The sequence below is a fragment of the Oceanobacillus sp. HCA-5259 genome (genome assembly GCF_037892815.1).
GTDB classification, from domain to species: Bacteria; Bacillota; Bacilli; order Bacillales; family Amphibacillaceae; genus Oceanobacillus; species Oceanobacillus indicireducens.
Genome location: NZ_JBBKBV010000014.1, coordinates 1 through 57671 on the forward strand (window position 1 = coordinate 1; position 57671 = coordinate 57671).

The 57671-nt window shown below is 38.1% G+C and carries 48 protein-coding genes, 5 pseudogenes and 2 riboswitches (1 of these 55 running past the window's edge); of the genes and pseudogenes, 12 read left to right on the forward strand and 41 right to left on the reverse strand.

Features of this window, described 5'->3' with window-relative positions; genetic code table 11:
- Positions 1-340: 340 nt before the first annotated feature.
- The 9 genes and pseudogenes from WKU33_RS09630 to WKU33_RS09670 all read right to left on the reverse strand — a co-directional run.
- Positions 341-1066, reverse strand: a complete 726-nt coding sequence (locus WKU33_RS09630) for a class I SAM-dependent methyltransferase (protein ID WP_188856415.1) — start codon at positions 1064-1066, stop codon at positions 341-343.
- Entirely contained in the window at positions 1059-1643 is a 585-nt protein-coding gene (locus WKU33_RS09635; RefSeq protein ID WP_340454309.1) for a nucleotidyltransferase family protein, read from the reverse strand. Before WKU33_RS09635 ends, WKU33_RS09630 begins: the two co-directional genes overlap by 8 nt.
- A gap of 96 nt (positions 1644-1739) precedes the next feature.
- Positions 1740-2246, reverse strand: coding sequence for a GNAT family N-acetyltransferase (locus WKU33_RS09640; protein WP_336252913.1), 507 nt, complete (start codon positions 2244-2246; stop codon positions 1740-1742).
- A gap of 156 nt (positions 2247-2402) precedes the next feature.
- The gene (locus WKU33_RS09645; protein WP_336252932.1) at positions 2403-3335 is read right to left on the reverse strand and encodes a nucleoside hydrolase; all 933 of its coding nucleotides are present in this window, start codon (positions 3333-3335) and stop codon (positions 2403-2405) included.
- A 144-nt stretch (positions 3336-3479) separates the two neighbouring features.
- The gene (locus tag WKU33_RS09650; protein ID WP_336252914.1) at positions 3480-3659 is read right to left on the reverse strand and encodes a hypothetical protein; all 180 of its coding nucleotides are present in this window, start codon (positions 3657-3659) and stop codon (positions 3480-3482) included.
- Positions 3660-3789: 130 nt separating this feature from the next.
- The gene (locus tag WKU33_RS09655) at positions 3790-4083 is read right to left on the reverse strand and encodes a DNA-binding protein (protein ID WP_156856674.1); all 294 of its coding nucleotides are present in this window, start codon (positions 4081-4083) and stop codon (positions 3790-3792) included.
- 23 nt (positions 4084-4106) lie between these two features.
- Positions 4107-4763: a DUF2812 domain-containing protein gene (locus WKU33_RS09660; protein WP_336252915.1), complete on the reverse strand. Its 657-nt coding sequence runs from the start codon at positions 4761-4763 to the stop codon at positions 4107-4109.
- 60 nt (positions 4764-4823) lie between these two features.
- A complete protein-coding gene (locus tag WKU33_RS09665; protein WP_156856676.1) occupies positions 4824-5135 on the reverse strand; it encodes a PadR family transcriptional regulator in 312 nt (103 codons plus the stop codon).
- Positions 5136-5402: 267 nt separating this feature from the next.
- Positions 5403-5843: pseudogene (locus WKU33_RS09670) on the reverse strand (aldo/keto reductase); the annotation flags it as partial.
- A gap of 290 nt (positions 5844-6133) precedes the next feature.
- Between WKU33_RS09670 and WKU33_RS09675 the strand changes: the two are divergent.
- Positions 6134-6526, forward strand: coding sequence for an OsmC family protein (locus WKU33_RS09675; RefSeq protein ID WP_156857820.1), 393 nt, complete (start codon positions 6134-6136; stop codon positions 6524-6526).
- Positions 6527-6606: 80 nt separating this feature from the next.
- On the opposite strand, the gene WKU33_RS09680 is transcribed toward WKU33_RS09675, so the two are convergent.
- Positions 6607-7233: a metal-dependent hydrolase gene (locus WKU33_RS09680; protein ID WP_336252916.1), complete on the reverse strand. Its 627-nt coding sequence runs from the start codon at positions 7231-7233 to the stop codon at positions 6607-6609.
- A 300-nt stretch (positions 7234-7533) separates the two neighbouring features.
- Between WKU33_RS09680 and dacB the strand changes: the two genes are divergently transcribed.
- The 7 genes and pseudogenes from dacB to WKU33_RS09715 all read left to right on the forward strand — a co-directional run bounded on the left by dacB (position 7534) and on the right by WKU33_RS09715 (position 13861).
- Positions 7534-8946 (forward strand): D-alanyl-D-alanine carboxypeptidase/D-alanyl-D-alanine endopeptidase, encoded by a 1413-nt coding sequence (dacB, locus tag WKU33_RS09685; protein ID WP_336252917.1) that lies wholly within the window; start codon positions 7534-7536, stop codon positions 8944-8946.
- Positions 8947-9662: 716 nt separating this feature from the next.
- The gene (locus tag WKU33_RS09690; RefSeq protein ID WP_336252933.1) at positions 9663-10424 is read left to right on the forward strand and encodes a MerR family transcriptional regulator; all 762 of its coding nucleotides are present in this window, start codon (positions 9663-9665) and stop codon (positions 10422-10424) included.
- 108 nt (positions 10425-10532) lie between these two features.
- Positions 10533-10677, forward strand: a riboswitch (FMN riboswitch).
- A gap of 340 nt (positions 10678-11017) precedes the next feature.
- Positions 11018-11674 (forward strand): riboflavin synthase, encoded by a 657-nt coding sequence (gene ribE / locus WKU33_RS09695; RefSeq protein ID WP_336252918.1) that lies wholly within the window; start codon positions 11018-11020, stop codon positions 11672-11674.
- A gap of 10 nt (positions 11675-11684) precedes the next feature.
- Positions 11685-12302: pseudogene (gene ribB, locus WKU33_RS09700) on the forward strand (3,4-dihydroxy-2-butanone-4-phosphate synthase); the annotation flags it as partial.
- Between the two features lie 237 nt (positions 12303-12539).
- Entirely contained in the window at positions 12540-13007 is a 468-nt protein-coding gene (ribH, locus tag WKU33_RS09705) for a 6,7-dimethyl-8-ribityllumazine synthase (protein ID WP_156857825.1), read from the forward strand.
- A gap of 201 nt (positions 13008-13208) precedes the next feature.
- Positions 13209-13409, forward strand: a complete 201-nt coding sequence (locus tag WKU33_RS09710; RefSeq protein WP_156857826.1) for a helix-turn-helix transcriptional regulator — start codon at positions 13209-13211, stop codon at positions 13407-13409.
- Positions 13406-13861 carry a DUF3278 domain-containing protein gene (locus tag WKU33_RS09715; protein WP_156857827.1) on the forward strand — a complete coding sequence of 152 codons (456 nt, stop codon included), beginning with the start codon at positions 13406-13408 and terminating at the stop codon, positions 13859-13861. Before WKU33_RS09710 ends, WKU33_RS09715 begins: the two co-directional genes overlap by 4 nt.
- A 213-nt stretch (positions 13862-14074) precedes the next feature.
- Here the strand turns inward: WKU33_RS09715 and WKU33_RS09720 are convergent, their stop codons facing one another.
- From WKU33_RS09720 to WKU33_RS09755, 8 genes are all read right to left on the reverse strand, one after another.
- On the reverse strand, positions 14075-14323 hold the full coding sequence (locus tag WKU33_RS09720) for a DnaA N-terminal domain-containing protein (protein ID WP_336252920.1): 249 nt from the start codon (positions 14321-14323) through the stop codon (positions 14075-14077).
- 113 nt (positions 14324-14436) lie between these two features.
- Entirely contained in the window at positions 14437-15348 is a 912-nt protein-coding gene (locus tag WKU33_RS09725; RefSeq protein WP_156857829.1) for a glycine betaine ABC transporter substrate-binding protein, read from the reverse strand.
- A 202-nt stretch (positions 15349-15550) separates the two neighbouring features.
- Complete coding sequence (locus WKU33_RS09730) at positions 15551-16117, reverse strand: sugar O-acetyltransferase (protein ID WP_188856424.1); 567 nt, start codon at positions 16115-16117, stop codon at positions 15551-15553.
- Between the two features lie 158 nt (positions 16118-16275).
- Complete coding sequence (locus tag WKU33_RS09735; protein WP_336252934.1) at positions 16276-17481, reverse strand: Bcr/CflA family efflux MFS transporter; 1206 nt, start codon at positions 17479-17481, stop codon at positions 16276-16278.
- 37 nt (positions 17482-17518) lie between these two features.
- Entirely contained in the window at positions 17519-17761 is a 243-nt protein-coding gene (locus WKU33_RS09740) for an HAD hydrolase family protein (RefSeq protein WP_156857831.1), read from the reverse strand.
- A gap of 223 nt (positions 17762-17984) precedes the next feature.
- Positions 17985-19766: an ABC transporter substrate-binding protein gene (locus WKU33_RS09745; protein ID WP_336252922.1), complete on the reverse strand. Its 1782-nt coding sequence runs from the start codon at positions 19764-19766 to the stop codon at positions 17985-17987.
- 30 nt (positions 19767-19796) lie between these two features.
- Positions 19797-21281, reverse strand: coding sequence for an ABC transporter permease (locus WKU33_RS09750; RefSeq protein WP_336252935.1), 1485 nt, complete (start codon positions 21279-21281; stop codon positions 19797-19799).
- Between the two features lie 13 nt (positions 21282-21294).
- The gene (locus WKU33_RS09755) at positions 21295-22632 is read right to left on the reverse strand and encodes an ABC transporter permease (protein ID WP_445321693.1); all 1338 of its coding nucleotides are present in this window, start codon (positions 22630-22632) and stop codon (positions 21295-21297) included.
- Positions 22633-22848: 216 nt separating this feature from the next.
- Here WKU33_RS09755 and WKU33_RS09760 point away from each other — a divergent pair, with 216 nt between their 5' ends.
- The gene (locus tag WKU33_RS09760) at positions 22849-24567 is read left to right on the forward strand and encodes an ABC transporter ATP-binding protein (RefSeq protein WP_340454318.1); all 1719 of its coding nucleotides are present in this window, start codon (positions 22849-22851) and stop codon (positions 24565-24567) included.
- A 313-nt stretch (positions 24568-24880) separates the two neighbouring features.
- Here the strand turns inward: WKU33_RS09760 and WKU33_RS09765 are convergent, their stop codons facing one another.
- From WKU33_RS09765 to WKU33_RS09775, 3 genes are all read right to left on the reverse strand, one after another.
- Entirely contained in the window at positions 24881-26722 is a 1842-nt protein-coding gene (locus tag WKU33_RS09765; RefSeq protein ID WP_340454320.1) for a heavy metal translocating P-type ATPase, read from the reverse strand.
- A 158-nt stretch (positions 26723-26880) separates the two neighbouring features.
- Positions 26881-27087 carry a heavy-metal-associated domain-containing protein gene (locus WKU33_RS09770; protein ID WP_188856429.1) on the reverse strand — a complete coding sequence of 69 codons (207 nt, stop codon included), beginning with the start codon at positions 27085-27087 and terminating at the stop codon, positions 26881-26883.
- Positions 27088-27224: 137 nt separating this feature from the next.
- Complete coding sequence (locus WKU33_RS09775; RefSeq protein WP_188856430.1) at positions 27225-29123, reverse strand: heavy metal translocating P-type ATPase; 1899 nt, start codon at positions 29121-29123, stop codon at positions 27225-27227.
- Between the two features lie 263 nt (positions 29124-29386).
- Here WKU33_RS09775 and WKU33_RS09780 point away from each other — a divergent pair.
- Positions 29387-29545: pseudogene (locus WKU33_RS09780) on the forward strand (type II toxin-antitoxin system PemK/MazF family toxin); the annotation flags it as partial.
- 575 nt (positions 29546-30120) lie between these two features.
- On the opposite strand, the pseudogene ileS reads toward WKU33_RS09780, so the two are convergent.
- The 5 genes and pseudogenes from ileS to WKU33_RS09805 form a co-directional block, all read right to left on the reverse strand.
- Positions 30121-33199, reverse strand: a pseudogene (gene ileS / locus WKU33_RS09785) (isoleucine--tRNA ligase).
- Positions 33200-33631: 432 nt separating this feature from the next.
- Positions 33632-34333 carry a hypothetical protein gene (locus WKU33_RS09790; protein WP_336252927.1) on the reverse strand — a complete coding sequence of 234 codons (702 nt, stop codon included), beginning with the start codon at positions 34331-34333 and terminating at the stop codon, positions 33632-33634.
- Positions 34330-35190 (reverse strand): ABC transporter ATP-binding protein, encoded by an 861-nt coding sequence (locus WKU33_RS09795; protein ID WP_188856432.1) that lies wholly within the window; start codon positions 35188-35190, stop codon positions 34330-34332. The genes WKU33_RS09790 and WKU33_RS09795 overlap by 4 nt, the downstream gene beginning before the upstream one ends.
- Positions 35180-35557 (reverse strand): GntR family transcriptional regulator, encoded by a 378-nt coding sequence (locus WKU33_RS09800; protein ID WP_156857841.1) that lies wholly within the window; start codon positions 35555-35557, stop codon positions 35180-35182. Before WKU33_RS09800 ends, WKU33_RS09795 begins: the two co-directional genes overlap by 11 nt.
- 130 nt (positions 35558-35687) lie before the next feature.
- Positions 35688-36185 carry a GNAT family N-acetyltransferase gene (locus tag WKU33_RS09805; protein WP_188856433.1) on the reverse strand — a complete coding sequence of 166 codons (498 nt, stop codon included), beginning with the start codon at positions 36183-36185 and terminating at the stop codon, positions 35688-35690.
- Between the two features lie 496 nt (positions 36186-36681).
- Positions 36682-36783: riboswitch (SAM riboswitch) on the forward strand.
- A gap of 87 nt (positions 36784-36870) precedes the next feature.
- Here WKU33_RS09805 and WKU33_RS09815 point away from each other — a divergent pair.
- Entirely contained in the window at positions 36871-37929 is a 1059-nt protein-coding gene (locus WKU33_RS09815; RefSeq protein ID WP_340454323.1) for a homocysteine S-methyltransferase family protein, read from the forward strand.
- A gap of 236 nt (positions 37930-38165) precedes the next feature.
- Here the strand turns inward: WKU33_RS09815 and WKU33_RS09820 are convergent, their stop codons facing one another.
- The 14 genes and pseudogenes from WKU33_RS09820 to WKU33_RS09885 form a co-directional block, all read right to left on the reverse strand.
- Entirely contained in the window at positions 38166-39680 is a 1515-nt protein-coding gene (locus WKU33_RS09820) for a PASTA domain-containing protein (protein WP_188856434.1), read from the reverse strand.
- On the reverse strand, positions 39673-40344 hold the full coding sequence (locus WKU33_RS09825; RefSeq protein ID WP_198042698.1) for an ABC transporter ATP-binding protein: 672 nt from the start codon (positions 40342-40344) through the stop codon (positions 39673-39675). The genes WKU33_RS09820 and WKU33_RS09825 overlap by 8 nt, the downstream gene beginning before the upstream one ends.
- 15 nt (positions 40345-40359) lie before the next feature.
- Positions 40360-41829: an ABC transporter permease gene (locus tag WKU33_RS09830; protein ID WP_336252929.1), complete on the reverse strand. Its 1470-nt coding sequence runs from the start codon at positions 41827-41829 to the stop codon at positions 40360-40362.
- A 174-nt stretch (positions 41830-42003) separates the two neighbouring features.
- Positions 42004-42707: pseudogene (locus WKU33_RS09835) on the reverse strand (DUF421 domain-containing protein).
- 106 nt (positions 42708-42813) lie between these two features.
- The gene (locus WKU33_RS09840; protein ID WP_188856436.1) at positions 42814-44289 is read right to left on the reverse strand and encodes an alkaline phosphatase family protein; all 1476 of its coding nucleotides are present in this window, start codon (positions 44287-44289) and stop codon (positions 42814-42816) included.
- A gap of 859 nt (positions 44290-45148) precedes the next feature.
- Positions 45149-46555, reverse strand: a complete 1407-nt coding sequence (locus tag WKU33_RS09845; protein ID WP_188856437.1) for an FMN-binding glutamate synthase family protein — start codon at positions 46553-46555, stop codon at positions 45149-45151.
- 47 nt (positions 46556-46602) lie between these two features.
- Complete coding sequence (locus WKU33_RS09850; RefSeq protein WP_188856438.1) at positions 46603-46767, reverse strand: hypothetical protein; 165 nt, start codon at positions 46765-46767, stop codon at positions 46603-46605.
- 5 nt (positions 46768-46772) lie between these two features.
- A complete protein-coding gene (locus WKU33_RS09855; protein ID WP_188856439.1) occupies positions 46773-47948 on the reverse strand; it encodes a Ger(x)C family spore germination protein in 1176 nt (391 codons plus the stop codon).
- Positions 47938-49047 carry a GerAB/ArcD/ProY family transporter gene (locus tag WKU33_RS09860; protein WP_156857685.1) on the reverse strand — a complete coding sequence of 370 codons (1110 nt, stop codon included), beginning with the start codon at positions 49045-49047 and terminating at the stop codon, positions 47938-47940. Before WKU33_RS09860 ends, WKU33_RS09855 begins: the two co-directional genes overlap by 11 nt.
- A gap of 78 nt (positions 49048-49125) precedes the next feature.
- Positions 49126-50646: a spore germination protein gene (locus WKU33_RS09865; RefSeq protein ID WP_340454332.1), complete on the reverse strand. Its 1521-nt coding sequence runs from the start codon at positions 50644-50646 to the stop codon at positions 49126-49128.
- 151 nt (positions 50647-50797) lie between these two features.
- Entirely contained in the window at positions 50798-51649 is an 852-nt protein-coding gene (locus WKU33_RS09870; protein WP_336253238.1) for a DUF72 domain-containing protein, read from the reverse strand.
- Between the two features lie 18 nt (positions 51650-51667).
- Complete coding sequence (locus WKU33_RS09875; RefSeq protein WP_336253237.1) at positions 51668-51805, reverse strand: hypothetical protein; 138 nt, start codon at positions 51803-51805, stop codon at positions 51668-51670.
- A 120-nt stretch (positions 51806-51925) separates the two neighbouring features.
- Entirely contained in the window at positions 51926-53986 is a 2061-nt protein-coding gene (locus tag WKU33_RS09880) for a catalase (protein WP_156857683.1), read from the reverse strand.
- 598 nt (positions 53987-54584) lie between these two features.
- Complete coding sequence (locus WKU33_RS09885) at positions 54585-55202, reverse strand: hypothetical protein (protein ID WP_336253236.1); 618 nt, start codon at positions 55200-55202, stop codon at positions 54585-54587.
- Between the two features lie 217 nt (positions 55203-55419).
- Here WKU33_RS09885 and WKU33_RS09890 point away from each other — a divergent pair, with 217 nt between their 5' ends.
- The gene (locus WKU33_RS09890) at positions 55420-55566 is read left to right on the forward strand and encodes a hypothetical protein (protein WP_188856443.1); all 147 of its coding nucleotides are present in this window, start codon (positions 55420-55422) and stop codon (positions 55564-55566) included.
- A 218-nt stretch (positions 55567-55784) separates the two neighbouring features.
- Here WKU33_RS09890 and WKU33_RS09895 read toward each other — a convergent pair whose 3' ends face one another.
- On the reverse strand, positions 55785-57671 hold the 3' portion of the coding sequence (locus WKU33_RS09895; protein WP_188856444.1) for an FtsX-like permease family protein. The gene runs 477 nt beyond the window's last position; 1887 of the gene's 2364 nt are visible here — the last part of the coding sequence; its start codon lies beyond the right edge, outside the window; it ends in the stop codon at positions 55785-55787.

A 57671-nucleotide genomic window follows, 5' to 3' on the forward strand; every position in this document is an offset into this window, starting at 1 on the left:
AATGTGTCTATACCATCTTCCTTAATCGTAATAGACAGCCTATCTTTATGCTTCTTAAAGTAATTTAATAAATCATGCTTGTCTTTCCTTAAATTGCGTTTATTAATTGCTATTCCAGATATGATAAAAAGAATGAATAAAATTAGCAATACCACTAAAACAATAATAAAAGTTTTCATTTTCACCAACCTTTGAGCTACTTACTTACCCTTTTTTCCTGCCCCTGCCAAAAATGCAGGTAAGAAACTTTTCAGCTTCACCACTTATTCCCCCATTAAATGAATCATTACCACCTATTTCCAATAGTACTTTCCATTTTTCCCCTCTAATCGCCTGTATCTCACTTATCTAGATCACCCTTTTTTGAAATAGCTTTTACAATAAGAAAATGTGGATGAGTCATGAGATAATGATAAGCCTCTTCCTTCACTTTCTTCATCAATTCATCCGGCTTCGGTTCAATCAACTTTTCTAGATTGAAGTATTCAGTCGTTTCATTCACGATATCTTGCATAGACCGCCGATAAAAGATCACATCAATTGTAATATTTGGTTTATACCAGGTTTCTGATAGAAGTTGCTTTTTAAAGTAATCATCGCATTCGTACCGGGTAAAATCCATAAATGGATGATGAACAGAAAATAGCAAAGTTCCACCACTTTTTAAAATGCGATTGAATTCCTGGAAGGTGTTCGTCCACTCTTTTATGTAATGAAGCGTCAGTGAGCTTACGATAACATCAAAAGAATTATCATTAAACGGAAGAGGTTCTTCAAGATCATGACAGAGGAATGTTGCTTTATCCCCTATTCGATGCTGTGCTGCTTTTATCATGTTGGGGCTCAGGTCTATACCGGTAACTTCCGCTCCACCAGCCAAAAGTTGCGAAGAGTACCAGCCAGCTGAACAACCGGCATCCAGTACCTTTTTTCCTTTTAATTGGCAGGGCAATGCAGCCATCATGGCAGGGCGTTCATAATATACATTGTAAGGACTACCCCAGTCCGTATCGTGCTGATAAGCGTCGGCTAGTTTATTATAAATTTCTCTTATTGGATTACTCATTTAATTTCCCCCCTTCAGCAGGATAAATTTTTAATTTCTGCCAGGTTACCTGCCAATTCTTTTTCATAACACGTTCTTCATAGATTTTTACCCGTTGCTTATCATTTTTAAAATGGGGTGTAGGTTTTACCTCTAAATGAACAACATCTGTAATATCCCATGGGGCAGTTAATACTAGATTACCATTCCCGTCTAATTTCACCCTAAGAGCTGTTGCTGTTTCTGGAAACTTAGAAATAGCATCAACAGATGATGTATATGGCGGCATTTTACTATGTATATGCATTCTTGCTTGGTTCTTCACAGACCAGGGTATATTTGGCATAAGACGTCTAAGCTTTTCCTCATATATCTTCTCTTCCATTTCCGTACTATTTAAAGGATCGAAATAAATTACATCAATATCTGATAAGGGTGTTCGATCATTAAAATGATGTAAGGTATCCCATATTTTTGAACGAATAAAGCCAGCACAAATCCACCAATCCGGAAGATTCAGTGAACTCGTTAAACGTAATAACTCCATCATCCATTGATCTTCCCTTATCAAGGATATAATATCTTTTTTATCTTTCATGATAAAACTCCCCTATATGTTCTTTTCGTTAAAACAAACCTCAAGAATCTCTAAAATGAACAACTTTAATTTATGCTGCCAAATAATTGAAATGAATTATAATTCCTTCCCCATTATCACATAAGCTTGTTTCGAGTTACCTGGAAAAAAAGGTTCTTTAATACCCTTCCAGCCCAATGACTTATATAATGTGCGAGCAGGATGATTATCAACTTGTGTTGTTAAAATAGCTGTCTTATTTTCAACTGCTTCGACTAGTTTTGTAGCTAACAATCTTGCAAACCCCCGGTTTCTATAAGATGGATGAATTGCTAATTCAACAAATTCAAAACAATCTTTTAGCCACCGTTGATATTCCAGAGCATTTAATTCCTCAGCCAGCAAATTATGATAGAATTGTGTAGGCAATGAGGTGTATCCATACGAAAAACCTATCATACTTCCTTCATTTGACAAAATAGCAAGTCCTCTAAAACCGCTATAGGAGCTATGTTTTTGAATCCGTTCTTCTATGGAATGGTCATTATCTTTCCAAATCTCTTCGTAAAGTGTTGCTGCCTGCTGAAATTGTTCGTCATTGGTTAATCCCATTATTTTTACCATCCGAATTCCCCCCGAAGTATATTCGAGCAATATACCGCATTAATTATGATTTAATATTAACATAATTCTTCCAACATAATTGCACAAAAAAAGACAATCAACAAATGATTGCTTCCGATCCTTCACGCATATTCTCTTTTTTAAACAAAACACAATTCACTCCGGCAACATTACCTTATTAAATTGCTCCACAAACGCTGCATAATCAAGACTCACTGCAATCCTTGTCTTTCCTCTTTTACTCGTCGGCCGGTAATCAATATACGACATCCCCTTTACTTCATCACAGCGAGCGACATGCACATCGTAATATATGTAATCACAGAGGGAGGGATGATTAATAATCATGACGGTGAGCAGATCGTGCACTGGTGCACCTTGAATACCTGGCATCAACTTTTGATAAAAATCATAGTAATATTCAAAAACAGGGACAATCAGCGCAGCATAATATTGTTTCTCATTCTTAGATACAGCTTGAACCATTTCTTCTGTAATAACGGCAAATTGTGTTGCATTTAAAGGCGTGATTGTTAAATTGTGTGCAGACTTGACGACAAAATCAGAAGAATTCGGATCGCCATAGAAGTTAGCTTCAGCGAGCGCTGTTGCGTTCCCCGGCATAAAAAATGCCCCACCCATTACATAATAGGAATGAACCAATTTTGCATGTTCCGGGAATAAAATAAATGTTGTAGCAAGTGCTGTTGATCGCCCTGTATCAACAAGAATAAGTTCATTTTTATATTTTTCTATGATAAGCCTGATTGTATCAAATGGATACGTTTGATATTGCAACGGATGTGGCGGCTGGATTGGACCAATTCCTTTTCCATGAATTTCGGGATAAAATGCTAAATAATCATCCTCCATCGGTTGGGAAACTCCAGGAATAATCGGGATATCCGTTCTCCCAGCAAGTTGCATTAGATAGGCTGCATTAGCCGTTGCTTGCTCTTTCGGTACATTCCCGTAACTTGTTACAATACCGACAATTTCAATCTCGGGATCCATCATCATATACATAATTGCAAACGAATCATCTATTCCAGGATCACAAAATAGCAGAATTTTTTTCGCGATAAAAATCCCCCCCTATATATATGTATATCCCGGAATTTACAAATCATGTTAGGAACAGTATGAAAATTGTAGCCACCCCTATCGTTGTAAAATCGACTACATCATTCATTACAAGTTTTTGTATCCACTAATTGAAAAGAACATTTTTTACTAATTATTTTTTAATTCCCGGCGAATAAATAATAAAGAAAGGAATAAGTAAAGCGATAAAATAAATGTAGCACCAACTACGGTCCAATTAATTTCCCCGTTTCGGAGTATACTCACAATCATAATTCCTGTCAGAACACCTGCAACCAACAATAAATAAGACTTCCATACATGAACCATTTTATCCCCTACCAATCCATTCTACTTCAATGCATTTGATTTACAACGTTTCCTCATTATCTTGTTCACGGTATAATTCTTCACCCTCATTTTTCTAATTAGTTCTTCTAGTGAATCTCTCCACTATTCATTAATAATCATGTGAAGAAAACCACTCCATCAATTTTTTGTATGGATAATAATTTGTTCCGTTTAATTCAATCTTAGGGGCATTAGGATACTTTCTCAATAATTCTTCAATCTCATTTTTGTCTAGATTGGAGTAATATTCCAACTCGCTTTCTTTGATAAAGAAATGATAATGATGACCTTTCTCGGGATGCCCCATATTTTGTAGGCCTTTCCCTATAAAATATCCCATAAGGCTTAACCCGACAGCTAACAAAACTAACCCGATTCCTAGACCTGATATTTCTATTTCCATTTGATTCCCTCCATTTTTTTCATTCAACTATTCGTGTATTCATGGTTTCTTCTAATTTTATGGTAAAGAGTCATAACAATCCAAACTACAGTTGGAAATGCGACCCCTCCGATCACCATGGATGTTAGAATTTTAATTGTAGTGCCCGTACCTCTAACAAATAACAAAATAATGATCGTTATTGTTAAAAATAGAAATGGTGCTATTTTAACTAGCTGAACCAAGTTTCTTTTACCTTCTACCCTCCACTTGTTACCGAACGATTTAAGCAGAGTCCATGCTGCTGGAATTACAAATACAGTTAGAATAACAGCTAGTACTAAAAATATGGAATGTAAAATACCGGAACTTAGCAATGCTCCGCCCCAACTAAGTGCTGTAAGTATAAATAGTGAAGCTGCAAATTTTACCATCGAGCCACTTAAATGTTCATACTTATCAATCGTTGTATCCGGATCCGTATATATCGGTTTTGTACCAGGACGAGCTCGGAATAAATGAATATCTGCTGAAGAGTTAAAAAAGAAATCAAAGTATTCATCTTGTTCGTCAGCATGTAATGAGCGATAGTCTATCGTGTAAATGTAATCTTTGTTTTCTCCTTTTTCGAGCGTATAGCCCATAAAGCTAAAATCACTGACATGCCAGCCTTTTAGAGAATATCGACGTAATTTATCCATATCTTCCTACTCAGAGAAAGCTAGTCCACCTGATGTAATATATTTTGTTTTACTCATTTTTCACTCTCCCTTTAATCCACTTTCTGCTAATTCAATCATTTGTTTTCTCACTTGCAAATCTTCTTCCAGTACCTTTCTTCCATATTCGGTAAGCTCGTATGTTTTGCGCCTTGAATCTTCTCCGTCATACAAATAAATCCACTCTTGTTTTAATAACCTTTTAATAATCGTATACATGGATGCTGGACCTATTGTAATTACCCCATTTGTAGTTTCTTCAATTAAATTCATAATAGCGTAACCGTGTCTCGGTTTCGTTAAAGCAGCCATAATGTAAAACATCGTATCCGTTAATTGCTCTGTTTTTTTCAAGCAATCATCTCCTATATCTATTCATGATATATCATAAAGTGATACTTATATCAGAATTTAATATATCATAATGTAATATAGATGTCTATAGGAAATTAAAAAAGACAATCTTCTTGAGCGATTGTCTCTTTGATATGTTAATTCTTTTTGACATGATTCCTATTGTAATATTGGACTGGCAAGCCTAATCACAACTCTTTCTCAAGAATTATTTTCGCTTCCCCTACTTTATCCGTATAAGTGCCAATCACATCAAACCCACTTTTAATCCTTCAATTCTTGCAACGCCCCGACTGCCTCAGCCTTTGGCGTATCCTCGTCTGGATAATGAATATACATTAAATCAATATAATCTGTTTTTAATCGTTTCAAGCTCTTTTCAACTTCTTGCTTTAAAAAGTCGGGATTGTTATTATTTATCATTCCATCTTCAGTAAAAACTGGTGAAATCTTCGTTGCCAGTACAAGTTCAGAACGTTTTCCCGTTTCTTCCACTACTTCACCAATTAATTCTTCTGAACGGCCTTTCCCGTATAGATAAGCCGTGTCGATAAAGTCAATACCATGATCAATTGCATAACGGACTGCATTTTTCCCTGCTTCTTCATCTAAGTTCGGAAAAAGATTATGACCACCAATTTTGTTTGTCCCCATACCAACCGGATTTACAACTAGATCTGTTCTGCCAATTTGTACTTTGTTTGTCATTTTAGCACTCCTTCTATGGTATTTATGAATTTGAAAAAAACAATACTTTTCTAAAAATTCATTAGGAACATTATAATGCATGCCTTTTCGTGGAGCAATGATTATGTTTCGTTGATTAGTTGGGAAATGCTGTTGGTTTAGGGTGATGCTAAGGTGGATCAGTGACCGAAGAGGAGATGATCTACCAAGAAAAAAGCTTTCATTTAAGGATGGGAATATATTTTCACTAAATTTTCATATTTCTATATTATAATTGACGTATGAATATATATTAAAGGTAGGGGATAAATTTGAAGTTTAAAATGAATGAACATGGATTTGAGTCAAACTTTGAATTTGGCGAGCTAAAAATTTCGGGTCAGAGTGAATATGGGTATCGGCCGTTTCAATTAATGATCTCCTCCATCGCGGGGTGCAGTGGAGGTGTATTAAGAAATATACTCAAGAAAATGCGCTTACCATATGAGGATATTACGATTGAAGCGGAAGTAACACGAAATGAAGAAATAGCAAATCGGATTGAAAAGATTCACTTGATTTACACGATAAAAGCAGAGGATATTTCTCAGAAAAAAGCTGAAAAAGCGATAGAGCTTACACGCAAAAACTGTGCAATGCTACAATCTGTAGCTGGCAGCATTCAAGTAACAGAAGAATTGCGGCTAAAATCTCCACATGACTAACATCTAAACATAGAAAAGTTGTTTCATATATTGCACCCCGAATCATCCGATATGGGGTGCAATAACTTACTATGTATCTGTTAAAAATCCTTCGATGATAATGGCAGAAACAACTTTATCCCCCGGTCATTGAACGGAAGAAATTTACTATCTGTAACCAAATGGCTAATATATCCGGCAAGACATGTATAATGAACGCCTTGAATTGCTAATGATTCTTCCAGCTTCAATGTAATAAAACTAAAGAATATCACTCCAATTATCGAATGGGTATAACTTCGATGAGGAACAAAGGATGCGATGAGCATATAGATTCCAAAGAGAATCAACCAAATCTCCTGAAGTGAAGCACCTCCAGCAATGACTCCGACACTTGTTAGAGTCAGCATATGTTTTTGTTTTAATCGTGAAGAACTTGCCAGCATGGCAAGTCCTATCCCCATCCCGAGGTATTGCCGGTTATCTTCTCCTTCAAAAAAACTATAAATAATCATTAAGAGTCCAATAAATTGCGCGACGGACCGAACTAATTTATGGGACAATGTAATTTTCCCACGTAACTTCCCGTCAATGTCCAGGTCTGGAACTAAAGCAGATACGGTTCCTAAGCCGACTAACAGAAAAGTTACCGTTGGATCTGCTTGAACTATATTTGCTGCAGCGAAGCCTATTGCTCCGCCAACTGTTGCATGTGCTGTACCATTCATCTTGCTGCTCCTTTATCTGCGTTGTTATTTTTCTATGCATTCATTAATTTTACTACAGAACTCAAACTTTTTTTAGCCACTCTTCCCATCATTCATAATTTTTACTCCGGCCGGATATAATTCAATAATGGACATACTTCTTTTTACTCGTTCGATATTGAAATAGGATGTGGATACATGAAATCAAAACCCTTTCTTAAAACGATGCTGTTTTTTATCGTAATTCTAATTGTTGCAAGCCTCCCGTCAGTATTCCCGGAGGAACCCTTATTCTTAGAAGCATCTAAGGAGGAAAGTTCAATGACACGTACCGAAAGTAAACCATTGGAGGAAAAAATCAATGCCATTTTAGAAAATGAACAGCTTGAAGGAGCTGTCGTTGGAGTCACTGTGAAACATGCTGCAACTGGAGATCTCTTATTTTCCCATAATGGAAACATTCGTCTTCACCCGGCATCCAATATGAAATTACTTACTGGAGCTGCTGCCTTAGAAACACTTGGGGCTGATTACCGGTTCCAAACTGAAATTTTATCAGATGGAGAGCTGAAAGGGAACATATTACATGGTAATTTGTATATAAAAGGAAAAGGTGACCCGACATTATTAAAGTCTGATCTCGATCAATTTGCTAGGGAACTAAAAGCCCAAGGAATTGAAACCATTGATGGCGACCTTGTTGGCGATGATACGTGGTATGATAATATACGACTTTCCCAGGATTTAAACTGGTCGGATGAGCCGTTTCATACGGGCTCCCAAGTTTCTGCTCTAACCCTTTCACCTAATGAAGATTATGATGCGGGAACAGTGATTGTTGAGGTGATGTCTTCCAAAAATGCAGAAGGAAAAGCCCAAGTCAGGGTAATTCCCGAAACCGATTATGTCACAATTGTCAATCAGACAAAACTCGTGCAAGCAGGAGAGGCTCAAGAGATTTCCATTGAGCGGGAGCATGGGACGAATAACATAATCGTGGAAGGAACAATGCCTGTAGACGGAACAGTATCACGTTCTTGGGTCTCGGTGTGGGAACCAGCCGGGTATGTACTTACTGTATTCCGTGATGTTCTAGCTGAAGAGGGAATTCAATTTAACGATGAATCCCGTGATGTGACGGGAGCGACTCCCGAACAAGCCAAGATCATTACTAGTAAAAAATCCATTCCACTTTCCGAGTTACTCGTACCCTTTATGAAATTAAGTAACAATGGAATTGGGGAAACTTTAACGAAGGAAATGGGGAAGCAAATCCACGGGGCAGGGACTTGGGATAAAGGTCTTGAAGTAATGGAAGATGTCGTGACGGAACTTGGTGTGGAACGAGAATCCTTCCTCCTTCGTGATGGTTCGGGAATGTCACATAAGACACTGATTTCAGCAAATAATATCGCGCAAATTTTATATGAAATCCAGAATAAGAGCTGGTTTGACGCGTTTGAGGACTCCCTGCCTGTTGCTGGAGAAGAAGATAGACTTGTGGGTGGGACATTACGTAATCGTTTGACTACAGAACCCGCCAAAGGAAATGTAAAAGCAAAAACAGGCTTGATCACGGGAGTGTCTACATTATCTGGCTATGTGACGAGTCTAGACGGAGAAAAACTTATTTTTTCCATTCTGATTAATAATCATTTAGGTCCTAGTGAAGCGATGCAGGAAATTGAGAATGAAATTGTAACGATGCTAGCAGGACATGAATTTGTAGAATGATAGTTGGACGTGCGCTAATTTGCATGTCCTTTTCCTTTTTTAGATGCTTTATAATCGACCTAAACGTTAGGTATTGGATTCTTTTAGGTGGTTAGACCATCTTTTAATTGTACGAGCATGACGGAATTAATTAGGCACCTTCTATGTACATGAAATTAACGGAATCCAATTCGTTCAGGCAATTAGATGAATTCTAATTACACGAAATTAACGGAATCGGAATCGTTCATCCGATTAGGCGCCTTCTATGTATACGAAATTAACGAATTCGGAGTCGTTCACGCAATTAGGCGCCTTCTAAATACACGAAATTAACGGAACCGGAATCGTTCATCCGATTAGGCGCCTTCTAAATACACGAAATTAACGGAACCGGAGTCGTTCATCCGATTAGGCGCCTTCTATGTACACGAAATTAACGAATTCGGAGTCGTTCAGGCGAAGACACCTTTTTTTGCAAAGAATGCCATCTCAAGTAGTTTGGATTTCTACAGTACTCATTTATTTAAGGTTTTTTTAGTATTAAATCTATAGCAATTTCAGAATTACTCTCGATTTTCCAAACAAATTAGCCTTTCCCCCTTGCCCCCTCCGTTACGATACATGATAACTTATAATTAACAATAAAGCGGAACTCATTCAGTGGGGGATTACAGACCCTTAATATCTGATAAAATGGAGGGATTTTTTATGAATCATGAAGCACCTAGGTTTCAATCAGTGAGTTCAGCAAACAGGCCAGAATAACCGTACGCACCTTACGTTTTTATGAAGAGTTAGGTTTACTCGTACCAACTGAAAGAAATGAATCAGGCCACAGACTTTACGGATTAAATGAACTTGCGAAGCTGCAACAAATTCAATCACTAAAGTTTTTGGGCTATCCATTACAAGAGATCAAAGATTTCATAAAAGATGAAATGGATTGTGCTGTGCAGCTCGAGAAATCATTACCTTTGCAGCATAAACTTTTAACCGAAAAGCGGGATGAATTAAATCAGGCAATCGAAGCTGTCGAGCGAGTACAAAACTTACTCAAGGCAGGAAAATCAATCAATTGGACAGTGTTAAGTTCTTTACTTTTTCAAATGGAACATGAGGAAGATCTGAAGGAATGGGCGAAAGAGTATCTCCCGGAATCGGTTGCTAAAGAATACTTTTCCCTGCCAAAAGAATACCAGCAACTACTGGACGTGGAAATGCTTGATTGGCTAGCTAAGTTAGAAAAATTGATGCAAGATAATGTCCCTGCAAATTCACCAGAAGCTTTTGAATTACTAATGGGACTAACCGAACTGGCAACAAGACATGTTGAGGATAAAGAAGCCTTTGCGATGGAACTGGAAAAGGCACAGGAGTTAATGGATCAGGAGACAATGGATTTTCAGTTCCCTACCATGCTTACCTCTGAACAAGAATCCTATTTAATGAAAATTGGCGAGGAAATGGAGGCATTGTATAAGGAAAATGAGGAATAAATGAATATCATAGAGTTAGGGATAAACGTATTTCCATTTCGCCAAATAGGTACATCCAGTTGCCACATTTTATTGAACATGATACTTTAATAGTAGTATAATATTTTCCAATAACTTCGGGGCAAGGTGAAACTCCTTACCGGCGGTGTTCAAGTGTTATGCTTGTAAGTCCGTGACCCGTACTCTTTAGGAGACGGTGGAGCTGGTGTAATTCCAGCACCGACAGTTACAGTCTGGATGGGAGAAGTTGTTGCGAAAATTTATGCGATGCCGATTCTAGTATTCTCTCTTTTAAAACAGAAAGGAGCTGCAGAGAGTAAATTAATATAGAGAAATAGCTTCAATCGCGCATTTTAATTGATACGGTTACAACAGAAGCCTTACTCCTAATGGCATATGCAAGAACAAACGGAATTCTTTTATGCATCCTCGCATATTTCCGTATTTCTTAAATGTATGCATGTTTATAAAAACCGTACTCCAATCAAACTCTTTCCTTACCACCCAAACGCCCCGCGGTGGAAAGAATTCAAATACATTATTTTACAAAAACAGAAGATTACACGTGATCTCTAGAAGGAGGTTTTATTTCATTGTTCACTGGAATTGTGGAAGAAATTGGAACAATCCAATCCATTAAACGAAATCCCAATTCATTACAATTTAAAATCGCATGTACGACAGTTCTGTCCGATGTGAATCTCGGGGACAGTATCTCGGTGAACGGTGTCTGTCTAACTGTCCATGAACATGGACCAGGCTTTTTCACGGCTGACGTTATGCCCGAAACGGTTAAAGCGACAACGCTCCATATGTTACAGATCGGGAGCCCTGTTAATTTAGAGCGGGCAATGGCAGCGAATGGTCGATTTGGCGGTCATTTTGTCAGTGGCCATGTCGATGGGACTGGAGAAATCATTTCTGTTCGCCGTCATGAAAATGCGAAATACATGGAAATCAAGACAGATCAACAATTGCTGAAATATTCTATTGATAAAGGATCTGTCACGGTCGATGGCACTTCACTAACGATATTTGAAATTACAGGTAATGGATTTGTCATTTCCCTAATCCCTGTCACGCAAGCAGACTCGATTATTGGCGAGAAACAGCTTGGTGATTTCGTGAATATCGAATGTGACATGCTCGCGAAGTATATGGAGAATTTACTTTCTAAAAGATCAGAACAACCAGCAACAAATGGAATTACGAAGGCAACCCTAGCTGAAAGTGGATTTTTAAATGGATGAGGTGAATAAATTGTACGCAACCGTAGAGCAAGCAATCGAGGAGTTAAAAGAAGGGAAAGCAATTATTGTAGTAGATGATGAGGACAGGGAAAATGAAGGCGATTTTCTCGCATTAGGAAAATTTGCAACACCAAAAATGATTAACTTTATGGCAAACGAAGGAAAAGGGTTGATTTGCGTTCCTATTGAAGAAGAAAAAGCAAAGCAGCTTTCCTTAACCCTAATGGCGCCGGAGAATACGGACCCTTACCGGACTGCATTCACCGTGTCGATTGACCATGTTTCAACACATACCGGGATCTCAGCTTTTGAGCGTTCAACAACAATCTTAAATATGTTGGATCCTGAAGCCAAAGCTAGTGATTTTAATAAACCTGGGCATATTTTTCCGCTGATTGCAAAGAGTGGCGGTGTTGTGGAACGACCTGGTCATACCGAAGCTGCAGTTGATCTAGCTAAGCTTGCTGGTGCAGAACCAGTTGGGGTAATTTGCGAGATTATGAGCCCAGATGGAACAATGGCGCGCGGTGCGGAACTGAAAAAAGTTGCAGAGCACTTTAATTTAGTTATTTTGACAATTAAGGATTTAGTAGAATACCGCAAATCGAGCAAGGTTCTTTTATCACGGTGAAATCGTTCGTAAAGCTCCGTCTCAAAATAGAGAGAGTAATCAAATCTATCTAGTCGGGGGATAACAGACACTAACACACTGATTCACGAAAGCGAATTCAGTGGGGGAGGAGCAGTCGACTAAAAACGCGATTCGTTTCGCAACGTCGACACTAACATGTTCTGTGCGTCGAAACTTCTACTGAATGAAGTTTCGTTTGATAATAAATAGGAAAAACATTGAAGGAGAAGAAAAATGAGTAATATTTTCGAAGGTCATTTAGTAGGAACCGATTTAAAAATCGGGATTGTCGTTGGAAGGTTTAATGATTTTATTACCGGTAAGCTACTCGCAGGAGCTGAAGATGCCTTACGCAGACACGGTGTAAATGAAGATGATATTGATGTTGCGTGGGTGCCAGGAGCTTTTGAAATTCCAATCGTCGCAAAAAAGTTAGCAACATCTAAAAAATATGATGCAGTTATTACACTTGGTACAGTAATCCGCGGCTCTACCCCACATTTTGATTATGTATGTAGTGAAGTTTCTAAAGGTGTGGCTGCGATTAATATGCAAGATGGTATTCCTGTTATTTTCGGTGTCATAACGACCGATACAATTGAACAGGCCATTGAGCGGGCTGGAACGAAAGCCGGAAATAAAGGTTGGGATGCTGCAACAGCAGCTATTGAGATGGCGAATTTGATGAAGCAGATTTCATAACAGCTTGCATGAAGAACTCTCCAATTTTTGATTTGGAGGGTTCTTTAATTTTATAACGCGATTTATTGAATGTCAGCCCTCCCTGAATGTTGGTCTAATTCGTACATTTTTTATTTCACAGTTGACTTTACCCTCCTCTCTGATGTAAGATATAAATTACAAAAGAAATCTATATCTTACATTTCGTAAGTAGGGTGACAAATGAAAAACAACGTAAAAATTACTCGAATTAAAAATTCCATGACACAAGAGCAGCTAGCGCGCCAGGTTGGTGTCACCAGGCAAACAATTGGGCTCATTGAAAAAGGGGAATATAATCCTAGTCTCCAGCTCTGTATTAATTTAGCAAAGTCACTTAACAAAACATTGGACGAATTATTCTGGGAGGTCGATACGCAATGAAATCTTGGATATCCTTTCTATTACCGGATGATGAATATAAGGAAAAAAAGATGCTTTACTTTTTCACGGAAGGAGCAATTATCCTTTTTCTTTCCCTTATTGTAATGATGATCTGCAACAAGTTTTTTAATCTGGACACGGAAACTGTCTTATTGGCAGCCATTGCCATCTTCCTCTTTTATGTAACAGGAAGATATATACTAGCCGGGATGGAATATACAGATATTGCCACAAAACATGCGTACAAAAAAGAGTTAAGAGTGATATGCATTAGAACAATTGGATTTGTTATTATTTTTATGGCACTGTATTTGATTTTCATTAATATACCTTCGAGTCTCAACAATTGGGTTGAAATTTTAGGCTTATTGATAAGTGTCAGTGTAGTATCGTTTTTATCGAGTTATATTTCCTTAAAGCGTTCCTATAAGAAAAATAAGGAACTGTTATAATCCTACAAAAACGCACTTTCTTCAGTCTGTTAAGACGAAAAAAGTGCGTTTTAAAATCCCTTATTATTAACTCAAAATTAGAACGTTCCAAAAAACTTCATTTTTTCTCTAATTCACTTACTCTTCTTTCAAGGTTTTCAATTTTCTTTAGCAGGTCTGATACATCAATATACTTCGTTTGAGAATGTGCTTCAGTTGTAGAACTTGTCATCATCATTTTTCCCCAATAGTAAAGGAAGCCTTTAATCTTTCACCAGTTAGTACATACAATAGTTCCTCAACTTGCTCCTTATATCGATTCTCCAACCAATCCCTTTGAAACTCATTAGCTGTTTCTATCATTAAGAGATTGTCCTTCATTTCAACGGCTTTTGTATTCTTAAACCATGTATCATAGCTTGCCTTTTGAATTCTTTTTTGAATCCTTTCTAAAACCTCTGACCATAATTGTTCAACATCCATTATGTATTAACCTCCAAATCATTTAGGGTAGCAAAATAAGTCTTGAAAAAAGGCCAGATAGCTTATCTGACCTTCAACATCATTCACCAAAATCCAATAAGGTGACAAGCCCCTTATTTCGTCGGCAATTCTTCAATACTATCAATATCCATATACGCCGGGACGACAAATCCTTGCTGGGCACCTTCTAAATTTGGTCCGAGGTCAACAATGTCATCTTTATATTGTTCGGCATAAGTAGCAGCCCCTACTGGAAGCCAAGCGATAAGCATGCCATCGATTTCTCCCTCTGAAAGACTTTCGAATGCGATACCCATATCAAGTGGAGTCAATTCGACCGTGTAACCTAATTCTTCAAGCATTAAAGCAACAACATTCGTTGATGATAGTTCCGTATCCCAATTCACATAGCCTAATTCAATAGTCTCTCCATCAACTGGCTCTATTCCTTCCGTCCAAACTTCGACTTTGTCCCGGTTATCTGCAATCCATTCTTCCGCTGCCTCGCGTGGCTCTACTTCATCGCTTTGACCAAACTTGGACATTACTTCATTCATGTCTTCTACTTCCCAGTAAAAGTTATCTAGGAGCTTGAAAGCTGCTGGCTGCTCCTCCTCAAGACCGTGTCTTACCATTGTATGAATATTTTCCGATTCACCTAAAGTACCTTGTGGATCCTCTAAGAATTTCAAATCATATTCACTGAACATCCAATGCGGCTCCCAAAGTGTAACAACAATCGGTTCTTCATTCGCAATTGCACCTTGAAGTTCCGTTAACATCGCTGGTTCTGAACTCGGCAGCAATTCTAGATCCAAATTGTACGCTTCTACCGTTTCCGCTGCTATATTCATTGTTCCAGAACCGGGATCAATCCCGACAATTTCTGTCAGTTCAGATGCATCGTTTTCCTCTTTTTCCCCGGAAGCAGAGTCACTATCATCAGATCCTCCCTGACAAGCTACTAATAAAAGTAAAGTAAGTATGCTTATAAAAATAATACTTTTCTTTCCTATCCATTTCATCGTTTCGGCAAGCCCTCTCTCTTTTTAGATTTATTTCATTTAACAAGGCGATAGTATACTAGATTATCTTTTACCGCAAAGTGCTTATATCGTGATTTTCCGCCATATTAATGAATCCGTAAAGTTCAGTGGGCTTATGGTCGAAAATCTTGCAAATCCCTTCTATATTTGAATTATTAGACATCATTTCTTTTACATCCGATTACCCATTTACCTCAATATGTTTAATAATTCTAGCTGGATTACCTCCGACTACAACATTATCTGGCACATCTCTCGTCACTACTGCTCCTGAAGCCACAACAACATTATGACCAATCGTTACACCCGGATTTACTATTGCACTACCACCAATCCAGACATTATTTCCAATCTTAATCGGTTTCGCATATTCTATACCCGAATTGCGTTTTACCGGATCAAGTGGGTGTGTCGCTGTATAAAGTTGCACACCCGGCCCGAGCATACAATGATCACCAATTCTCACTTCACATACATCCAAAATTGTACAATCAAAGTTCGCATAGAAATTTTCACCTACATGGGTGTTATATCCGTAGTCAAACCGTATATTCGGTTCCATATATATATTTTCCCCTGTAGAGCCAAGTAATTCCTTTAAAATTTCAACTCGTTTTTCCTCATCCGTTTCTAAAGTTTGATTATATTTTCTAACCCTTCGCCTTGCTTCCTTCCGCTCTTTTACTAACAATGGATCTTCAGGATTGTATATTTCTCCAGCTATCATTTTCTCTTTTTCTGTTTTCATTCGATCATTTCCTTTTTTGTATAGTCTCTGTTCCATTATTTCATTTCCACGATTTTTAAAAAATCGTGGACGTTTTTTCACATAAAAACATACATCAGTATCGGCGCGCTACTTCATATCTCATTTACAATTAATCTCCTGTTATTGAGCACTAATTTTTATTCATCTGCCTTATCTTTTCTCGCAACTGTAAAAAATACTGTAAAACCAATCAGAGTCGTTGTAAACATAATCGTTCCCATTGGAACTGCCGACGCTTCATTAATACCCGCAAGCGGGGAACAAAGAGATCCGAGAAGTAACGGCAGCATACCAAGAACAGCGCTCGCACTTCCCGCACGATGTCCTTGTTTCGCCATCCCTAATGTGAATGTACTTGTCGTAATCATTCCCATTGTAATCATATAAACAAAAATCAAAATGACAATGGCAGCTAAAGGACCTTCAATAATCGTCATGACGAGCAATAATGATGTTGCAGAAAGCGCAACGATGACTGCAGTCTGGAGCATCTTTTTCACGGGAATAATCCCGCTAAAGCGTCCGATAAGAAAGCTCCCCGTAATGATTGCCAATCCATTGATTCCAAATAGCACACTAAATACTTGTGGAGAGACCCCATAAATTCCCTGGTAGACAAATGGAGTCCCCGACACATAAGCAAAACTCCCACCATGGATAAATCCAACAACTAAAGCATAACCGATAAACGAGCGATCCGTAAATAAACTCCCCATCGTTTTTAACGAGGCACCTACTGAGCTTGGGATTCGATTTTCAGGCGGCAAGGTTTCTCTAAGGTTGAAAGCCACAATTACAACCATGATAAGGCCAATTAAAGCTAAAGAATAAAAAATACTCTTCCAATTTGTTGACTCAAACGATAAAATAAAGCCGCCAATCATTGGAGCCATCATCGGAGCAACAGCGTTTATCACCATTAGCAATGAAAAGAACTTTGTAAGCTCTGGGCCACTGAATACATCGCGCACAACGGCACGCGAAAGAACAACACCCGCTGAAGCAGTGAGCCCTTGTATAAATCGAGCACTAATCAATATTATTATATTCGGCGCGAGCGCACAGAGAAGCGAAGCGAAAGCAAACAGCGCTGTAGCAATTAGTAAAGGCTTCCGTCTCCCTTGGGCATCACTAATCGGGCCAACAACTAATTGACCGACAGCAAGCCCTAATAAACATGCAGTTAAACTTGCTTGTACAAGCGAAGCACTTGTATTGAAATCCGCAGCAATCCCAGGAAAACTCGGCAAATACATATCAATGTTAAGCGGTCCTAAAAACGCTAGCATTCCTAGCAGCAAAGCTAAGCCCAACCGGGTTGCGCCGGTCGGGTTATGTTGTATCGTTAATTCTTTTTGTAAATTCATTTACTCATTCCTTTTAGCAAATACTATTAAATGGTCCTTCCTTTGCAAAGTATTGATCGATTATCTTTAACACCCCATTTTGATTATTCGCTGGGGCAATATAATCGGCGAGCTGCTTCACATCTTCACTTCCATTTTCCATACCAAATTCATATGTAACATGTTTTAGCATCTCAATGTCTTTTTTAAACATATACAAAATAAGCGGAATAATCGTACCAGTAAGTATCCCAATCATAAGTCCAGCTATTAACATCCTGATAATATGCACAGCAAAGACAGTTCTTTAGATGTTAAACACTTAGAACTGTCTTTGTTTACTCAAACTTTTCACGTATTAACGGTCTGTAATACCCCTCCTCTAAACATGAGGGAAAACCAATATGTGAAGGCCGGGGATAAACAGTCCGTAAATCCCTGATTCTGTTCAACTAACATTCAGTGGGGGGTAAGGATGCCCCACTGAATGAAGTTTCACTTTATTGTAATAATTCTTTGACTTTATCACTATCAGCTTCTAGTTTCAATCCAGTATCAACTAATGGACTAATAGTAGAAACTGCAGGCATTTTATTACCATGGTAATACTCAATTATATCGTCTTGATTAATAGAATAAAGTACAGCTTGGCGTAATTCTGTATTTGTAGCTATTTCACGGTCTTTGTCTTCCATATTGAAAGCAAGATAGGTAACGCCATTACTTTCATTTTGCTGAAGTGTTAATTTAGCATCCTCTTCAACAATATCGTATTTGTTTTCCGGAACACCGTTTAAGATATGAATTTCCCCATTCCGCAGCGCCGATAGAGCACTATCAGAGTCTTCTATAAATCTTACAATAACTTCTGATATGTTAGGCTCATAATCCGTACCAGGCATATACCCCGGATTTTCCACAAAATGGGCTTCATAATCATTTTTATAGGTCATTATATAAGGCCCGCTTGCATAGAGGGTATTCTCTTGATCACTGTCTTCTAGAACAGTAGATTGATCACCGTAAGCAATATGTGTATTCACATCATAATCTTCTACTTCATACGTATTGATCTTTTCAACTTGCTCTTTAGAGACAATTCCGCCAGATTGATGAGCGAGATAATTAAGAACTTGCGGGAAAGGATTCGTTGTTGTTACTTTCACAACTTGATAAACTCCCGATGAGTTATCAACTTCAGTTTTATCCGACGTTAATGCTTCAATCTCTTGATCGATTCCGTCTTCTAATGCTTCTCGGATCGTTCTACCATCAGCTGTATCGCCATCAAGCTCACTTAAATCACTGACAATCGAAATCTCTTCCATATTTTCATGAAGGCTGTATGTCCGATGGTCTGGAACTGAATTTGGGTTTTTTGCACGTTCTAGCGAGAATACAACATCTTCAGCCCCAACAAGTTCCCCTGTATTTACAGCTGTGCCGTCTTCTACTGCAGCAAATTCAATATCGTCACGCAATAAGAAATAATACTCCTCATTTCCCTCTGCAATTGTATGGTTTAAAGACAATGAACCGTCTGAAACAATTTCATCATCATCAGTTAAATTAACAAGACGCACGTACAGATTCGTATTTAATGTATTGATAGAACCATCGTTTCCTTTAATAGGATCCAATGACGTCAGCGTTCCAATTGCTTGTTGTAAAATCAGAGGCTCTGTATCCCGCTTAGAAGTATCTGTAAAATCTATGGCCTCCCAAACTGCTGCCCTTGATTTTGGCAGGCGCACAGAAGACTCATCAATTATTTCGTGATTTACCCCTTGTGCTTTGTAAGATGTGTAAAGCGGTACGATATACGCCTGGTCAAATACAATATGCTGCTCTAATTCTTTATATGTTTCCACATATTCGTCTGCTAACTCTGTACTTGCTTGATTGATCAACTCATCTGCCCGTTCATCCGCAAACAAGCTGTTATCTCCTTCTGAAGTAAATAACGAGCGTACCGCATAATCCGGATTGCCAGTTACTGTCGTCCAGCTGTTTAATGCTAAATCATAATTTCCTGCTTCTTTCTGCGTTGTAAAGCTACCGTAATCTGGTTGTATATTCAGCTTAACATTGAATCCATTTTTCGTCAGCTGATCACGCAGAATATTTAAATCATCCTCATTTGAACCCATTCCTAAAATTTCAACCGTATTATCCCCTGAATCTATTTCTCCGCTTCCACCCTCATTTACATCTGACTCCGTATTTAGGCAACCCGTTAAAATGAGCAAAAAAGCGCCTAACAAGACATATAATCTTTTCAATGTATTAACCCCCCAAATTTAGTAAATATATTAATCTAGCTTTGGATCTAATGCATCCCTTAACCCATCACCTAAAAAGTTAAAGGACAAGACGAGTAAAATTATCGCGATACCCGGAAAAATAGCTAAATAGGGATTTGTCTCCAGATACATGCTTCCTACTTTTAATATATTCCCCCACTCTGGAATATGCGGTTCAACCCCTAAGCCGAGGAAGCTCAAACTACTTGTCGCAATCACTGCAGTTCCAATCGTTAAAGATGCCTTCACAATCATAGGAGCAAAAGAATTAGGAACGACCTGCTTAAAAATAATCTTCCACTCTGATTCTCCTAATGCCTTAGATGCCTCTACAAATTCCAGGTTGGAAACCGATAGCACATTAGCACGCATTGTTCTGGCATAGGTCGGAATCGATCCCACACTTAACGCAATGATTAAATTAGTCGTGCTTGAACCAAATGCTGCAATAATCGCAATAGCAAGCAGAATACCTGGAACTGCATAAATTACATCCAAAATACGCATTAGTACATTGTCGAGTGTATTTTTATAATATCCGGCCAGGGCTCCTAGGAATCCGCCAATAACTAACGGAATAATCGTCGTTATGACTCCTACGGTTAATGAAATTCTAGCCCCATAGATAATTCTTGAGAATACATCCCTGCCAAAGTCATCTGTTCCAAATGGATAGGCTAAACTTGGCTCCATTAGCATGGATGCGTAGTTATTTTCCGTGGCAAATCTGTCTACAAATGTTCCATAACTTATTACTGAAATGGAAAATGTAAAAATAACAAACAATAATCCAAGCATGGCTGTGAAGTTTTTAGTAATACTTAACCAGAATTTATTCCACCTATCAATTTTTGAATCATCTCTAATCACTGTTTTTAATAGAATGCTATAACCTAAAACAAAACCAAACAAATTTCCTGTAAACCCGGCTAATAATATCACACCACCTAACCATTTTAATTTCGAATAACCACCTTGAATCAAATCAATTTTCCCAAAAATGATTACTGTAATTAAAGAAAATATAATGAAGAGCGCCAAAATACTCATCGATGGCAAAAATGTATTAGATACATAAGGTTTAAAAATATTGAATAGTGACACAGTAAATATTAAAATGTTCGTCAAGAGCATATAATATGCCAATGTATATTCAATAGATTCTTCCTTTCTTAGCACTCTAAAAGCAAATGCAGTGATAAAAACATTTCCAACTGTTATCCCCAGCAACTGAAGGGTACTCAGGACCCTCGTCCTTTTTTGAATTTCGCCTTTGTCCCGCAAATCTTTCTTTAACAATTGAATAAGTACACCTTGCAAGACTGTTCCAATTAAATAGGCAAGTGTAACAATACTCCAAGACACACTCCCTTCCTGATAATCATACGCATTAAAGAAGAAAACGATTGTCAATGCTAGAGAGAGAACAAAGGCAAAATGAGCATGCTTGTATTCTTGTGAGTTTTTAAGTATAAAAGTTTTTGGCAATGTCACTTTTTCCACCTCGTTACGTTTTCTTCATTTCCGAACGGATTCTTGGATCCAGGAAAGCATATAAAATATCAACAACTAAATTCACGATCGATATAACAATCGCAATATAGACGACTCCTCCAAGAACAGAAGGAATGTCCGGGATGAATTGTTTATCCACAATATAACTACCTAACCCACTAATATTGAAGACCTTCTCTGTGACTGCCGCCCCCCCAAGCATCCCACCAAACTGAAGACCGATAATTGTTATGATCGGAATCATCGCATTTCGAAGAGCGTGGTTCATAAAAATACTTCTCGGCAATAGTCCCTTTGACTTTGCTGTCACAATATAGTCCTCACTAATGACCTCTAAAATAGATGAACGAGTCATCCGCGCAACGGAAGCAGTCAATCCTGTACCAAGTACAATAACTGGCATGATAATCGAAGCCATATCACCTGGATAATAGGTTGCAGGTAGTATATTCCACTTTATAGCAAACGTTAAGATGAAAATAAGTCCTTGCCAAAAGTTTGGAATCGATAAACCTATCAAGGCAATAAACATAAAGCTATAATCCCAAAATGAATTCCGTTTGGCTGCAGGTATTATTCCAACCGGTAAAGCTATAATGACTGACATTAATAGTGACCATGTTGCAATAGTTAGCGTGATCGGAAAACGATCACTAATGGTTTTTATGACATTTTCATTTCCGGTATAAGAACTGCCCAAATCAAATGTAAGAATTCCTTTTATTGCATCCCACAGTTGCACAATGTATGGTTGATCCAATCCGTATTGTTGATTAAAAGCCTCACGTTGTTCCATTGTTGCTGCTTCTCCCAATATGTTCGCGGCCGGATCCGTTGGTGAAAAGTGTAAGATGGTAAACACAAAAATAATCACAGAAATAATTACAAAAAGGGTTTGTACGAGTCGTTCCGCAATGTATCGAATCATTGGTCTCGGATAAACCAATAACAATAAATACATTAAAATTCCCGGGATGAAAGTAACTATAACGAAAAGTGGTTTTTCAAGACATTTTCCAAAAAAGGTAGCGTAATTTTCTCTCGTTAGATTTTCAGTAGCTAATTCTTTTTCCGCCATCTCTTGGATCCGTTCATTTGCCAAATTAGCCGCTTCATCGTCCATTTCTTTTTCATTCACCGGGCGATGGAAAAATTGTTGTTTATTTTTATATTGTTGTTTATAACGTTCCAACAAACTAAGATATGTAGAAGATTCTTTCTTTATGTTAATTTTCTTTTGCAGGGCTTGTTCATACTCCTTATTTCTTGCCCCTGTCAAATAAGCAATCCCGGTAAATATATGAATAAGCAAACCTGACAAAAATAGCAAACTACTAAAGAAAGTACTTTCACTCAAATTGCGGTAAGTTACAGCAAAGCCGTTCTCTTTAAGTTTAGGCAGTCAAATCACCCTCTTTGCATTAATCTTGATTATCCCTAGGGATTTAGTATACTATTCAATAGCATAAAATGTAATCAACAAGAAGTCAATATATTAAGACTACATAATTTCAATTATAACTATTTAAAAATGAGGGTAATCATAATGGAGAAAATTTTACAGGTAGATGATTTACACGTTTCCTTTATCACCCAAAATAAAGTAACGGAGGCTGTTAAAGGAATAACATTTGATGTACATAAGGGAGAGACTCTAGGAATCGTTGGAGAATCAGGGTCTGGTAAAAGTGTCACTGCCCGTTCAATTATGAAGCTATTGCCATCTCCTCCTTCTTTAATGACCGCTGGTAATATTCAATTTTTCGATAAGCCAATTTCCGAGTATACAGTTCAGCAGATGGACACCATTAGAGGAAATGATATTAGCATGATTTTCCAAGACCCAATGACTTCCTTGAACCCAACGATAAGGATTGGAAAACAGATTGATGAAACCCTTCGGAAGCACCAAAAATTTTCATCTGCTGAAGCAAAGAAAAGAACGATTGATATGCTGAAAATGGTTGGCATTACGAATGCAGAGGAACGCTACAATCAATATCCTCATGAATTTTCCGGCGGGATGAGACAACGTGTCATGATAGCAATGGCACTCTCCTGTCAGCCAAAGTTACTAATCGCTGACGAACCGACAACAGCACTTGATGTGACAATTCAAGCGCAAATTTTACGTTTAATGAAAAGAATGCAACAGCAATTTGACACCTCCATTATATTGATTACACATGACCTTGGGGTTGTCGCTGGAATGTGTGACAGGGTCATCGTTATGAAAGATGGAGAAGTTGTGGAGCAAAATACGATTGAAAAAGTATTTTCCGCTCCAAAGCATCCATATACGAAAAAGCTTTTAAATGCATTACCACAAATTAATGCTAAAAAAGAACCTAAAGGACAAATTACGTTACCTAAAGATATCCCGCCCGATCAACCACTAATCGAAGTGCAGGATTTAACACAAGAATTTCCCATGGGAGCAGGTCGCTCAATAAAAGCGGTTGATTCTATTAGCTTTTCGATTCATCCTGGTGAAACACTAGGCTTGGTGGGAGAATCCGGCTCAGGTAAGTCGACTACAGGTAGACTTTTATTACAATTACAAAAAGGGATTGGCGGCGATATTTTATACAGGGGCATGTCACTTAATCGAATGAACACGAAAGAAATGAAACAGCTTCGAAAAGAAATTCAGATTATTTTTCAGGATCCGTATGCTTCTCTCAATCCAAGAATGAAGATATTGGATATTATCGGTCAACCATTGGATATCCATAAATTATATAACACAAAAAAAGAACGGAGAGAACGTGTGGAGGATTTATTACAGCTCGTAGGGTTACAAAAGGAACATGCCATGCGTTATCCACATGAGTTCTCCGGCGGACAGCGACAAAGAATCGGGATTGCCCGTGCACTGGCAGTTGAGCCCAAATTCATTGTATGTGATGAACCCTTATCTGCACTTGATGTATCGATCCAAGCTCAAATTGTCAGCTTGCTGAAGGATTTACAGAAAAAATTCGGACTTACTTATTTATTTATCGCCCACGACTTGTCAGTTGTTAAACATATAAGTGACCGAATAGCAGTCATGAATGCTGGAAAAATTATCGAACTTGCCGAGAGTGAGGAATTATACAGTAATCCTATCCATCCATATACGAAATCACTTTTAGACGCTGTCCCTGTTCCGAATCCTGCAATCGAATCGGTTAGATTGAACAGAAATATTGAACGACGCAATTTCCATATTAAGGGGGGTGTTTTAAAAGAAGTATCGGACGGACATTGGGTATTACAATAATATAAGAAAGCGGATGGTCAGAAGAAACCATTCTGCTTTCTTTTTTATTATGATGTTTATCACGCATTAACGGTCTATAATACCCCCACCTCTAAACAGGAGGGAAGCCCAACATGTGAAGGTGGGGGATAGATAGTCCGTAAATCCCTGATTCTGTTCAACTAACATTCAGTGGCGGAGGTAAGGAAACCCCCACTGAATGAAGTTTCACTTTATCAACTTGGAATTCATACTGGAAAGCAAGAAAAAAGAGTCAAGAAAAATTAATTCCTTAACCCTATTTCATACTAATAAGCAAGCCGTGCTTCCAGCTCTATTTTTTCTGCTTTCCTTGTCTTAATAAGCGTAATCCATTTAAGATTACTAGAATAGTGGAACCTTCATGGAATAACACTGCCATTGGTAAATTCAATAATCCAAATAAATTCAAGATAACCAAGGCGAGAATCACCCCAATGGAAAAAGCAACGTTCCCAACAATAATTCGATTTAGTCTGTGACTTAGCTTAAAGCTATAAAATAGTTTGGCTAAGTTATTTTTTACAATAACGACATCGGATGATTCCATTGCAACAGATGAACCGCTTCCCATCGCGATACCAATATCTGCATTCGCAAGTGCTGGCGCATCGTTGATCCCATCCCCAATCATTCCGACAATCTTACCTGCTTGCTGGCTCTCATGAATGTATTTAATTTTGTCTTCCGGTAGACACGATGCAACATAATCAACTCCACCAACTTCATCTGCGACTTTCTTCGCAACCGTTTCGTTATCTCCTGTAAGCAAGGCAACACGGATCCCTTCCTTTTGGAATCCCGCCACCGCTTCGGCAGATTCTTTCCGCACGCGATCAGCAAGAGAGAAGTAGCCGACGATTTTGTTATTTTTTCCTACAAAAATATTCGTATTTCCGTCAATCGCTTTCTTCCGGTAATTATGAATATCTTCATACTGATCAAATACAGAAGGCTTTCCGATTTGAATTTCACCTTTTTTCATTCCGGAACCAGCTACTTCTTCAACCGGTTCATTCCGATCAATCTGGTCTAAATCCAAATAATTGAACGTGTCTACAATCGCTCTTGCAATCGGGTGACTGGACTGTTGCTCCATATATACGACTTCACTTAATATATCCTCTTGTGCTGCATAATCAACAACTTCAAATTCGCCATGTGTAAGCGTACCAGTTTTATCACTATAGAGCACATCCATCGTGCTCAGTGCTTCCATTGCCGCTCCACCTTTAAATAACACACCATTCCTTGCCCCATTACTGATCGCACTGAGGGTAGCCGGAGTGGCGGATGCTACAAGTGCACATGGACTTGCTACCGTCAACATAACCATCCCACGATAAAATGCTTCTTGGAAGGTAAAATCATTAAATGCGTAAAGGATAAAAATAAAAATTGGAACCCCAACCAACACACTGATCACATATTTCGATTCAATCCGGTCAATAAATTTGGATACATTAGACGGCCGATTTTGTGCTTCTTCAACCATCCGTATAATATTGGAAAATACTGTCTCATTACTTAATTTGTTCACTTCAAGATGAAAAGCATGACCTTCATTAATTGTTCCTGCAAATACTTCATCTCCTTTTTCTTTACTAACAGGAACAGATTCTCCAGTCAACGCAGCTTCGTTCACCATTGTTTGCCGGTCCGTGATGCCATCAATGGGAATAAGCTCTCCTTTTGATACAACAACCATATCTCCTATGTTTAAATCGTCTGTCGGAATCTCAACAACTTCCCCATTATCTCTTAAAACTTGCGCAGTTGATGGAACTTGTGACATAAGCTCGGAAATAGCATTGGTCGATTTAGCTGATGCATAATCTTCAAGCGCCTCTGCTCCGGCGAAAATGAGTAAAAGAATCGCTCCTTCCGATTCATAATTAATAAGAACCGCACCAAGCGCAGCTAAAATCATAAGTAAGTCAACATTGGGAGATTTCGATTGAATGGTATCTACTACTGCACTTTTCGCAGCAAAGAATCCTAAAAAGAATATCGCTGCATAAAATGATAGTCGACTCACGATTTCAATAAACGGCGCGAATATAAATCCAAGAATAATAAAGAAAATACCAACGAGAAGAAACTGGCCAGGACGGCTTTTGATTAGATAGTTGAACATATTAAGTATCCTTTCTTGAGGAGAATTTAATAAAACAAACTATATACGTTATTACTTTATAGTAATTATAATTTAACTATACCATTAGAAAGGTTTTCCAGCAACTAAAATAGCAACCCACCTAACGAAACCAGGTGAGTTGCTTGTATTTTACTTTATTACAGTACAGCGTAACCTAATTTTTCTATTGTTTCCTTTATGTCATCAGCACTAACCTGTTCTTCATTAAACGTTGCCTTTACTTTACTTGAGTTGAACATCACTTTCGCTTCTTCTATACCATCGATTCTGCTTAAACCTGTTTCAATCTTTTTAATACATGTTGGGCAAGTGAGGGGCTCCAATTGAAATTTAACTGTTGTCATTATTCATCTCTCCTTTGTTATTTTCTACCTTTATCATATCCTGTATCCCATATTCTTTCTTTGACCTACGTCAAGTTTTTAAATTTTTTCTTTGATATTTTGTGCTCGCAGGGAATCGTTTCAATTCGCTGACCCCATTAAACAAGTTTTGCTTTAAGACTTTCTTTGACTTCTTGATTCTTCTTGTTGAAACGGATTAGTCGCATCGCATTTAAAATTACCGCAAGTACGCTTGCTTCATGGATGAACATTCCTGACGCTAGATTGATTACTCCTGCAAGTACTCCTATTAAGAGAAGGAACACGACTCCGACAGCAAGGAATGTGTTTTGCTTCATATTACGAATTGTCGCTTTTGATAAAGAATAAGCGTGGGAGTACTGCGACAATTTATCTGCCATCAAGACGACATCTGCTGTTTCCATTGATATATCCGTCCCTCCTTCTCCCATCGCAAGCCCGATATCTGCAGTAGCAATCGCCGGTGCGTCGTTGATTCCGTCCCCGGCCATGGCGACAACGTGACCGGATTCCTTCAACTTTTTCACATACTTTACTTTGTCTTCTGGTAACAATTCTGCATAAAACACATCAATGCCCAACTCGTTGGAGACAAGTTCTGCTGCATGTTTGTTGTCACCCGTCAGCATGATAATTTTCTTCACACCATTACGTCTCATTTCAGCTAGTGCAGCTTTAGCATCCTCTCTAATCTGGTCTGCAATGGAGAATATTCCTGCTATCGCACCATCGATGCTTACGAAAATAGCGGTATTTCCTGCCTTTTCTTGGTTAATTTGATAAATTGCCACTTCTTCTGGTATGTGGATTCCTTCTGCATTCATCAATTTACGATTACCAATTGCAAGCCCATAATCGCCAACGGTAGCTTTGATTCCGCCCCCTTTAATGACTTCACTACTTTCCGGCTCTCTTGTTAATTCAAGATTTCTTGCTTGAGCCTCCTTCACAATCGTTTGACCCAAGTGATGTTCAGAGATTGTTTCCGCTTCAGCTACAAGCTGTAATAATGTCACTTCATCATAATTACCGAACGTTTTAATATCCGTAACTTCCGGCTTTCCTTTCGTTAGTGTACCCGTTTTATCAAAGACAAGGGTGTCTACTTTGGAGAGGTTATCCATCATTTCTCCACCTTTTACGAGAACGCCGTTTCTTGCACCATTACCAATCCCCGCTACGCTCGATACCGGGGCACCGATTACGAGGGCACCAGGACAAGCGACAACTAAGAATGTAATCGCGATATGCAGATCCCTTGTTATCAGGTAAACGAGTATCGATAAAACAACAACTGCCGGTGTATAAATATTGGCGAATCTATCCAAGAATTTTTGTGTTTTTGATTTGGACTCCTGAGCTTCTTCAACTAACTCAATGATTTTCGCAAACGTCGTGTCATCCCCGACTCGTTCCGCAATCATTTCAATATATCCATTATCAACAATCGTTCCACTGAACACTTGATCATCGTTACGCTTTGATACCGGTACAGATTCCCCGGTGACTGCAGCTTCATTCAGAAAGGCTTGCCCAGAAACGACCTTTCCGTCTACTGGCACTTTTCCCCCGGAACGAATGATGATGCGATCACCTGCCACGACATTTTCCACTGGAATTGTCTCTGTCTCGCCGTTACGGATAACCGTTGCTTCCTGTGGTGCCATATCGACAAGGTCTTTCAATGAGCGGCGGGTCTTCTCCAGTGTACGTGTTTCCAAGTAATCCCCGAATAAAAATAAGAACGTCACGACAGCTGACTCAACAAACTCACCAATGAATAGAGCGCCGATGACGGCAATCGTGACAAGAAGTTCAATGCTGAACACCCGCATTCTTACGGCCTGGTACGCTTTAATGAAAATTGGAATTCCTGCTAAAACTGTAGCGAACACTAAGATTGCTTGCCTCAGCTCGTAGGGACCAAAATAATGAATAATAAGCGCGAGAATTAACGATGCTCCTGATAGAAACGTAATTTGTTTTTTAGCTTTATTAATCCAGCGTATAAACATCTTCATCTCTCCTTTTTGGTATATTTAGTATTGCGTTATCTTCTGCCTTTATCATATCGAAGAATCCAAAGGGAGTAATTGACACGCGTCAAGTTTTGAGGATAAGTTTAAAGTTAGTTTCTAGACATAGCGGGTTATAAAAAATCTTCAGAGGGTTTTAAGGAGCATAAACAATCCTTTAAAGAATGTATACTTAAATACAACATATATCGAAGGATTTCAAAGGATTTATCGCTCTTCAATAGGATGTAAATAAATGGGGATTTCATGTTAGATTGCCTGATGATTTAAAGGTAAATGGTGTCGTTAAAACGGATCAACTAAAAAATTTAGATTTCAAAGCTAGAAATTCTGAAACTATTGAAAATGCACCAGAAGAGATTGTTGAAGACTGCTTGAAGAAGATTAGGACATTTTTATAGTCTATATATAAGGATGTTTGAAAAAATTGTGGGATTTGATGATATCCTTTGTGCCGAATGTGATGAGATTTAATCTGTTCACCATTTTTCTCCCTCAACATTCTATTATAAACTCAATTTTTGCACTGATAAACTTCATAAAATTGCTCTTAACCACTGTACGAAGAGTTCAATACCATAAACGGACAGCTTTAGTAGTGAATTCAAGCAAAGTAAGTGTTTTCAGATGCTGATAAGATTTTCAGCCCGAGTGAACTAGGATCTTGTTCAAACGGGAATGGGGCTCCTCTATTTACCCGAGCGGACTGGAATCTGCTGCATTCGATCGATTAGAGCCCCGCTATTCACTCGAATGAACTCGAATCACCTTCAAACGAGTCATTAGAATCCTCTAATCACTCAATTGAAGTTTTGGGATCGTTCCATAACTATAATGAATTACTGGTTGCACTGATTATACCAAGGGATAGCTCAATGTTTCAGACTACGAAAGTTAAATTTAGAGGAAATTTATCTTTCTTTTCAACAAAAATACCAAAGAAACGAAGCAGCATTGTCTCTTTGATATTTTTTAATTATGATTCAATATACAGTTGAATTTCATTTCCTTCCACTTCAAAACGCCTCATTTTTGGCTTTTCTTCAAAATTAATCGATTGAACGATTAGATTTTCATGCAGCAAGTCATCAAACTTAACTAATACTTTTTGAAGTTCCGGATTAGCTTGGATAAAAAGATCTATTCTTAACTCAACAGGAAGATTCAACTCTTTCCGATACGATTGAACAGCACGAATAAATTCCCTAACCAATCCTTCTTCTTTTAATGCTTGCGTCAGTTCCGTATCTAATAAAACAGTAATATTATTTCGTTCTAATAATTCAAAACTGGATCTGCCTTTTTTCTCGATTATTAAATCACCTAAAGTAAGTGTTACCATTTCTCCTGTACTTAACGGTAACTTCAGTTCTTTTTCTTCAACAACTTCTTCTTTCTGTTTATCAGTTAGCGCCTCGACCTTATTTTTTACCTCACCAACGTACTTACCTAACTTTGGACCAACCACGGAAAAGTTTAATTTTAGATTGTATTGTAGATATGCACGCTCATCTACATTAAATATGACGTCCTTCACATTCAATTCATCCCGTATAATAGAAGCGTACTTTTCCAATTGTAATGAAGCAAATTCTTCTTTTAAAATGATAACCAGTTGGGCCAGAGGTAATTTCGTTTTTATCCCTGTTGTATTTCTGATCGATCTTGTAAGTTCAACTATTTGTAATACCGCATCCATATCTTTCTCTAATTGTTGATCGATCTTTGTCCCGTCTGGTGAAGGATAGTCAGATAAATGAACGCTATCTTCTACTAACTCGGAATAAATATCTTCTGTAATAAATGGAGTGTAAGGAGCCATGAGTTGCATGAGCTTCGTTAACACTTCAAATAAAGTGCTAAAAGCCGCTCGTTTATCATCACTCATTCCACTGCTCCAGAAACGCTGTCTGGAATTTCTCACATACCAATTACTTACCTCATCGATAAATAATGCTATCGATGTTGCACCCCTCGTAATTTCATATTCTTCTAAGCTTTGAGTAACTTCCTTTATTACCGTATTTAAGCGTGAAAGAATCCACTTATCAAGCACGTTCTGTTTGCCGCCGAAATCTTTTCGGGCATCAAATTGATCTATCTTGGCATACATGGAATAAAACGAATATACGTTTTGTAGTGTATCGATAACTTTAGATTTTGCCTGACTCACTGTTTGTTTAGAAAAGCGTTTATTATTCCAAGGCGAACTGTCGGCTAATAACGCCCATCTTAATGAATCAGCGCCGAATTCATGTATCAGCTCAGCAGGGTTCAATGCATTCCCTTTGCTTTTAGACATCTTTTGCCCATGTTCATCTAAAATATGGCCTAAAGAAAGAACTCGTTTATATGGTGACTGGCCGGTAAATAAAGTGGAAACTGCTAATAGACTGTAGAACCAGCCTCTTGTTTGATCAACTCCTTCAATAACTACATCCGCTGGGAATTGTTTCTGAAATAATGCTTCGTTTTCAAATGGATAATGATATTGAGCAAATGGCATCGAACCACTATCAAACCACACATCGATTACCTCGTTCGTTCTAATCATTACACCTCCGCAAGAACATCTGAGGTATATCCGGTCCACGTATGGTTTATGCAACTCAATATGTTCAGGTAACTCCTCGGTAGAAAGGTCTCTTAATTCATTTATAGAGTGTGGGGCTTTTTCAGCGCCACAACCCTCACAAGTCCATACGTTTAACGGAGTTCCCCAGTATCTGTTGCGTCCGATATTCCAATCAACCATGTTATCCAAAAAGTTCCCAAACCTTCCATTTCTCATATGGGGCGGGTGCCAAGCCACTTCTTGGTTATTTGCTTTCATTTTTTCTTTTACAGCAGTTGTTTTAATAAACCAGCCTTCCATGGCATAATAAAGAAGTGGGCTATCACACCGCCAACAATGAGGATAGCTGTGTTCATATTTTTTCTTATCGAATAAAAGATTTTCTTTGGCAAGCATTTTTATAATCTCGACATCACAATCTTTCACAAATTGCCCTGCAAGCGGAGTGACATAATCCTTATACCGCCCCTTTGTATCAACAACATTTACAAAGTCAAATCCATAATCCTTGATTGCCTCATAGTCATCTTCCCCGTGTGCAGGAGCCAAATGAACAATACCAGTTCCACTATTTTCCGTTACAAAATCCGCTCCAATAATACGATATCCTTTATCTACTGTGACATAATTAAAAATGGCTTCATATGAAAGACCAATCAATTCTTTTCCTTTTAACACATCCAATATCTCATAATTTCCCTTTAAAACCATAGGTGCCAAAGACTCTGCCAAAATATATATATCTTCTTCAACTCTGACTCTTACATAGTTCATATTCGGATTCACAGCAAGTGCAACATTACCTGGTAACGTCCATGGCGTTGTTGTCCAACCTAGAAAATATTCGTTTTCCTTCCCTTTCAAACGAAATTTTGCGGTTACAGATAGATCTGATACATCTTTATACCCCTGTGCAACTTCATGTGAGCTTAGAGAAGTCTCACAGTTTGGGCAATACGGAACAACCCGGTGTCCTTTATACAACAATTCTTTCTGATGGATAATCGATAAGATATTCCAAACAGACTCAATATATTCATTGTTCAACGTTACATAAGGGGCATCCATATCTACCCAATACCCAAGTTCTTCGGTGAATTCTCTCCACTCATTTTCATAAGTGAAAACACTCTCTTTACACTTTTGGATAAAATTTTCAATCCCGTACGCTTCAATCTGATCCTTCCCACGAATGTTTAACTGCTTTTCAATCTTCTAACTCGACAGGTAAACCATGTGTATCCCATCCCGCCTTTCTTAATACTTGATATCCTGACATCGTCTTATATCTTGCTACAAAATCTTTGATGGTTCTGCCAAGTGCGTGACCTGCATGGGGTAATCCGTTAGCTGTCGGCGGCCCTTCATAAAAAACATACGTCTCTTTCCCCTCGCGATTAGAGATTGAATGTTGAAAAGTTTTCTCCCGCTCCCATTTTTTACGTATTCTTAATTCCCTCTCGACATTTGTTTCCTTCAAAATATCACCTCATTTAATATTAAAAAAGCCCGATTCCACCTACGTAGAATCGAGCTCCTATTTAACTCGCCTTTAAACAAAATAAAAAACCATCGCAGTGGTGGTTTTTTTACTTGCTAAATACACTACGTACTATCATACGTGTCCTGGTTATCGGTAGGATGCCGTCAAAGTTTAATTCCATTCAACTTTGCTTCTCGGAAAGGATTTTCATTACGGACTTACCATTGACTCTCAGCAATTCGTCAACTCTCTGTAGATAAGATTCCATAATTACTCGTTTTCGTCATCAAATTGGATATTAAATTGTTGTAAACAATATCTTATTATTGTATAAATGTCAAGTTATAATTTACAAATACTCCATAATTTCATTGTTCCCCTTCATTTAATTTTCGAGCGTTCCAAAAACTAAAGTTTCTGTGCTCTACTTTACACCTTCCTCACAACAGTCACCCTCTGTATAAACAGATAACTAAAAAGATATAAACCAATACCGATTACGAAAATCGTTGCAAAAGTCAGCATGGATGCATCAGATAAAATATTCGCAAATGCTTCAATTAACCAGCCCTCAAAAAGACCATACAAGATTACGACTAGTATTGCTCCTAATGTAATTCCTCCACCTAGTAAACCAGATTGGTAAAATATTAATCCGACTAATAATAGTAAGGCCATAAGAAAGAACATAATGAATGTATCAATAACTGTTCTTGTCAACCACGTATCTGTCAGCAGCATAGCCGGATGTCCAAAAATATAGTTTGTAACACCGAAGACGTTAAGCAGCCCTTCTAAAATTGTCTGCAAGGTATTAGCCGCTATCGCCATTAATAGGGAATAGCAAAAGAAGAAATAGGCATAGCTCAGAAAAATGTTTTTCCGAATCGCTCCCATTTTCAATCCAAAAGGAATGTCCTTTTTAACACTTTGAAAAGCAATAATTGCGACATTCGTATACGTTGCAAACGGGAACGCCCAATAAAATCTGCTCCCTTCTACGCCCATCAAGAAATAAGCCATAATACTAGTAGCAACGGTAATCGCAATTAGAATCGTCCAAAAGATCTTCACATGATACTTCATGTCTTGTGTATAATAATAAATAAGTCCTTTCACTTGATTATTCATGCGTGCGCTCCTTTCTTTTCTGTCAAATGAATCATTAATTCCTGTACCGGAACCGCTTCTGCATCTAATCCGAAATCTTTCGCTTCTTCGCTAGTACCAAAGGCATAGGCCATTGAATTTCCTGCAAGACTTTTGAGTTCAATCACATCTTTACCTTGTAAAAATTGATCTACTTTTTCCGTCGGTCCAGACACGGCTACCGTTTGTTGTCTTAACACCTCTGAATCCTCCTGCAAAACGACCAAGCCTTCCTGCAAGATAATTACCTCTTCAAACATTAAACTCACCTCATCAATTAAATGGGTGGAAAAGATGATTGTTCTTGGATAATCCTCGTAATCCTCTAACAATAATTCATAAAATCGTTTCCGTGACGGCGCGTCCATTCCAATATATGGTTCATCAAAAACGGTAATCGGAGCCCTGCTCGCTAAGCCAACCGTGATACCTAAAGCAGACTCCATCCCTTTGGATAATGCTTTTACTTTTAATCGAGGTGTTAGATTAAATTCTTTTAATAAATCTTCTGCAAAGGAGTAATCCCAATTCGGATAAAAGTAAGAAAATATCTTTAACACATCTTTGATTTTCAGTTCTTTGGGGAAGTTATTGGATTCCTTAATCAGACAAATCGATTCCGTCAATTCTTGCTGATCGAATGGATTTTCACCAGCAATTTTTATTTCTCCACTCGATGGCATAATTTGGCCACTAAGAATATTCATGAATGTCGTTTTCCCGGCACCGTTTCTCCCAAGCAGACCGTAGATTTTATTTTTCTCGAGTGCAAAAGATACATGATTTAATGCATACTTTTCTCCATACTTCTTACTCAAATTATTCACTTCAATCTTCATATCCTTCATCCTTCCTTTGCAGCATTTCTATAAGTTCTTCATCTTTAATCTGAAGCTTTTTTGCTTCCTCTTTGAGTGGTAGCATGTAATTGTCATAAAAAGTCTGTTTCCTTTTCTCCATAACAATCTCTTTTGCTGTTTCGGTAACAAACATGCCCACCCCTCTCTTTTTAACCAATATTCCTTCTCCGACCAACTCATTAATCCCTTTTCCAGCGGTTGCAGGATTAATTTGATAAAAGGCAGCAAATTCATTCGTTGATGGTACCCTGGTCCCCGTCTGATAGGATTCATCCATAATCGAATCCTCAATTAAATCCTTTATCTGCATGAAAATTGGCTTGCTGTCATCTAGTTTTTTCTTCATTTAAGTTCATTCCTTAGTTGGTTAATTACTTATGTAATTAACCATATAACACCTTCAGATAAATGTCAATCCCATTTTCTAAAATTAAGCTTAAAAAGGCTCGATCCCACATATGCAGAATCGAGCTTGTCTATAATAATTTTGCCATATAATATTCATCCATGAACTCATCACCTATAAGCAAGGAATGCCTTTTGGTCCCTTCTATTTCAAACCCTGCTTTTCTATATAATGAAAGAGCTGTATCATTCTTCGTAACCACAGTTAATTCCAACCTTCGAATATTCCTATCCCGTGCCCAACGATCCAACCGATAAAATAGTTTTGTACCAATTCCTTGTCCTCTCTTGGCTTGTAATATGCCGACAACGATATAAACGGAATGCTTATTTCTTCGTGCCTTTCCACCTATTGCAAAAAGATAACCCACTAAATCCTGCTCCTTTTCTGCTACAAATATCGTAGAATTTTCACTTGCTTGTATGCTTTTGATCATTTCCACTTGGCTCTCTGCCTGAACTTCTCTTTCACCAGATTCCCAGAGCATATATTTTGAATTTTTTTCGACTTCCTTTATAAGATTAGCTAATTTTTTTGCATCAGTTGTACTAGCTTTTCTAATAATCATCACTTTCTCCCCTTAATTCTATATTTATTAATTATTCTAACTCAATTAATCTTACCATATATTTCAAAACTAAATTCCTAGTTATTAATGGAATTAATCTTAAACAGTTAGAGGACTGGATTGCGATCAACCCAGTCCAATACTAAAGGCATTTTTTGTTACATGTTAATTTTTCTTTTGTACAGCAATCCAAATTTCGCTATAAACAAATAAATCCCCCGTAAATGAAATTTCATTTCAGGAGCCTCAACCAATTCATAATCTGATGAAGGGAGCCACTCAGAAACAATTCATATTTTTCAGCATCGCTTATTCCCTCCTTCATAAGATTATTATAATAACAATTGAAAACGAATACCCGAAAAATTAGAACCGGATATTGTCGGTTTAAAACACGAATAGCATTAACTAAATTTTAAAATAATTATTAAATTTTCTCTTGACATTTATACGAAACCTATGTAGAGTAAAAATTATCAAAATTAAATATGTAATTTTCTTATCTAGAGAGGTGGAGGGACTGGCCCTTTGATACCTCGGCAACAGACTTTTTGAAGCACTGTGCCAATTCCAGTAGCGTTAAGCTTGAAGATAAGAAGAGAAACTAGTAATGCGATTTAAACCTCTTCTTATATTAAGAAGGGGTTTTTATTATTTTATTACATATAAAACAGGAGGAGAAGAAATGAAACGTACTCTAGAACAAAGGTTAAAAGAAGGAACAGTTATTGTTGGAGAAGGGTATTTGTTTGAATTGGAACGAAGGGGTTATTTACAAGCAGGGTCATTTGTACCGGAAGTGGCACTAGAAAACCCAGAAGCACTTAAACAAACCTATAGAGATTTTATGAATGCTGGATCTGATGTGATCTTAGCGTTTACGTATAATGGTCATCGAGAGAAGCTTCGCATTATTGGTAAAGAAGATTTATTAGAGCCGCTAAATCGGAGTGCAATTCGGTTGGCAAAAGAAGTAGCCAAGGAACACCCGACAGAGGAAGCACTTGTTGCGGGAAATATTTCGAATACAAATATTTTTGATCCAAATAATCCAGCTTCCAAGGAAGAAGTGAGAAGTATTTTTGCAGAAATGGTGAAATGGTGTAAGGAAGAGGGCGTTGACTACATTGTTGGTGAAACATTTTATTATCATGAAGAAGCATTAATCGCCTTGGAAGAAATTCAAAAACAAGGTTTACCTGCAGTGATTACGTTAGCCTTATTTGCGGAGAACATTTTAAGAGATGGATATACGGCAGATGAATCATGTAAAATCCTTTCTGAAAAGGGGGCATTAGTAGTTGGTCTGAACTGCTTCCGCGGACCTGATACAATGCATTCATACTTAGTGGACATCCGAAAAAATGTAGATGGCTATGTGGGCGCTCTACCACTTCCATATCGGACAACGGAAGAAAATCCGACATTCTTTAATTTGCCTGATGCCGGATGCAATTGCACATTGCCTACGGAAACAACTTTCCCGACTGCACTTGATCCGCTTTACCATAATCGTTTCGAATTAGCGGAATGGGCAAAAGAGGCAAAAGAGGCAAAAGAAATTGGTATTAATTATATCGGCTTATGTTGCGGTGCTTCACCTGCAATGCTAAGAGAAGTTGCAGAAGCTGTCGGAGTTGAAACAATAAATTCAAAATTCTCCCCGAACATGGAGAAACACTTTTTATTTGGTAATGATGAAACACTTAAAAAGCACAACACGGAATATCGTACAAAGGCATAATAAGATGACTGTTTTTTAATGAGTAACCCAACTTTAGCACTGTTAAATTCATAAAAATGCTCTACATCACTGTACAGAAGATAATAAGAAATGAAACAAGTTAACAATCAATCGATTTAAATAAAAAAGCTTACCATACCGAAATGTATTTGCTACAGCCAGCACATTTCTTTCGGGTAGGGTAAGCTCTCTCCTCATTTTAAATTTCGTAGTGCTTTTAAACATGATGATTATATTTATTCTTCGTCCACTTCAATATCTTCATCGACTACAGGGGCCTCCGGTTCATCATCAAAAAAGTCTGGCGGATTAGGTGGTGCGGAGGCATTATTACTAATACTGATTTCAACGGTATACGTCATTGGTACGAATTCATTGAATTTACTCATATTCACCACTGTTCCCTTTACTTCTGGAGAATAGACATACTTGACTATATACTTAATATCAGCGCCTTTTGATTGATATTCATCAAAGAATAACCGTGGCAGATCTCCTTCCATTTGACCACGGAAATCAGCTAAATACGGCTTACCTAATGAATACGTAACAGTAACACCCTTATCATCTTGGTCCGTTAATTTGGTTTCCGCCTCAACGGATTGGGAAATGAATCTTCCATAAGGTATGTCTGTATTGTATCTCTCTTTTACCGTCACATCTAAATCCGGGTAATTGCTAACTGCTTCCTCCGCAGTCAGTCCCCAAAAGTTTGGAACGACCGTAGCTTTACCTACAGATACCTTCACTTTCATCTTATCTCGTTTTGCTACCTTTTCATCTGCAGCTTCACTTTGACTAATAATATGTTCTGGCTCGATACTGTCAGAGTCAGCTTCTTCATAAGTCATGTCAATTTCATTCGTTTCTGCCCACTTTTCCACTTCTTCTTTGGGCTTTCCTGTAAAGTCAGGTACCGTTATATTCTTTTCAAAAACTTCCTTTCCTTTTGAATAATAGACGGCTGCACTGTGTTTACGTTGATATTCCGCCTCATCGACCCCACTATCCCGGATCGTAGTCTTAATATATTCCCCTTCTTCAAGGTCATCACTATACTCTGTAACCAATTGCAGGTTTTCCGCTTTATTTTCGTCAATCCAATTCCGTGCTTCCTCCTGGCTCATTTCCGAAAAGTCTGGGAGCGGTATAACCTCTTCTGGATCTGGTCCCAAGCTGCTCGTTAACTCTAGAGTCTTCCCTTTCCGTATTTTATCCCCAGCAGCTACACTTTGCTCAAAAACCTGATTGGCATCATATTCCATATTATACTCCTGGTTTAATTCAATTTCGACATCATTCTCACCTGCCCATTCCCGGGCCACGGATACAGACTCTCCTACAAAGTCTTCAACCTTCACATGGACAAGCAGATAATAGATGAAGAAAATCAAACCACAAGCTAAAACGGATCCTGAAATAATCAGCCACATCCGACGTCTCTTTTTTCTTCGGTAGTCCAGATCAATTTCCACTTCTTCTTCGGCATCCCGCTGTCGGCTGTTCCGTGTAGGGGAAGGCGCCCGCGGAGGATCGGTCTCAAGTTCAGATTTGTTATCTTCTATTTCCGAAGCAGGCGCTTGGTTTTCTTGGTTTTCCTGGTTTTCTCGTTTTTCCGGCAACTCTGTTTCTTCTTGATTCTCTGTTTGCCTATCTTGCTCCTCTTTTACTTGTTTATCTTTATCTTCCTCTTGCTCATTCAGCATATCTTGATACTTATCTTTATTAAATTTTGATAAAAAATCACTCATAAGAAGATAGTACACCTTTCCTTAGCAAGTAAGCCTGATCCGATTGCACTGCAATTTCATTGGAGTGCGTTACGACAACGACACATTTATCATGTTCGTGTGCCATTTTCTTAAAGATATCAATGATTTCCTGCTCCATCTCTTCATCCAAGTTCCCCGTCGGTTCATCGGCAAGAATCAACTCTACGTTCGTCGCCAGCGCGCGGGCAATCGCCACACGTTGCTGCTCTCCCCCGGAAAGCTTGTTAACCGGACGATCGGCTTTACTTTGTACAATCCCGATATAATCTAGTAAATTATATGCAACTGTTTTTACATCTTCCGGAATGTCATTTTCTGTAATTGACATCGGAATCAACACATTTTCCACCGCAGTGAAGGTCGGGATTAAATTATAGCTTTGAAAAATAATACCGACATTATTACGGCGATACTTTTCATAGCCTATTTTCTTAATATCTTCATCATTAAACAAAACGGTCCCGCCATGCGGTGAATCCAAAGCACTGAGTAGGGATAAAAGAGTCGTTTTCCCTGAACCGGATTGCCCTAAAATCGTGTAGAACTTCCCCTTTTCAAAAGAAACAGATGTGTCTTTCAATATATAACGACGCTTGTCACCATCTTGATAATAATAATTTAAATCTTTCGCTTCTAATATCATCATTTCACCCCTCCATTACATCAGTATTTTCTTTGGATTCAACCGTAAAATATAAACAAGCGGAATAACCGTTGAAATTAAAATCGTTAACAGTCCAATTCCATAGAAGATAAGAATATAGCTTGAATTAAGGCTTACCTCATATGAATCCAAGACATCTTCTGTTGTTAGATTCGTCTGGATTTCACTAAAATACATCATTTCATCTTGAGATGTATTATGATCAGCTTTCATCATCGTATCGGATACCTGTCCGGCTATGAAGTTACCGCTGAATAGGGATAGCGTAATCCCAATTAAAGCAACAACCATTACTTCGATCAGTATTTGCCCGACAACGCGACCCCGTCGTTCCCCTAAAGATAAATAGATTCCTAGTTCACGTTTCCGGTCTCTCAAGAATAGTAGAACTACTAAACCAATAATCAGCACCGTTGCAATGACGGCAGCCGCTAGTACATATTTTGCTAGTTTCGACATCGACTCTACCGGACCGGCAATACTATCATACTGATCCGTAGCACTGACTACTGTATAAAGCTTCGGCAGTAATGGAGCTACCTCTTCTTCAAATGCTTCACTATCTTCCGGATTATTTAAGACGAACATTGGAGTGTAATATTCAAAGGAACTATCTTCCCCTTCCGCCTCCATCATCTCCGCAAATTCTTCATCTGACTTCAATAGCTCTTCCCAATAATATTCGGTTTCACTACGGACAATCTCATTTGGGACGTAGATTGTATTTTGGTAATCCATATCCATGAAATCGAACATTCCATCTTCTGAATCTTCCCCTGCATCTTCCTTCAGTGTTTGAGATTCAAATAGGCCGATTACTTCCAATACTACATCACGGGAAGTAACTATTTCCTCTTCACCGGTCTCATCATCATAAGTAAAGACCATATTGGATAACGTAAAGGTATCGCCCACATGCAGATTATTTAATTCTGCTAATTTTTGCGAAATAATGGCGACAGAAGTACCGTTTTCCACTTCTTCCTCGTTAAAGACGCGTCCATCAACTAATTTCGCCTTCTCTTCTTCAAAATCAAGAACAGGAGCATAGTTAATTCCTTTCACCATAAAGTCCATACTCGGGCCAAATTGAACTAAATCTTCCATATCTTCACCCTGATAACTCTCAATACTCTCTGACCCTAGAGAAGTGGACATATTATAATCATAATATTTCACATAGGAGAGCTCACCAATTTGTTTTATCAAATCGATGTCAATGTCTTTAATTTCCGTCTCCATCAATTCCGCTTCACTGAGAGCATCAAGCTTTTCATAATCAATCTCAACCGTTGCAGCAGCACCAAGTCTCTCTTTGATACTCGACTCCACATTACTAGTTGCTTGCTGGATGGAAATTGCCCCCGATATTAAATTTCCCAATATAAAGATAACAGCCAATAAAATTAATGATTTCCCCTTGTTTCTAGTAATACCTAAAAATCCCCGTTTAATAAAATTCATTACAAACCCCCTCACTTCATATTTTTTCCCTTTTAATTTTCTAAAAAAAGTAAACTTATGTATCTAGTATATAGAACTATTACCTATTATCCAACAACATTTTTCATTTATCTTAAAAAAACTCCTCAAGGAGAGATTGCTCTAACCTTTAGGAGTTTAGTTTCTTTCACTATATTATTTGTATGTAAAAATTTTCACCTCATCATTACTGTCGATCGTTGCTAATAGAATTTCCTTTAAATCAACTGCAAACAATGCATGAATTTTTTCTTCAACCAGATCTCATCTTTTCCAAATTGATTAAGTGTTTCAACATCAATCTGTCCTTCTTTAACAATTGGCATGGGAAAAAATAATGGTTTAACAGCAATTTGCATGTCGGTTGGAGTAACTGTGTTATACTGCGAAAATAAAAACACGGATAAACTGCCGCCTGGTTCCCATAATGCAAGAGAAACTTTATTAATATCATCTATTTTTTGCTTTCTTAATTCTGATAATAAAACATCGAGTGAGATTCTTGCTTTTAATAAACCTTTATAAATAATTTGTCCGTTTTTAATAAGCGGAATTGGGGTTGGTTCAAGGAACTTCCGCAGCGCTCTCCATTTTAAACTTAAATATACACCCACCGTATACAGTATTACTAATACAGATATCGTGATCATCGAACCTTTTAACCCTAGTTGCTCATCAGATAAAGGGTGTGCAATAATATTCCCAATTAATAAAGCCATCATAAAATCAATTAATCTTAACTGGGATATGGATCGTTGCCCCATTATTTTAGCCACGATTAACAGAAAGAAAAACGCAACAATTGCTCTTAGGACCCATTGTATAAAATTAAGAGACTCTTGTTCACCAAAAAACTCCAAATCATTCACGCCCTCGGTCTTAAGTTTTCATTTGTTATTATTACCTGTAAGCCTTATTCCCAATATTTACATGGGAGCAAGGCTGCTTTGAAACCAATTATCTAATTTATTGAACAATTAACCCGAGCACAAACTCCTTCATATCCACAAAGCGCGGAAAGACAGGTTTTTCGTTTGTACCTGCAATTACCAATGGTACCAGCGATTCTTGTCTGTGTAAGGAACCATGTGCTGCACCTGAAAGATGAGCTGGTGTAGATTGGGCTTTAAATTCACAGCCCGGTTTCGCATTTACCACAATAAATCTTCCCTTATGAGAGTGTAAAGCACCATATAAACGTGCTAACGCATCCGGATAATCTCCATAGGACAATACTTTATCATTCGACAACGTCAATTGAAGAAGCTCATGATTTCCGTGCACGTTCCATGTTTGATTATATACATCTCTATACTCCCCATCCCGGCTATATCGCAAGGAACCTTTTCTCATTCCCGATTCAATGTTTACGGAAGCCCCATCGTCGTTCTTCCAAGCAATGATATCGATACGGTGATCCTTTTTTAACCTTTCGATAATAGGAGCCAATAAGAGATTCTCATTCAGCACATAAATATAAGCCATACGCTGATTCACACTAAAAGCTAGCTGATCTTTTTTATGTACTGGACGTTCAATCCGCGCTATGCGGTAACTTTTCAGCAGTTTACGTAAGTCAATAACAACATCTCGATGTTTGGTACCTGTTGCAGCATGACCGTTATCCCCAATAATCAGCCATACATTCTGATTAAGCGCTTCTTCCCAACTTGAATATAAATTCAATGTTTTTTGTATTTCTTTATCTATTTTCGTAATGCCCTTTATACCCAGCGGACCTTTAAAATGAATACGGGCGTCCATATCCTGAAAAATACAGAAAGTAAACAAAGGAAGTTTATTTTTACGAATTAAATACCGAAGTTCCCTTGCTGTATATTTACGATTTCCTGCAGCTATCTGGGTTGGAAAACTCCATGACCTTAATTTTGAAAAAGTCCCTAACGAGAAAATAGAAGGGCCTTCAGCTGTCCACTTGCCATCTTCAAAATGAGTCAACGTGCTAAGCAGCCGTGGCACACGCAAACGTTTAGGGGTATTTCCACGATAGACAAAAGAATTAATAGAAGCCGAGGGAATTCCCAGCGCAGCCAATTCTTCGTAAATGGTGGTGACTTCATCACTCAAATGATCATGGTTCAAGCGATACAGCATATTATGAACAGATTTTCGCATTCCCATCCGAAATGTTTCCCGAAAGCCCGTACCGTAATTAATGAACTGCTTTTCCGAATCATCGAACCAGTTCAACCCCGGTATATGATGTTTATCCGCATATGTACCTGTCAAAAGGCTACTGTCTATGGTTACAGACATCGTTGGAAACGAGGTTACCATATTGGATATGTAATTACCGTTTTCCATTAAAAACTGTAAAGCGGGAGCGCGCCCTGTTTGGGCAGCTACCTCCAATGGCCCACTCATCAACGAATCGATATTTAATAAAATAACTGGTTTTCGTAAAGATCGAGCTGCTTTCATATCCCATTCATCCTCATCACGTTTGTTTGCGGAAAAATAAAATTAGGAGTTACTACTCCCTAGAAAATATTGTATCCTTTTGCGGATAAAATTATCCCATTGTTCCTGCGTATCTTTGTGAATAATGGGGTTTTGTTTTCCCTTTAGCATGTTCGTCTTACCTTAACGGGAAAAGAACTGGGGGTTATTTTACCTTTAGCATGTTCTTCTTACTTTAATGGGAAAACAACTGGGGGTTATTTTACCATCAGCATGTTCTTCTTACCTTAATGGGAAAACAACTGGGGGTTATTTTACCTTTAGCATGCACTTCTTACCTTAATGGGAAAACAACTGGGGGTTATTTTCCCATCAGCATGTTCTTCTTACCTTAATGGGAAAACAACTGAGGGTTATTTTACCGTTAGCATGTACTTCTTACTTTAATGGGAAAACAACTGAGGGTTATTTTACCTTTAGCATGTTCTTCTTACTTTAATGGGAAAACAACTAGGGGTTATTCTCCCTTTAGCATGTTCTTCTTACCTTAACGGGAAAAGAACTGGGGGTTATTTTACCTTTAGCATGTTCTTCTTACTTTAATGGGAAAACAACTAGGGGTTATTTTCCCTTTAGCATGTTCTTCTTCCTTTAATGGGAAAACAACTGAGGGTTATTTTCCCTTTAGCATGTTCTTCTTACTTTAATGGGAAAACAATAGGGAACTATTAGCCTTTTAGGGCGCTCAGCTTGCCCTAATAAGAAAACAATCGATTCCTATTTTCCCCTACGCATGATTATCTTACTTAATTGGGAAAGTATCCGTCCACCGGGCACCGGAACGGTAATCAGAGCACAAAAATCATAAATCTTATATTCACTACCCTTCTTCATTTTTCATATCCGACCAAGGAACAAATGAAAATGGAACCCCAACAAATTTTGCTGTTGTTTCATCAAAGGATACGAGATCTTGTCTCGAAATTTCTTTCAAAGAATGTTTGCCCATTGCACGGATACCTTCCTTGATTTCTTCTACACTTGATGTTAAATAATTTGCCGCTGCTTGAGCACCATCGTCAATGTTAAATTGGTTGGCGAATTTCCCTTCATGAAAAGCAACTTCAGTTGGTGGTTCAAAAGGAACTGCCTTTAGTGATTGATTATGGGTGACAGCAAATAACAATGCTGATCCTATATAGACAGCATCCGCCCCTAAAGCAAGCACTTTTAGAAACTCACTTGGTGTAAATAACCCGCCTGAAACAATTAAACTTACGGAATCTTTCTTTCCGAGCCTTTCCAGATGATTAACAGCACGAACAACTGCGTGGAGCGTAGGTATTCCGAAGCTGTCAGATAAAATCGGAGCACCACCATGGGTTGAGCCTTGGCCGCCATCAATTGAAATAAAGTCTATTCCGAGGTGAAGTGAAGCTTCAATATCTTCTTCCAATCTCCCGCCAGCAGCAATCTTTACCCCAATTGGAACACCGCCAGAAACTTTCCGTAGTTCCTTTACTAAATCCTTAAGGTCATCAATCGTTTGATCGTCAAAAAAATGCTCATAAATTTGAGCAACTTCTCCTTCCTTAAGGCCCATCAGCTTCCTCGCTCTCCCTGTCAAATTCTCCGGTTGAATTTTCGCTCCCATGCCCATCTTAGCACCTTGGCCAAGTTTAATCTCAATCATATCTACTTGTTTATAAAGCTTCTGTTCTTTCGCCCAAGCTGTTTTGGAAAACTGCAAGATTAGCTTGCCGCCCAACTTTAATTCTTCGGGTAACACCACTCCTTCACCGGTGTTAATTGCAGTATTAACCTCTTTAGCTGCCTTCGCAAGGGCCATCCGTACATGCTCACTTAGTGCCAGCCCATAAGCCATTCCACTAATCAATAATGGGATTTCAGTATTTAAAGGTTTTTTTGCCTTGGGACCGATCGTAATTTTTACATCAACTTCATCATCGCTATCTGTAGGAAACGTGGTAATTTGGGCAGGGATGAATGTTAGACTAGACAAATGCGGCCAAGACCTAGAACCACCGATTGGACGGTGTAGAACTTCACCTGAATCTGCTCGCAGATTATTTTCCAACATATTCTGTAAGCCAACATGTGCAAGTCCTGGAATTAATTCGATCAAATTTTCTTGATAGCTATCCGTAAATATTATGTTTCCAATTTTTTTTACGATTGCTTTAAAAATCCAGCGTCTTCCGAAAATGAGAAATAAAAGGATGGCAAGGACTATCGTAACCAATATAAGTGTTATTATTTGTAACATCATTACCAGTTCACTACCTTTTTTAATGACAATCAATAAACGAACGGCTAATTAGGAGAAGATTGCTTTTCCTCTTCCTTCTTCCAAGGAGGATCAGCATCTTCATGTAATTTCTGATTTACTTTATAAATGGAAAGCGGGATGAGGTATGCTAAAACAGTACAAAACACCCCTAATAGGGATGGTATCCTTTCGGTGATCATGCTCCACATTTCTACTAATCCCCTCTCGAGTTTACGCGAACTGAAGTACCTGGTTGTGTAATCGTTCCCTTTACATTAATGGTAATTTTACTTTCGGAAAAATAATTTTCCCCATGATCCCAATCTTGTTTTATTTCATTCCATAGTTTATTATGATGAATCCTAAGATATTTATCGAAATCCAGCACATCAACTTGTAGTTCATCCTTCATTTTTCGGACAGCTATTTCCGATAATTTTTTCACCTCCTTTTCAAACGCTTGTTCAAATATCTTTAAATTTTCTTCTTTATAGAAATCTACCGTACCAAAGTATTCTCTAATCGCTGCTGTTAATGAAATATCTACTTGAAATTCCAATGCATTTTTATCACGATTCAACAGCTTATAATCACTGCTACTCCCCGTAATTTCAAATGTGGCCTGTTCACCCTCGACTTCAGTAGTAACACTACCATCCTGGGCACCGCCAGTAATAAATTGTCGCCCTTTTGCATCTGCTCCCGTTAGTGTATCAACCAGTTTATTTGGCTTTTCAGCAATTACCGCTATACCTTGGTAATATATAGAGTTGTCTGCCACCTCAGTAAGGAGTGGTACCGTAAAGCTTCGATTGATTAATAGCTTTTCTTGAACGTCTCCAATCTGGATCGGTTTCATCGTTGCCACAGATTCAGCATTCTCCATTATTTCGGTTATATACTCTGCCGGAATCTTGACATGTTCCGGCTCAACATTTAGAAGAGTTTTTGCTTTGTTATCAGCTACAACAATGAAGATACCCCTTCGCATGTACTCCTGCCTGACAAAAACGTCTAAAACATTTGCAAGCATATCTTCTTGCTCAGCTAACTCTTTAGATATAATAACTAAATCTAAATGTTCGACATCCATTTTTCGATTTTCCTGTCTTGAAATATCCCGATTTGTCTCGAATATTCCTTCTCCTGTTCTGCTTATATTTCGATATGCTTTTCCTCCCCCGGGCTCTGTAATTGTACCTAAACCTGCAGGAACTATAATTTGCTCGGTTAATTCAAGGATTGCCTTTCCACCATCATCTTCAGCCAAGTCAATTGCAACTGCAGATAAAAATGCTCTTTCTTCTATTTGCACCTCATCCCAACATCCTGAAAGAGTGACTAAGAAGAAAATAAGAAGTGGCATGATAGGAAGCATTTTATTGTCCACGATTTTTGCCTCCTTTAATCCCATACATGATCCAAAGCGGAATCACGACAAATACATGGAGAATAGAGGTTGTATAAGCCAGATACTCTTTAAATTTGACATTTTCCAAAAAGTTATTAGGAAGCGTCGAGATGAAATAAATAAGAGGTGATAGCCCAAATACAATCGTATGCTTTTTAAGCTTTGGCAAAATGGATTGCAGTGCCATTACAGCGACATCATATGTCATCATTGCAGTTGTGAAGATTGCCGTAATCCAAATGACAAAAAATAGCGATTCCATTCTTTCAAAAAAGCCTCCTGGTATTTTGATCGATTTTGCCAATTCGATTAAAGGAAGACGAATGACCTCAGTTGTGGCTTGTCCGAACACAGCGATACAAACTAAATAGATAAGCAGATATAAAAGCACCACCCAAGACATGCCAAATGCCGCTCGACCCGGTACTTTATTTATGTCTTTTACTAAAGGGATATAAAAAAATAAAATCCCTATTCCTACATATGCAAGGGCACTATCGATTGTACCTTTTACATATCCATTTATTCCGGTAGTGAATACAGGTAAGACATTATCTAACTTCATAAATCCGATTGCAAAAATGATTAACAGCCCTGTAACGAGAAAAATCAGCGGTAAAAACATCGCATTTAAGCGAAATAATCCGACTCGACTACCAGAAACAGAATAAACAACAATAAGCAAGAAGGAGAGTCCAATAACTTCAACTGGCGTCGTATCAAATAAATATTGTTTAGAGATAATACTAATCGACGAAACTTCATAAGCAGCAATCATCATTCCTTGTATCGCAAACAATAGTGTCAATAGATAAGCAACGGGTTTAGACAAAAGGGAGGATGAATAGGACAGGAATGATTGATTGGGAAATTTGGAGACTATTTTTGCTACAAACCATGTCAAGCTAACGGCCAGTATTCCTGCAATAATAATAGCTATCCATCCATCGGCAAATCTCACCGACTTTGCCAGTATTCCCGGAAGGTCTAAAATACTAACTGCTATAGCTACGGAAGGTATGGCGATCATAATATCTTGTGATTGAATTCTTTCATCTGCATATTTAAAAGGTGACATGAATGAATGTTTCTCCTTTGTAGAGGGCTTCTACTTATTTTCAAATATTTTATTTTGATATGACATTGTTTTTGCCCTTTATTTAATAGAAGTATCTTTAGAAACATCATCTACTGGTTCCAAATGTTTTGGTCGACGAGTTAATTTCGTAAATGGCGCACGAATGACAGCGTCCTTTAAATCTTTCAAAAACAAAGGCCCAAAGGGAGTAGAATAAGGCATTCCAATACTTTTTAAATTTACAATATGGATGTTCATCATAATATAAACAAGAATAACCCCGTATAACCCTAAAGCGCCACTTGCAATAATAACGATAAAACGAAACGTCCGAAGTGCGATACTCATACTATAAGTGGGGATACTAAACGCTGCAATCGCTGTAAGTGCTGTTACAATTACCATAATTGGACTGACAATGCCAGCACTAACTGCCGCTTCTCCAATAACTAAACCACCTACAATTCCAATCGTTTGACCAATTACTTTAGGGAGCCTTACCCCCGCTTCGTGTAAAATCTCAAAAGTGATTGCCATTAGAATCGCTTCGATTGCGGCGGGAAATGGAACGCCTTCTCTAGAAGCTGCTATGGAATATGCCAGTGTACTCGGGATCATCCCAGGGTGAAACGATACAAAGGCAACATAAAGCCCGGGTAAAAACACTGCGATAAAAGCTGCTAGAAAACGCAATATCCTTAATAGACTTGCAGACATCCAGCGCTGGGTATAATCTTCCGATGACGCTAGACCATCGCTAAGTGACATGGGAGCAATAAGTGCGAATGGTGTGCCGTCAACAATAATTCCTACTTTCCCCTGTATTAAGCTTGCGGAAACCGAATCAGGTCTTTCGGTATCAAGAATTTGCGGAAAGGGAGAGTAGATGCTATCTTCAATCCATTGCTCGACAAAGGATGAATCTGAAATATAATCAATGTCCATCGTTGCCAGCCTACGATTTATTTCATTTACTAAATCCGGATTTGTGATCCCTTCTACATAACAGACAACCACCATTTGTTTAGAACGCTTACCAACATTGTGTTTCTTAAAGCGTAAATTGGGATCTCTAATATCTCTGCGGATTAATGCCATATTTGTAAAAATACTTTCAACAAATCCCTCCCTTGGTCCGCGCACTAACGTCTCAGACTCTGGTTCTTCAATCGAGCGGCTTTCCCCGCCAGTAGTCCCCATAAGTAGTACTTCTTCATAACCTTCTAAGTAGAAAGCAGTGTGCCCATTTAAAATGGCAAGGGAAACATCATCTAAATTATTGGATTTATCTGTATCCGTAACTGCAACAACTTCACTATGTATTTTGTCTAGGATACCCGTTTCAAACTGCTTGAGATTTTCTTGGATCACTTTTAAAATATTGTTATTGATAAGATCTTCATCTGTAATTCCACTAATGTAAATAATGGCAGCTCTTTTTTCTAAACCGCCAATAATTAATTCGCGCATGACTAAATCAGTCGGATCTCCAAGCATTTTTTTGATTGACTTTAAATTGTCATCCAGATTTTTAGTAATTGAAGTATTGAATTCTTCTTGTTGTGCTTGGCTTTGCTTCATTTTTTTTCTCGTTTTCATTCGATTGAATATCGAGCGTCTTACCATTTGATCCCCTCATTTAGGTGAAATAGCTTCCCCTTTCTTTTTCCCAATTCCTAGTGTTTTATACAATAACAAAAAGAGGGGAATAAAAAATCCCCCCCCCATCAAATTGTAATCATTATTTCAGTTAAAATAAGCCAAGTTGTCTGGGAGCAAGCCCTTCATAGTCGATCCCCAACATCGCTTGAAATTGTTTTGCGTTCACAGCCGCATCCCCACCAGAATTATTATTGAACAAGACATAAATATTTTCTGAGGATGTCGCCAGTTTTAAGACGCGCTCTTTCCATTCCAGTAATTCTTTTTCATTATATTTATATAAATAACGGACTTCCCGCCAATTCGTATCCGCATTTTTCGGTCTAACCCATCCATAGACATTCCTGCCATGCATCCGGATTAACGTCATTTCAGGATGTGTCGCTACAGGTACAATGGGTACCGAACCGTCCCCCGCTTGCGGCTCATCGACAATCGTATGAATCCAGCCTTCCTGTTTCATAAAATCAAGGGTGCTGTCACGATAGGCTTCACTGAACCAAGATTGATGTCTAAATTCTAAGGCAATCGGAATATCTCCCATCATCTGCTTACAATACCGTAAATAAGTGACATTCTCTGTCCTGCAATCAAACCAGGGCGGAAATTGAAATAAGACCATCGCTAATTTATTCGCTTCTTGAAAAGGTACTAAGGAATCTTTAAATGCTTGAAACATCTCCGTTTTCAAATCAAAGGGAGAATTAGTTCGCTGATGTCCTGTCATGCCCTGATAAGCCTTCACAACGAAACGGAATTTTTCCGGCGTTTCATTAACCCATTTTGAAGTGTTGCGGATAGGTTGGACGGCGTAAAACGATGCGTCCACTTCTACTATTGGAAAATGACTGGCATATTCTCCTAATTTATCTTTTGACTTCACATGTGGTTGGTATAAGGATTGATGGTCTTTCCACCCCGTTACACCTATGTATATCATGCAATCCCTCCTTCCCCATCATAGCATATATCCTAATGCATCGGCATTGGGTAATCGTCCAAAGATATTAATGGCATTTATTCTTCTAACAAAAATTCCATTAAAAAATCCCTCAAGTACTTTAACAGTAAGTGAGGAATTTTTCTCAAGTTTCATCAAATACAAGATACCACCTTATTTATTCACCTGTGCAATTCGATATGGAGAAGGGACACTTCCTTCGATACAATTTCATATTTTTTCACCTGTACTCCAATAAATCAAACTTTATATTTACTATACTCTATTCCAAAAACGTTGCTGAGCAATTGCATTCACAAATTCAGCTTCGAAATTAGGATTGTTTGTAGCAAAGACGACACCAGCCAAATTGTTATTTTTTGATGGTTGAAAATAGGACTCTCCAGTAGTAGCAATACCTATTGGTTTATAATGTCGATATGCATGGTGTAGATAGTCTGTAACGTGCTGCGCGAATTTAGCTTGGTTTCCAGTATCCCCACCAACAATATAAATAGTATCGTATAAGTAAGGACTGGACGTTACAAAGGTCATATTTACCTCAATTTTTGTTCCATCGTTTCCGGAAACTGTACCAAGTTTATCACTTATAATATCAAAAAACACCCCATTTTCTTGCAAGCTATTAAGGACATTCATTACCTCTTGCCCGTTAAAACCATTAGCAATTACTACACCAACTTTTAGTGTCGAGGCATATTTAGGGGTACTTTCCTGACTAAGTGAAGCGTAACTTGTCGATACGTTAACATGGGAGCCGCGCGGATGACTGACACCAATATTATCAGCAACAATTGTAGCCAATTCTATATCTACATTAACCAATAGGTCTACGTTTTGCTGACGAACCGATTTGCTTTTTACTTTTCCAAGTTGATAGCTAAATCCATCAATTGTATGATGCTTTTCGACAGGTGTTAAGCTATTCCAAAATATTCTCACTTGCGAAAAGTAATCCTTGAACGAATCACTTCTGGCACGTATTACGTGTCCATCCACCTTTTTGGGATATGATTCATATCCACCTTCTTCTGGCGGTACCGTATAAGGTGTATTATGTGCTAGTGAATTTTGATGATAGTCTACCTGATCCACATCAATTCGTTGTCTCATATAGCCTCGTCTTGTATTGTTATGAAATGGACAGATCGATCGGTTAATTGGCAGTTCGTCGTAGTTTGCACTTCCAAGTCGATGTTGTTGTGTATCTCGGTACGCCATTAACCTTCCTTGTAAGACCGGGTCATTGGAAAAGTCTATGCCTGGGACAACATTTGCGGGATTAAATGCGGCTTGTTCAGATTCTGTAAAGTAATTCTGTATGTTTCGATTTAAAGTCATCTTACCAATGATTTGTACAGGCACAAGCTCTTCTGGCCAGAACTTAGCAGGATCCAGAACATCAAAATCATATTTGAATTCATCTTCTAATGGGATTAACTGGACACCTAATTCGTATTCAGGATAGAAACCATTGTCAATCGCTTCTCTCAAATCTTTGCGGTGAAAGTCAGGGTCAATTCCCCCAAGTTTGATTGCCTCATCCTGAAGAAGGGAGTGAACACCAAGAATAGGCTTCCAAACATATCTCATAAAGGTTGCCTTCCCTTTATCATTAACAAATAGATACGTGTTAATGGACCACGACTCCATCATTCGATAGCTTCTTATAATGCCACGGTCAGACATAATCCATGTCACCATATGAAGAGATTCTGGATTATTGGCTACATAATCCCAAAAATGATCGTGTGCACCGGTTGCCGTTGGTATATCATCATCTTGCTTTGCTTGGTACGCATGCATCGCATCGGGGAACTTCATTGCATCCTGATTAATTAATACAGGCATTGCTATCGTTGTTAAATCAAGATTTCCTTCTTCTGTATAAAGCTTAACTCCCTGGCAACGTAAATCTCTAGCTGTATCATAGGAACCTTTAGGTCCCTGTACAGTAGAAAAACGGATAGTTAGTGGTGTCTTTTTTCCAGCTTCTCCGAGAAACTTTGCTCTCGTTACGTGTTGCATGGACTGATAACATTCAAACTCCCCATGTGCACTATAACCTCTTGCATGGACTACTCTCTCTGGTATCTCTTCATGGTTAAAATGTGACATCTTTTCGAAGAACTCATAATCTTGGCGAAGTGAAGGACCACGTATACCAGCCTTTAATTGATCCGTATCTTGAGATCTTTTTTTCCCCTGCATTGTCGTCATTGGTTTGCCAGCGTTTGATATACGGTATTGATCCAATTGCTCTTGTTTAATATTTTTACCCATAGCTTTCTGGTCTCTTGATTGTTTGTCGCTCATGGAATCACCCATCCTATATTAATCATTTAACATCACTTACAGGATATTCTCCTAGTGTCTTAAATATTATTCTATTGTATTTTTAATTTCCCAATTATACTGTATGAAGTGAAATCTTCATCTATATCTCACGATTTATGGATTGTTCAATTTGTGTTTCAGAATGGGAAAAGGATAAGGATAAGGAGATGAAAATGATACCTGAGGAATATATATAAGATAAATTGCACAAATATTGCAATTAGTAACTGGTAATGATGTGGAAGAGGATCATTACATAAATGGATGTTTCAGAAAAAGCATAGGTGTGCTTAGCCTATCGTAGTTTTAACGCGGAAGGTGGAATACTGTTAGAGGATGGGCAGATGATTTAATTTATTTAGTAGCACCCTACTCTAAGATAGATCTAAGTTAAACAGTTGTTGAAATAACAACTGTTTAACTTAGATCTTCATTCGCCGCTCTAGTAGAGTAATCGTCGTCATTACTTTATAGATTCAATGTCCTCGCTATCTATATATGAACACGATCAATAATGCATTGATGTTTTCTTTTTTGCGTTTCTTACCAGCCTTTGGTCTTTTCATCACTTTCCGAATTACGAGCTATACTCTACAAAACCATTCTCTTTCTTTACCTGTTCAATTTGATCTACCGGAATAGAGAAAGGCGTAGCTATGTATAACAGCCCCACACTGACAAAATAAACAAAGATACTTAACCCAAAATTAGGATGAAATGATTTCATTTGAAGGAAGATCAGCATGAAAATGGATACAACTACAAAAATACGCATCAATACAGGCAATCGATATAACGTTTTTACTTTACTTGGACTTACAAAAAGAACTAAAATCTTTTCTCTAATGAAATGAGCATAAAGGAAGACGATAATCATTAATGGTAAAATGAGCCAAAAGTAAGGTGTTCCGTAACACAATCGCAATATTGGCAACGAAGCAAAAATATTTAACCCTATTAAAAACCAATACATATTAATCGTATAATAATGCTTTGATTGATATTTATATCTTTTCCACAATCGTAATAAATGAAAAACAATAAGACCTTCTACAGCAAGTAAAATAGGGAGCCAAAAAAGGAAACGGCCTTCAGGAAAAGCAGCTGCAGCTAATAAGGACAACGTATGAACACCAATGACGAGCCCTAACCGTTTTTCCGCAACTTGTTTTACTTCATTTTCACTTTGGTTCATTTTATTCACCACCCCTACAGATTTCATTTATGATATCTTACCATAATCCTAGTCTTTGCAAAGTAATTATCTCATAAATAATTCCCCACTATACACACGAATTTGCGTTCTTGTTTTGCTTTTTAAATAATAGTAATTTATAGGTGCAGTCAAAGTTATATGGGTGGGTGGTTGTCACGTTTTCCTTTTCCTTAAAAAGGGGAGGGAGGTGATAATCATGGATACTTTCTTGGAGTTTTTAAAAGAAGTGTTAAAAGGGATCATTCGCGCGATTAGTGCGTATGTATTTCAGAAAACTTTTTTAAACGAAGAGAAAACCACCCGTTGCCGTAGGAAGCCGGGTGGTTCTCGAAGTAATAAATAATCTTTTGTTACAACCACCGCCTGTACGGCCGAGGCTACAAAGAGAGAAGTTACTGCTTCTCTCTTTTACTATCTATATCCATTTTAACGTAAAAACATGCAAAAATCAATGTGACTTATTCGTCAACCCTTGTTAACAACGTAACTAACTCCAAATGAAATAGTTAGGCTATTTCTCACACATTACGAGGAGATACATAGTCAAGTGTCTCCTGTGTTTTAAAGTTGCCGCCTGCTCATCTGGTATCCCTGTAATGTAAAGCAGATAAGCGTTAGTACAAATATGATAGCAACTGTATATAAAACCGCCGTACCATCTACTAGAGTACTAGATGCTGGATCAATTACATGCCAAAGCAGTTTCGTAAAGAATATACCGAAAGTTAACCCGAATACTATCCCATAACAAACAAAAATCAATGCCTGCCAAACAATAACTGACATCATCCCGTTTTGTGTTAAGCCTAATAAACGTGTAATCCGATAACTTGATTGTTGGCTTAAGATGTCATTCGTTAATGTCTGTAAAACACCAAACGATGCACCTATAATTAAAACAATTAATGTGCCGATAACTAAGACGTAGCGTTGTTGAAACATCTTGTATTCTTCCTCAAGTTCCGCTGTTTTTGTTGTGAAATGCATTGCAGGTAATTTACTCATAATAGGCTGCAAAACTTCCACGTCATCCGCATCAACAAAAACTTCATGCATATATAAAACATTTGCTATCTCTTCGGACCAGTCAACGACAATATCGCTATATTGAAATAGTGTTGATTCGTCAGAAATTGCGCTAACAAGAAGTGGCTCATAGTTTTGATTATTATAGTAGTCTATTATTAGAAGTACATCTCCCACTTCAATATGATGCTCTTTTGCAAAACTTTCCTTGACAACTGCACCTGTGACAGGATATTGCTGATCTCGATAAGCAAGGTTTGTTGCCTGTACATCCGCATCAATCATTTCATTAGGCAATTGGACACCAAGGCTTGCAATTCCACTGCTGGCATACACATCACGCACACCTTCTAAATTCCTAATATCAGCTAATAATTCAAGCGTCTGTTCTCCTGTTATATCAGATAAATCATACGTTCCGTGAACCTCAGTTTCAAATTTATTGTCAATATATTGCTCGCTTGACACAGCTACACTTTTCATCGTAGCAGTGCTAAACACCAAAATGACCATCACGCTTATAATTGTTAATATCGCCGACATATTTTTACGTACTTGAGGGAGCAGCCGCTGCAATGCTATATAAAAGTTTTTGCCAAATATCCCCCGCAAATATGGCAGAGAATGTTGTATACACCATTTAAATACATACGGCAAGACATATATAAATAAGACGGTCATCATAGCGGAACCAATGAAGCTTTGAACGGGAGCATTTTCTCTCATTCCGATTAACAATAAAAAGATGGCAATGACTGCAACCCCACTGCTAACCCATCCTTTTTTCCTCGTCCAAACAACCTGTTTTTCTAATTGTTTCATTTGCATTGGTAACACATTGGTGCTCTTCCAAACTTGCCACATCACAAACAGCTGTAGTACGACAAGACTCACTAATGCAATTACGATAACCGTAATAACAGGTATTGTTGTTTGTACAGGGGGCAATGCCAATGACCGAATGATTCGATGAAGTCCAAATTTCATCATCCCAACACCGAGCAATGTGCCAGCTAATACACCTATTATAATAATCGTAGTTAGTTGGGTTAGTACTATCAGCGCAACTTGTGTCATTGTCGCCCCTATTGCCCGTAAACGCATTAATTGCTTTTGCAGCTTAGTAAAAATGATACGAAAATTTGATAAGAGTAACGTGCCCGTAATGATTAATACAAATAGGGATAAGACAACGATAAAAACAAGCAGACCTTCAATATTCTTTTGCATAGCTTCCGATTCATTCAATAAATCCACACGTAAATATTCATCCATTTTAGCAATTTGTGTTCCTACTGTTTCCTCTAGTTCAGGAATTGTCTGTACCAATACAAACTTTCCTTCCTGCATATAGGGAAATAGTGATTTCATATCAGCATTTGTAATATAAGCTGTATTAAATTCATGGATTGGTAAAGTATC

What these genes read in the sequence shown, in the direction of transcription:
- WKU33_RS09825 (WP_198042698.1), bottom strand. Translation starts at nt 40,344, where the DNA reads ATGATATTAGAAGCGAAAGATTTAAATTATTATTATCAAGATGGTGAC.
- WKU33_RS09775 (WP_188856430.1), bottom strand. Translation starts at nt 29,123, where the DNA reads ATGTTTATACGCTGGATTAATAAAGCTAAAAAACAAATTACGTTTCTA.
- WKU33_RS09885 (WP_336253236.1), bottom strand. Translation starts at nt 55,202, where the DNA reads ATGAACCAAAGTGAAAATGAAGTAAAACAAGTTGCGGAAAAACGGTTA.
- WKU33_RS09765 (WP_340454320.1), bottom strand. Translation starts at nt 26,722, where the DNA reads ATGTTCAACTATCTAATCAAAAGCCGTCCTGGCCAGTTTCTTCTCGTT.
- WKU33_RS09815 (WP_340454323.1), top strand. Translation starts at nt 36,871, where the DNA reads ATGAAACGTACTCTAGAACAAAGGTTAAAAGAAGGAACAGTTATTGTT.
- WKU33_RS09725 (WP_156857829.1), bottom strand. Translation starts at nt 15,348, where the DNA reads ATGAAATGGATAGGAAAGAAAAGTATTATTTTTATAAGCATACTTACT.
- WKU33_RS09870 (WP_336253238.1), bottom strand. Translation starts at nt 51,649, where the DNA reads ATGATATACATAGGTGTAACGGGGTGGAAAGACCATCAATCCTTATAC.
- WKU33_RS09845 (WP_188856437.1), bottom strand. Translation starts at nt 46,555, where the DNA reads ATGTTACAAATAATAACACTTATATTGGTTACGATAGTCCTTGCCATC.
- WKU33_RS09650 (WP_336252914.1), bottom strand. Translation starts at nt 3,659, where the DNA reads ATGGTTCATGTATGGAAGTCTTATTTATTGTTGGTTGCAGGTGTTCTG.
- WKU33_RS09820 (WP_188856434.1), bottom strand. Translation starts at nt 39,680, where the DNA reads ATGAGTGATTTTTTATCAAAATTTAATAAAGATAAGTATCAAGATATG.
- WKU33_RS09890 (WP_188856443.1), top strand. Translation starts at nt 55,420, where the DNA reads ATGGATACTTTCTTGGAGTTTTTAAAAGAAGTGTTAAAAGGGATCATT.
- WKU33_RS09805 (WP_188856433.1), bottom strand. Translation starts at nt 36,185, where the DNA reads ATGATTATTAGAAAAGCTAGTACAACTGATGCAAAAAAATTAGCTAAT.
- WKU33_RS09710 (WP_156857826.1), top strand. Translation starts at nt 13,209, where the DNA reads ATGAAAAACAACGTAAAAATTACTCGAATTAAAAATTCCATGACACAA.
- ribH (WP_156857825.1), top strand. Translation starts at nt 12,540, where the DNA reads ATGAGTAATATTTTCGAAGGTCATTTAGTAGGAACCGATTTAAAAATC.
- dacB (WP_336252917.1), top strand. Translation starts at nt 7,534, where the DNA reads ATGACACGTACCGAAAGTAAACCATTGGAGGAAAAAATCAATGCCATT.
- WKU33_RS09840 (WP_188856436.1), bottom strand. Translation starts at nt 44,289, where the DNA reads ATGAAAGCAGCTCGATCTTTACGAAAACCAGTTATTTTATTAAATATC.
- WKU33_RS09640 (WP_336252913.1), bottom strand. Translation starts at nt 2,246, where the DNA reads ATGGTAAAAATAATGGGATTAACCAATGACGAACAATTTCAGCAGGCA.
- WKU33_RS09760 (WP_340454318.1), top strand. Translation starts at nt 22,849, where the DNA reads ATGGAGAAAATTTTACAGGTAGATGATTTACACGTTTCCTTTATCACC.
- WKU33_RS09875 (WP_336253237.1), bottom strand. Translation starts at nt 51,805, where the DNA reads ATGAAACTTGAGAAAAATTCCTCACTTACTGTTAAAGTACTTGAGGGA.
- WKU33_RS09715 (WP_156857827.1), top strand. Translation starts at nt 13,406, where the DNA reads ATGAAATCTTGGATATCCTTTCTATTACCGGATGATGAATATAAGGAA.
- WKU33_RS09865 (WP_340454332.1), bottom strand. Translation starts at nt 50,646, where the DNA reads ATGAAAACGAGAAAAAAAATGAAGCAAAGCCAAGCACAACAAGAAGAA.
- WKU33_RS09720 (WP_336252920.1), bottom strand. Translation starts at nt 14,323, where the DNA reads ATGGATGTTGAACAATTATGGTCAGAGGTTTTAGAAAGGATTCAAAAA.
- WKU33_RS09630 (WP_188856415.1), bottom strand. Translation starts at nt 1,066, where the DNA reads ATGAGTAATCCAATAAGAGAAATTTATAATAAACTAGCCGACGCTTAT.
- WKU33_RS09880 (WP_156857683.1), bottom strand. Translation starts at nt 53,986, where the DNA reads ATGAGCGACAAACAATCAAGAGACCAGAAAGCTATGGGTAAAAATATT.
- WKU33_RS09795 (WP_188856432.1), bottom strand. Translation starts at nt 35,190, where the DNA reads ATGAAGATTGAAGTGAATAATTTGAGTAAGAAGTATGGAGAAAAGTAT.
- WKU33_RS09660 (WP_336252915.1), bottom strand. Translation starts at nt 4,763, where the DNA reads ATGGATAAATTACGTCGATATTCTCTAAAAGGCTGGCATGTCAGTGAT.
- WKU33_RS09655 (WP_156856674.1), bottom strand. Translation starts at nt 4,083, where the DNA reads ATGGAAATAGAAATATCAGGTCTAGGAATCGGGTTAGTTTTGTTAGCT.
- WKU33_RS09830 (WP_336252929.1), bottom strand. Translation starts at nt 41,829, where the DNA reads ATGAATTTTATTAAACGGGGATTTTTAGGTATTACTAGAAACAAGGGG.
- WKU33_RS09800 (WP_156857841.1), bottom strand. Translation starts at nt 35,557, where the DNA reads ATGAAGAAAAAACTAGATGACAGCAAGCCAATTTTCATGCAGATAAAG.
- WKU33_RS09860 (WP_156857685.1), bottom strand. Translation starts at nt 49,047, where the DNA reads ATGTCACCTTTTAAATATGCAGATGAAAGAATTCAATCACAAGATATT.
- WKU33_RS09790 (WP_336252927.1), bottom strand. Translation starts at nt 34,333, where the DNA reads ATGAATAATCAAGTGAAAGGACTTATTTATTATTATACACAAGACATG.
- WKU33_RS09635 (WP_340454309.1), bottom strand. Translation starts at nt 1,643, where the DNA reads ATGAAAGATAAAAAAGATATTATATCCTTGATAAGGGAAGATCAATGG.
- WKU33_RS09770 (WP_188856429.1), bottom strand. Translation starts at nt 27,087, where the DNA reads ATGACAACAGTTAAATTTCAATTGGAGCCCCTCACTTGCCCAACATGT.
- WKU33_RS09680 (WP_336252916.1), bottom strand. Translation starts at nt 7,233, where the DNA reads ATGAATGGTACAGCACATGCAACAGTTGGCGGAGCAATAGGCTTCGCT.
- WKU33_RS09730 (WP_188856424.1), bottom strand. Translation starts at nt 16,117, where the DNA reads ATGAAAACAGAAAAAGAGAAAATGATAGCTGGAGAAATATACAATCCT.
- WKU33_RS09740 (WP_156857831.1), bottom strand. Translation starts at nt 17,761, where the DNA reads ATGTTAATAGCTGGACTTATGATTGGGATACTTACTGGTACGATTATT.
- WKU33_RS09850 (WP_188856438.1), bottom strand. Translation starts at nt 46,767, where the DNA reads ATGTGGAGCATGATCACCGAAAGGATACCATCCCTATTAGGGGTGTTT.